Raw genomic sequence first — 56,760 nt, forward strand, 5'->3', positions numbered from 1 at the left:
GGAGCGCGCTTCTTCCCCGCGGCCGCCGAAGAGCCGCGCTACCTCTTCGAGCTCCGCGTCCGTGACTCCCATCTGAAAGCGACCGCCGGGGACGACCACGAGGGAAAGGTCTAGATCGTCGTGGCGCACCGCGAGCAGCCCGTGCGCGCCCAGGGGTGTGGTGGTGGCCTTCCACGGCGCTCCGAGCTTGCCGGCCACCGCGTCGAGGGCGCCGCGGCGCGCGTCAGGCTCTGCGGCTTTCCACGCGTCCAGGCTTGCGATCACGTCCGTCATGGGCCAGCAGTGGAACGGCCTGCGCGAGGATGCAAGGCCGTCTGATAAGGTTCACGCCGCCATGAACGCCGCACGCTGGATCTTGCCGCTGCTGCTCTCTACCGCCGTTGCAGAGGGCGCGCCGCGCACCGTGGAGCGCGTGGTCGCCACCGTGGATGGGCAGCCGATCTGGCTCTCGGACATTCGTGGCGCCACCGTCATCCTGCGCAAACAGCTGAAGGACGTTCCGGCGGCCAAGCGGGAGGCGGCGCGTCGCGACATGTTCGAGCAGCTGGTGGATCGCGCGATCGATCGCAAGCTGATCGAGAGAGAAGCGCGAAGCTTGCAGGTGTCCGTGAGCACGGGTGAGGTGGACCGGGCCCTGGCGCTGGTCGCGAAGCAGAACGCACAGAGCGTGGAACAGCTCCTGGTCTTCGTGCAGAAAGAGGGCATGAGCGAGGCGGCGTATCGCCGAGAGCTTCGCTACCAACTGCTGGAGGCGAAGCTCTTGCAGCTGCGCATGATGCGCGCCGCGCCCAGCGAGCGCGGGGGCAGCGTGGAGGCGCGGCTGGAGGCGGAGCGTAGCCGTTGGCTCGGTGAGCTCCGCAAGCGGAGTCACATCGTGCTTCGGGTGCGGCCGTGATGCGCGGCTGGGCAGGGCTGGCGCTCTTGGTGGTGGCCTGCGGCGGCACGCCCGGAAAAGAGCCGCGATCGCCGGCGCGCGTGGATTCCTCGATCCGCGCGCCGGCGAAATCCGAGAAGGCCGTGGCGTGCGACGCGGAACCCGAGGCGCTGGAGCGTGTGGACGCGCCGGACGCGGTGAGCGAAGCGTTCCGAGCCATCGGCGGCGTGGTCGAGAGCGTCCAGGTGGAGGCCGAGGAAGACGTCTTGGCCCGCGCCCGCGGGGCCGTGAGGCTGAAAGCCGGGGACGTCCTCACGGATGCTCTGCTGCGCGCGGACGTGGAGCGACTGTGGGCGTTGGGCGACGTGGAAGACGTGGTGGTCGAGACCGCCGGCGCGCCGCCGGCGGTGACGTTCCGCGTGCTGAGCGCGCCCGTGGTCCGCGCGAGCTTCGGAGAGGGAGACGGGTTCAGCACGGAGATCGCCGCAGCCCTCGGCCTCGGCGTGGACGATCGCTTGCGCCAGGGTGCTCTTTCGGAAGGGCTCGAGAAGGTGCGAGAGCGCTGGTTTGCCGAGGGCTACCGTCAGGCCACGGTGAGCGTGACGGGCGTGCGCTTGCCGGACAGCCGGGTAGACGTGTGTGTTCACGTGGATCGCGGCCCGCAGCTCTTGGTGGGAACGGTGACGATCACGGGAAACCAGGCCGTGCCCACGGAAGAACTGCGCGCGTTGATCACCGCCAAGCACGGCGAGCCGCTCTCCGATGCCGAGCTCGAGCGCGACGTGTTGAATCTGCAGGCGCTGTACCTCGACCGCGGCTTCGTCACGACCACGGTGGAAGGGCCCGAGGTCACGGTGAAGGACGGCGCGCTTTCGCTGCAGGTCGCCGTGAACGAGGGTCCGAAGTTCACCATCGGTTCGATCACCGTGGCGGGGGACTTGGCGACCACCAAGGCCGCCTACCTGAAGAAGATCACGTTGAAGCCCGGAGACGTCTTCAGCCGGTCACGGCTGCTCGCGGACATCGAGCGTCTGCGCGAGCTGCACCAGGCCCAACACGCCGAAGGCATGGCCATCGTTCCCGAGACCAAGCTCAGCCCGGACAAGCACCAGGCGTTCGTGGTGCTGCGTATCGTGGCGCCGCAAAAGTGAATGCAACAGAACCGACTTTGCGGGTGATAGGGCGTGCGCTGGGTGCGGAATTAAGGTGCAAGACATCTCACCCTGGCGAGTCCCAATTCGAATGCCTTCGATCTCCACGCGCAGGCGATCGAGTGCATGAGCAATTCCCTCGTTGTTGGGGGCAGTTCCAAACAGGGAGAATTCGTCTCCGTGTGCGGGGATGGGAAGCGTACCGCTGACATAGTCCTCAAACGCCTGAAGGCGGTTGGCGATCCTGAGCAAGGTCGGCGACCTCGTGCGCGAACCTGTCGTTGATGCGCTTGAACTAACCCCAGTGCTCACTTGAGTCGGTCCTCTCTCACAAGCGGCGACCCAGCGACGATTCTTCCCAGCGGGAGCTTGTCGGTTCGGCGCGGAATCAGCGAGGAACGAGCAGCGCCAGTGCACGCCGAAGCAGCTCTTCTAGCGAGAGGGTGCGAGCTTCTCGGGCGAGCTTTTCCGTCGCCTTCTTGGCTTCGGCCTTTTTGAAGCCTTGGCTCGTGAGGGCCAAGAGGAGCTTGTCTTGCTTCTCCCGCGCCTCCGCATCCGCAGCGTCCTCGGTGTCTGAACGCCTTCGCTGACGAAGGCGAATCTTCTCTTCGACGTACTCGCGGCCGAAGGTCTTCTTGGCCGCATTCAAATTGTGGCTCCTGCAGTACACCCGACCATTGGAGGCGCCATCGCTACCACCGATGCCGGTGGCTTCGATGTGGTCGTACTGGAGAAACGCCGTCGCCGTGCAGCGCACACCGGACTTCGATACGAAGCAGCACTGGGCGCCGTCGCGCTCGTACACCTCGCGCCGGGCCGCACGGCCGGGCTCGCCCGCCTTCGTGCCGCGGGAGCGGCGCGGCTTGTCCGTCTTGCCCCAGCGCTTGTTCGAAAGCTCGCGGATCAGCGCATCGAGCGCCCGCTCGACCACGACCTCCAGGTCTCGGCTCACGTGGCTCATCAGATCCTGCGCGTGCTCGAGCTTCGCTTTCAGGCTCTCTCCGGCACTGAAATGCACCTCGAAGCGCCCTTCCGAGAGCGGCTCGACACCGGCCCGCGACCCTTCCCGGCACTGGGTTTGACCCGATCCGGGACGTCCGGCTTGGAACCAGCGCGCGAGCACCACGCGAATCCCGCGCTCGTCTTGCCGGCGGCTTCTTCCAGTAGCGCGGTGTGATTCTCCCGAGTGAGCCGCGGAGCCAAGAGCGAAAGCCCGGAAAGGTGCAGGTTCCCGTCGGCGAGTAGCGAAAGCACCAGCGGAAACGAAAGCGCTGCCCGCGCCCCGGCGATGCTGCGATACGCCGTGCCCTCGCTCATCCCGAGGCCGCGCACGCAGAAGTCGTACATGGAGGAATACAGTTCAACTACGTGTCCAGACCGACAGCGCCCCGCGCCTGCGCTCATTCGATGCCAGTTGGCGCCGGCCCCGCCGGCATTCTCGGTGGGGCTACGCCCCACGCCCCGCACGGGGGCCCAACCCCGTGCCGCGACCATTCCAACCAGCTGGCTGATCCAAAACCGCGCCGGTCAATTTCGGCGAGGTGCGCGACCAACTGCGCGATCGCTTTGCGACGACCGGCGTTGGCCACGACCGCGCTGGACCAGAGGTCTCGATTGGAGAGGTCTTGAAGTGCCGAGAGCGAAGTGCGCTCGGTGGCAGACAGTTCTACGGATATGGCTTTGGATGATGACATGACAACCCCCGTGGTTTCCCCCGGCATACCATGGGAAATTCCGCCTTCTTCAGCGCCCAGCCGAGGCGCTTTCGAGCGCGCGGGCACTTCGAAGATCGATTTCGTTTCGAACGCGCGCCCATCGGGCGCACGTGCGCTGCGCAGGCGCTGTGCGAACGAGATCGGCGAAATGAGAGCGCGGAGCGTCCGCAAGCTCGTCAACTAGAATCGCATTCGCGATGTCGAATTCTGTCGTCCGTTCGCACTCGTCTCACGTCGCTATCGTTGCAGATCCTCCGGCCGCTTGACCCGCCCCGACCGACACGCGGCAACGGCGGCGCGCCCGTCCGTCGCTCCCGCCGATTTGTTCTCGACGCTCCTTCATGCCGCGAGCTTCTCTGCCACCCGCTCCGCAACCACTGCGGGATGGTCATATGGAAGGTCGTCGACAGGCACCTCGACCCGAAACACGCCACTCCCTGGCGTCTCGCAGGTGACAACCCACACGGACTCCCCATTCAATCGGCCGTACTCAGCCGAGACGAGCTGCAGTACAGGAGCTGGCAGTTCCTTACGGAGCTCGTCTTGAAAGGGCCTCTCCGCTGCGAGCGGATTAGCCCGCTCGCAATCCTGTCGGCTGCGTGAGTCAGCGCTTCGTGTAGCGCGCCGTCCAGTACGCCACGCGAAAGTCCACGCCGGAGTACAGCGGAGAGCCATCCGACGGCGAGTCCACGGCGTAGGGATTGCTGCGCCAGTAGTAGTTGCTGGGCGGTCGCGTGCGCATGGGCAGGGGCGCGGCGGCGACCAGCTCGTTCCCGCGGCCCACGTAGCCCAAGAGCTCGAGCTCGGTTCCGTCGTCCGCAATGCAGCTACCGCTGGCGATCTCGGCGTCGTCACAGTTCACTCGCGTGGGAGCGAAATAGGGCGGGGGTGCGAGCTCGGTCAGGGACTCCACCGCGCGGGCCAGCGCGTCTTCGTCCACCGCTGCGTCGGGCTCGCGGAACGCGCTGCTGCCGCTCTGGGCCGCCACGTAGGTGAGGTCGTAGTAGCTCTGCTTCTGCTCCAGCGGTTGCCGGTCCTTGCCCGGTCGGGCGTAGAGGGACGTCTCCACCGCTTCGCGGATCACACTGCGGGCCTCTTCGTCACACAGGTAGCGGGTGCCGAGCCAGCCTCCGATGAACGCCATGTTGTAGGACGAGTAGTTGGACTTCACGTCCAGATCGACGCCCAGCATGTTGTCCCGTGCCATCCGATGCAGACCGCGCTCTGCGAGGAGATCCTTCTTCAGGTAGGCGTCCAGCTCCGGATCCTCGGAGACGTACGCCAGCGCCGCGACGATGCCGACGGCGAGGATGCCGTTGAAGCCGTTCTGGGCGCCGTCGACGTACAAGCGGTCGATGGAGTTCTCGTTCAGGATGCCGTGATAGGTGCGGCGGCCATCCGGATCCTTGATCTCGAGGTCGTAGCCCTCTTCCCCCACTTCCATCAGGGCGTGACCGAGCGCCCGGGCATCGGCCTGGAGCCGCTGCTTCTTGTCCTCGGCGAAGGCCGGATCCCTGGCGATCGCCTCCCACGCCGAGGCGTAACCCAGCACCCAGCCGGAGTACATGTCGCGGCTGCAGGAGTCCTCCCAGATCACGCCCGGAAACTCCCCGCCGGAGTTGTCCTGCCGCCAGGTGCCGTTGTTCTTGTCGGTGGGCAGCGGCGCGCCGCTGCCGTCGAACAGCGGCGTGGTCGTGTTTGCGCCTTCCCCCGGGAGCTCCGTCAGAGCGAAGCCGCGGGCCAGGCCGCCGGGGATGCCGGTGATGGCGGTGACCATGTGCAGCACGTCCAGGTCCGCGTCCAAGTACTGCCGGGCGCGCTCCACGTCGTCGCAGGCGGCGCCCTGGTCCCGAAGCGTGGCATAGCGAAACGCGTCCGCCGCGACGCCCGCGCCGGCATACATGCCCGCGGTCTTGCCGAAGCTGTCGACAGCGCTGACCACCGAGCGGCCGGCGAAGGACTCGAAGTCCCATTCGCTGCCGGCCACGAAGTCCGTGATGAGCTGGCGATCTTCGGTGCGGGTGGGCGCGACGGACAGGTCCGCCGTGACGTGGGTGCCGTAGGCGTTGAGCCCGTGAAACTGACGTTCGAGGCGCGTGGCGTGGTCGTTCAGCGCGGCGTCGAAGCTCCCTTCCGCGGGGCCCGGGATCAGGCCGTGCCAGTCGTAGTTGCCCGAGTCGCAGGCGACCGTCTTGGCCGCCAACGTGGTGCAGCCGGAAGCCTTCGGTGTGGGCGCTTCTTCGCCGCTGCACGCGACGACGAGCAGCACGAGCCCCATGGTTCCGCGCCGAGCCAACACCATTGAAACTCTACTTGCCGGAGCTGGTCTTTGAAAGGAACTGGAAGGCTTCTCGCATCTGCGCGTCCGTCATGGAGTGGCCGAGCTTCTTCCTTTCCACGACCTTGCGCGGCCAGTGCATCACGGCGAGCTCGTGCGCCAAGCGCATCGGATCCTTCCGACTCTTGTCCTTCTTGCCGTAGCCCACGTAGATGGGCGGCTTGGGGTGCGTGCCGCGGGCCCAACGTGCGGAGCCTTTGGGCGCAGCGCCCCCGGCGAAGGTGGCGTAGCCCGCGACCGGAAGCTTGCCTCGGAGGGCGAGGGAAGAAACGTAGTAGGCACCCGCGGAGAAGCCCCACACGTACACTCTCTCGAAGGGCTTTCCGTTTCGCTGTTCCAGAGCCTCGCGGGCGGCTTGCCATTCCCCCAAGACATCGCTCTCGAGCGCTGCTTGGTCCTTCACCGAAGTGGGCCAGTTGAAGAGATCGCCCCGGAGCACGCGACCCCGCGGCATGATCACGTCGAAGCCGTTGGCGTTGGCGCCGCGCACCAGAGTGCGCTCACCGTCGTGCTGCCAGCGGGTGCCGACCTTGGTGAGCCCGTGCAGGAAGACGACCAGCGTGTCGTGGCTGCTCTTCTTGGGCGCGAAGTGGCAGACCGTGGGCGACAGCTCTTCGATGCCGTCGCCCGGATAGCACCAGGGAGGCGCTTCTTCCGCCCGCAGGCGTGGTGCCGCCAGCAGCAATGCCACGAGAGCAACTGCGAGCGCACCGCGAGTCACTCCGGCCGGTACTCCGCCTGTCCCGTGAAGTGCAGCACGCGCGAGCAGGTCCCCAGGCCCAAGGTGCCGCTGCACGGATCGTCTCCAGTGAACTCGAGCTCGTGCGCCGCGAGCGCATGCATGATCGCGTGGGTGACGTCATGCTCGCTCTCCGTGCAGCGGGGATCCCCGCAGGGCAGCAGGAACAGCGCGGGGGCGTGCTCGATCACGATCTTCCGGGTGTACTTGACCTGAGAGCCACCGCCGCTGGGTTGGTCCACGATGTTCAGACGCAGGCTCGTGAGCTCGGGAACGGCCTCGGAAAGCCGAGGAGCTTCGTCCTCCCGCTGTTTGCGGTCGGCATACCTTTGAGCAGCCGGACTCGGCTTTCCTCTGTGACGCATGGTGTGGCGGACCTTAGCACTGGTCGTCACGGGCGGCGAAAGTGCTCGCGTAACGCACGATTCACCTCGTCGGAGCACTGAAACACCACTCCGTGGCCCGCCTCCGGCAGCTCCAGCAGTCGCGCGTTCGGGATGTCGCGGGCCAAGCGATCGCTGTTGGTCGGGCGCATCAGCAGGTCTCGCCCCGGACGGACGACGAGAGTGGGCAGCTCTATCTCCGCGAGTCGAGAGCGCACGTCGTGGAGCGTCACGGCCGCTAGCTGCGCTCTGAGCGTGCTCGGCGACGCGCGCACTCCCATCTGTTGCTCCATCCGCCGGGCCAGCGCTTCGGGGTCCGTCGAGCGAACGAACGCATCCGGATACAAGAGCTTGACCAGGACGTCGCGACGGGTGGCCTGCGAGGCCAGGTTCGCGCGGGCGAAGTAGTAGATGCCTCGCAGTGTCGGCAGCTTGGACAGGACGCCGCCCGGCGTGGTGGCAATCAGCGTGAGGGTGGACAGCCGCTCGGGCTCCGCCAGCGCCAGGTGCTGCGCGACCATGCCACCCATGCTCACCCCCACCAGGTGGACGCGCTCGTTCCAGTTCAAGGCATCGAGCACCCGGCTCGCGTCGTGAGCCATGTCCGCCATGGTCCACGGGCCCGGCGGCCGGTCGCTGTCGCCGATTCCGCGGGCGTCGAACCAAGCCAGCCGATGATCTTTGCCCAGGCCGTCGATCTGCGGCTGCCACACCCGACCCCGCATCCCGTATCCCATCACGAGCAAGACTCGCGGGGCGGCTTCAGGGCCGGTGGTTTCGTATCGAAGACGGGGAGCGCTCGGGGTCAGGGGCACGGAGCGAACATAGCGCAGCAGCTGTGGGCTCCATACGACGCTTGGCGTGCGCATCCCACATGATGGTCGTCAGCGCATCGAGAATCTTCGAGCCTGCTCTGCGACGCGCTCCGCACTTCAGTCTTGGGGCCAAGATCCGTTCGACTGGTACGCGACTTGCTGTCCGCCGGAGTGCCAATGTGTTCAGCGCCAACAGTTGTCATTGCCCATCGTCAATTCGGGTGTGACGCTTCCCTTTTGCATCGGAGCGCGAGCTAGTGGATCCCTCGAATCGCCTGTTCAATGACGTCGTCCGCGCTCTGTCGATGGTGCTGGACTTCGACGAGGGGGAGAAGCTCTTTCATGCGTGGCGAACGGCCGTTTTGGCTCACGGGATCGCCGTCGAGCTGAAGCTGCCGGAGCCCGGGCTGCTCTATCACGCGGGGCTCCTGCACGACATCGGCGCCATCGGGCTGCCGGACCACATCATCCATGTGGTCCATCGCGGGGACGCACGCAAGCAGGTGCAGCAGCACGCGGAGCTGGGCGCCCGGATCGTCCAGCCTTTCGGCGTGCTGAAGCGCATCGCGCCCATCATCCAGGACCACCACGAGCGTTTCGACGGGCTCGGTTTCCCTTCCGGCAAGACCGGCGCGGAAATCTCCCTCCAGACGCAGGTGCTGGCGGCGGCAGACACCCTCGAGCTGGCGCTGCGGAACGTGGGGCGAGAGCGCCGCTACGCGGTCGCCTGCTCCACCACCTCCCACGAAAGCGGCCGGGCCTGGGCGCCGGAGGTGGCGGAAGCGGCGCTGGCGAGCATCGAGCGCGACCCGGCGGTGCTGGTCCGCCTGTTCGACGACCAACAGCTCGAGCGCATGGTCCGTTCGCTGGCCTACACTCCGCCGGAGCTCGAGAAGCTGGACCGACTCAATCTTCTCGGTCAGCTCTTGTGGGTCTTCGGGCACATCATCGACGCCAAGCACCCGTCCATGCTGGGGCACTCGCTGCGGGTGACCTACTTCGGATACGAAGTGGCTCGCGCCATCGGTGGAGAAGAGACCAACGTGTGGGACGTGCTGTGTGCGGGGCTCCTGCACGACGTCGGCAAGGTCGGAGTGCCGCGGAGCCTCCTGTGCAAGGCACATCTGGACGAAGACGACGCGCGGGTCATCCGCAAGCACGCGGAAGACACCATGAAGGTGATCTCGACCATCGAGGATCTGGCGCATTTGGCCTATCCCGCCGCGGCACACCACGAGTGGTACGACGGCACGGGCTACCCCGAAGGCAAGTCGGGGGAAGACATCCCGCTCTTGGGGCGGGTGCTGGCGTTTGCCGACACCTACGAGGGGCTCACCAACCCCAATCGCACGTCGCTGTCCCACGAGGCTGCGCTGGACGTGATCCGTGCTCGGGTGGGCACGCAGTTCGATCCGCACATCGCCGAAGCCGCCATTGCGGGGCTGGACGTGGCGGGCAAGGCCGCGCTCGGCGACCAGACGCTCATCAGCCGCTTCTCCCGTTCGCTGGAGGACGACAACCTCGACGTGCGCACGCTGCTGACGGACTCCACGGAGCGCTTGAGCCTCACGCACCTGGGCGAGACCGGCGGCATGTTGGTGGAGGTGCCGCAGTGTCACCTGCTGAAGGTGGACGCGCGCCTACGGATCGCGTCCGGCGGAGGCGGCCTCGCAAAGCTCCTGTCCGTCGAGGAGTCCAGCGACCTCGGGGACTACCTGGAGGACGCCAGCCGCGGCGAGCTGTTGGTTCGCATGGGCGGCCTGGAGCCGGACCGGCCGCTGACGCAGTACCTGTTCGCACGCGGTGGGACGCCGCTGGAAGTGCTGGTGGTGAAGCGCGGCGACGGGTTCGAGATGTTTCTGCGAACCGCGGAGGATCGCTTCCGCACCATGAAGCGCGTCGCTCAATACGATCGCAACTTCATGAGCAGCGCGGAAGCGACGTTCTTCACCGACACCACCGGGCGCATCGTGGACGTCAATCAGGCCTTCCTGAGCCTGTACGGCTATCGGATGGACGAGGTCGTCGGGCAGACGCCCGGCATCTTGGAGGCGGAAGGCGACGTGGACCGCCTGGGACAGCTCCTGGCGCGCACCTGGGCCGGCGGATCCTGGGCGGGAGATCTGGTCACCCGCAAGCGCTCCGGCGAGCTTGTGACGGTTCAGTTCACCATCACGTCCGTGCGGGATGCCACGGGCAATCACGTCGGGCACATCGGCCGCGCCGTGGACATCTCCGAGCGGCACCGCCTGGAGATGGAGCTGGAAGAGAAGAACGCCCAGCTCGAGCATCTCAGCAAGCTGAAGAGCGATCTGTTGGCCACCACCTCCCACGACCTCAAGTCGCCCATCGCCGCCCTCATCAGCTACGCGGACCTGCTCAAGGATCGCATCGGGGAAACCACGCGGGAAGACGCCGAGAGGTTTCTGGCGCAGATGATCGCCTCCGGGCACCGGGCGCTGAATCTGATTGACGACCTGTTGGACCTCGAGCGAATCGACTCCGGCACCTTTGGCGTACACAAGCAGCCCGCGCGCTTGGACGACGCCCTCAGGCGCGCGCTGACGCTGCACGAGCCGGCAGCCCGCGCGAAGAACATGGAAGTCGACGTGCGGATCCAGGGCGCGAACCGCCGCTACGTCGCCGACGAATCCCGCATGGAGCAGCTGTTTTCCAATCTGATCTCCAACGCCATCAAGTTCTCGCCGCGAGACAGCCGCGTTACCGTCAGCTACACGGATTCGGCACAGGGCCTGTGCGTCGAGGTGATCGACGAAGGACCCGGCATCCCGCCGGAGGCGCGGGACTCGATCTTCGACCGCTACTTCCAACTCGAAAAGAATCGGAAGCAGGGGCGCCGCGCAGGTTTGGGCCTGGGGCTCGCCATCGCCAAGGGCATCGTGAACGAGCATTCCGGAAGCATTCGGGTGTCGGGCGGACTCGAAGGTGGGAGTCGCTTCGTGGTGGAGCTGCCGCCGTGTGCCGTGGTGGACGAGCTCCGGGCGGTGATCGTGGCGGCTAACGGAGAGGTGGACGCGCTCACTCCGGGGCTCGAGCGCGTGGGGGTGGCGAGCTTCGTGGCCAGGACCCACGGCGACGTCAGCAACCTGCTGGCGACCGATCACGAGCCGAACCTCCTGTTCGTGAGTGAAGAGGCGGATCCCTCGGTGCGGGACGCCGCGCTGAGCGGTGTCGCCGGAAAGGCGAACGCGCCCCTCGTGGTGCTGTTCGCGGAGGACGAAGACGACGTCGACCACGGCGGTCGCCACGTGCTCAGCCCGCCGGTGTTGGACGTGGAGCTCGCGCAGCTGGCGCGACAGGCGCGGGGCTCTCGATCCCCGCAAGGAGTGACGGGATGATTGTCGTTGTAGACGACGAGCCTGTGGTGCTCGAGACGGTACAAGCAGCGCTCGGCCCAGCCGGCTTCGAGGTCCGCGGTTTCGCGAGCCCCCGGGCGGCCCTCGACTTCATGGCCAAGGTGGAGCCGGAGCTCGTGATCAGCGACGTCATGATGCCGGAGCTCGGGGGGCTCGAGCTCAAGCAGCACTACGCGCAGGCGTTCCCGGACCGGCGTACCCCCTTCGTGTTCCTTTCCTCGCTGGGCGAGGCGGACAACATCGTCACGGGCCTCGCTGCGGGCGCGGACGACTACCTCACCAAGCCCATTCCTCCGGTCGTGTTGCGAGCCAAGGTGGAGCGGCTGCTGTCCCGCATGAAGCAGGTTCGGGGCGCCACGTTCCGCGGGGATCTCGCGAAGTTCCCCTTCGTGAAGATCATGCAGTTCTGTGAGCTCAAGGGTTTGACGGGCGAGGTCGCCGTCCAGTCCGGCGATTTCGCGACCAAGCTGCGCTTTGCTGCCGGTGTGGTGCTGCCGGAGACGGCGCAAGGCGGCGAGGCGGATTTCGAACGCTTGCTGGAGCTGGAGGAAGGCACGTTCCGCATTCAGTCGGAGTCGGTCTCCTTCAGCGAGATCGCCGACGCGGCCGCCGACGAGCCCGAATCGGAGCCGGAGCCGTCTTCCACCACGGACGTGATGGGCCGTCTGTCCAGCGTGCAGGGTGGCGGCAAGGTGTTTCAGATCCAGACCGAGTTCGTGCGGCATCCCGAACAACGGGTCGTCAGCATCGTCGTGCTCGACGGTCGCACGCTCATGAAGCGGCGCAGCGATCCGCTGGTGGGCATGGACTACCGCGCCATCGATCAGATCATCGGCCGCCAGCATGCCGAGGTGGAAGCCAGCGTGTCGGAGCGTTTGGACAAGCTGCTCGGGAAGGCCCAGGGCGCAGGAGAGAGCCCCGCAGCCACGGCGGCGCAACTCCTGGAAGACGGGCTCTCGCGCTACATGGCCAAGGACTACGCGGGAGCCATCGAGGTGTGGGAGCGCGCGCTCGCGCTCGATCCCGAGAACAAGACGTTGGCGTTCAATCTCGAGATCGTGAAGAAGAAGCTCGGGCAGTAGCGCACAGGGCGGCGGCCACTCGACGTCCGCGAACGCGGAGTACCCGCGGCGCCTCGACAACAGAAGCTCCCATTCCAGTACTTCGAATCCTGGGTGTTGGCCCGGCGCGGTACCGACGAGAAGCGAACGCCCCTTCACGGCGGCGCGCTCGGCATGCGGCATCGTAGTATGCTTCGCTCATGCGGTACTTGGCGGGCGCCGCGCTGTTGGCGCTCTCGGGCTTTGCGGCGTGTGGCGGGGACGACGGCGCGGCCGCACCTCACGGCACGGTGGACGCCGGCACGGAAGGCGGCGTCGACGCCGCGGCGGATGCCGACGCGGCGCCCGGCTGCGGCACTGCCGGCCCCACGCTCTCGGCCGGCACCGAGCTGGCCTTTGACGACGGCACCCCGCACGCGGACATCCGCCATCAAACGGCGGCCATCACCATCGACGGCACCGAATACAAACTTGCAGAAGCTCCGCTCTGGGAAGCCGTGCGCTTCGAGCTGGCGCACCCCGCAAAGGTCCTGGGCTTCCGGGTGCAGTGGGCCAACGTGGACGCCGCGGCAGCACCGGACATGAAGCTCGAGGCCGGGCTCTACGGCGACTTCGGTTACAACGGCTTCGACTTCTGGGCGCCGGACCCATTGTGGACGGGCACGCGCTGCGTCTCCGACATGACGGACGGCCAGTGGCTCGACTACGCGTTGCCCGAGCCCGTGGTGATCGACGAGCCCGGACTGGTGTACGTGGCCCACCACGCTGCCAGCCCTACGGACCCGGTCTTCTATTACGACGACTCCGCCGCGGACAACTGCGACGCCTTCGACAGCTGTCGCTCGGCCTTCAACCTGCCGGAGGTGCCCGGCTACTACAACGGCACCTCGTTCCCGTTCCAGCGCGACTTCTTGGTGCGGCTGGTGGTCGAGTACACGGACGACGTGAAGCCCGCGGACAAGCTATTTCAGGAGGTGCCCACCGAGTCCGGAGACCACGTCTCCTGGGCCGACTACGACGGCGACGGCTTCGACGACGCGCTGGTCAGCGGCAAGCTCCTGAAGAACGACGGCGGCACCTTCAGCGACGTGACCCAGAGCGCGGGGCTGGCGGGAGTTTCCGCCACCGGCGGCGTCTTTGGCGACTACGACAACGACGGCTGCCTGGATTTGTTCCTATTTTCCGAGTCTCCCGCGAACGGCGACACGCTGATGCGCTCGAAGTGCGACGGCACCTTCGAGGACGTGACGGCGGCGGCGAAGATCACGGACCTGCAGAGCTACGAAGATTGCGGCGATCCGGCCAACGTGCACGCGCCCTCCGCCGCCGCCGCGTGGGTGGATCTGGACGCGGACGGCTTCCTGGATCTCTACGTCGCCAACTTCATCTGCTGGAGCAAGGAGACGTATTACATCGACACCGTGTTCCACAACGAGAAGGACGGCACCTTCTCCGACTGGACCGGGACGCACGGCTTCTCGAGCAACAAGGCGCCCAGCCGCGGTGCGGCACCGGCGGACGCCGATGGCGACGGCGACATCGACTTGTTCGTGAATGCGTACCGGTTGCGTCCCAACTACTTCTTCGTCAACGACGGCAGCGGCACCGTGTCGGAGAGCGGACAGACGACGGGGCTCGCCGGCGTGGCGACGCAAGCCGGCGTGGTGGTGTACTTCGGCCACACCATCGGCGCCGCTTGGGGATCTCGACAACGACGGCGACTTCGATCTTATCGCCGCGAACCTGGCGCACCCCCGCTTCTTCAATTTCTCCGACAAGACACAGGTGCTGATCAACGACGGCAGCGGGCACTTCACGGACAAGGCCGGCACTTGGGAAAAGCCGGTGAGCGCCGCTGGGCTGCGCTACCAGGAGACGCACTCGGTGCCGGCGCTGGCGGACTTCGACCAGGACGGCGTCCTCGACATGGTGATCACGGCCATCTACGACGGACGGCCCACTGACTTCTACTGGGGCAAGGGTGACGGCACCTTCGAGCTGGACGCCTACCACGCTGGGATCACGACCAAGAACGGCTGGGGCGTGGCCACGGCGGACTACGACAACGACGGCGACGAGGACGTGTTCGCGACCAAGCTGTTCCGCAACGACACGCGCCGAGCAAGGGGCACTGGCTCCAGGTGCGGGTGAACGGCAATGTCAGCGCGAACCGCGCGGCGATCGGTGCTTCGGTCTTGGTGCAGGGGGGTGGCAAGAAGTGGCTGCGGCAGGTGCAAGGCGGAACCGGCAAGGGCGGGCAGGATTCGCTCACGCTGCACTTCGGCCTGGGCGCGGTCACCAGCGTGGACACGATCACGATCACGTTCCCGGGTGGCAAGCAGGTGAAGTTCAGCGGCCCCATCGCGGTGGATCAGCGCTTGTGGCTGGCGGAGGACGGCTCGCAGAAGAGCGGTATGTCGCCACCGTAGCGGCTTGTCGTCAGGACGGCGCCATGTTGACAACGCATAAGCAGGCGCTTATACGTTGTGGGTGAGCGAGAACATCGACGTTTTCCGAGCGCTGGCGGATCCCACGCGGCGAGCCATCCTGGAGCAGCTGGCTCTGGGGGAGACCACCGTGAAGGACCTCACGGCGCGCTTCAGCGTGTCGCAGCCGGCGGTGTCGCAGCACCTGGCGGCGCTGCGGCGCGCGGGTCTGGTCAGCGAGCGGCGCGCCGGGCGCTTTGCTCACTACCGAGCAAACCCCGAGGGACTGCGTCCCCTCGTGGAGTGGATCGATCACTTTCGGAGCTTCTGGCCCGAACGCATTCGGAGGCTCGAGGGCCTCCTACAGGAGATGGACGAATGAGCGAAACCCAATCCATCGTCGTGAAGTACGAGCTGGCGCAGGCGCCAGAAAAGGTATGGCGCGCCCTCACGGAACCCAAGCTCCTCGCTGCCTGGCTGATGGACAACGACATCGCGCCCGTGGTGGGTCATCGCTTTCAATTTCGTGCGCAGCCGGTTCCGGGTTGGGACGGCGTCGTCGATTGCGAGGTGCTCGAGGTCGTGCCCTTCGAGCGATTGAGCTACAGCTGGCGCGGCGGATCGGACCAGCTCGAAGGCTACGGCGGAAAGCTCGACACGGTGGTCACTTGGACCCTCGAGAAGTCCGCCTCCGGTGGCACCCTGCTGGAGCTGAACCACTCCGGATTCACTCCCAAGAACGCGTTCGCGTTCGAGAACTTGGGCAAGGGCTGGCGCGGCAAGCTCGCCGAGCGCATCGAGCGAGTGCTCACGGAGCTGTGACGGCTACCAGCCGTTCATCTCGAGGAAGCGGGTGAGGCGCGGGTCGCCCTTGGACAGGGGCGGCAACCACTCGCCCACCCGCTGTCGCGTCCACACGGTGGCCTCGCCCGGGGGCGAGAGCTCGTAGCGGTACAGCTCGGCGCGGATGACGCGCGGCGGCCCGTCCGGAAACGGGTTGCTGGCGAGCAAGCTCAGGGTCTTCTCGTCACCTTCCAGCAGCTTTTCCACGAAGTGCACCGTCCACGGGTGCTGGTACGGCTGCCCCATGGCGGCGAACCAGATCTGCCAGTCCAACCGCAGGTGGTACGGCGTGATCCAGCACGGTCGCCGCGTCGGGTCTCCGGGCTTGCACTTGAACTCGTAGGCTGTCCACTTCGTGCGCGCATCCGGCTTCGCGTCGCGGGTCCCCTCGAACACGATCTCGTAGCGCTTGCGCCCCACGCTGCCGAAGGCGCCGTAGGTGTTCACCAGACCCAGGGGCTCGAAGGAGCGGTTCATCGCTTGCCGAGACGACAGCAAGTTGGAGACGGGGAAGATGCTGAGCAAGCCCACTACGCCGAAGACACCGGCCACGGCGCGCCCCTGCCCGCGCGACGCCTGCGCCGTTTCCTTGGCGCGCTCGCTGGCGCGGACCCACGTGTTCGGCAGCAGCCGGCGCCACAGGGTGTCGTCGAAGCAGGCCAGGATGGGCACGATGGTGAGCCAGTTCAGGAACGCGAGGTTCCCGCTCAGGATCAGAGTGATCTGGAGCGCCAGCATCACGGCGCCGGCGGCGTGGCGCAGCCTGCGTCTCGGAACGAACACGAACAGTGGCGCAACCAGCTCCGCGAAGTGATTGAACAGCACTCCGCCGGCCAGCGCCCAGTGCGGTAGGGCATTGAAGTACGGCGTGAGCGGCCCCGGGATGGGCTGCGTCTCGAAGTGGTAGTAGAGGCAGGTGAGCTCGGTCCAACACGCGTCGCCGCGCAGCTTGATAAGCCCCGCGCCCAGCATGATGCGCACGATGAGCCAGCGAAAGAGCCAGATCACCGGCGTGGGCGGTGGCCTGCGCGGAAAGGGGCGGCCGTCGAGCAACGGCACCAAGAAGATGGCCAAGAACCCCGTCTCGCACAGCTGCATCTCCCAGCCGTAGCCGTACCAGCGCTGTCCGACGTGGATCAGCGAGAGGTACAAGAGCCACAGGACCGAGAGCACGATCGAGTTGGCGTAGCCGCACAGCACTGCCGCCGAGAGCACCACCCCGAGCCACATGGCGGCGAGCAGCACGCCGTCCGAGTGCGCGAACCAGAACAGGCTCGGGAGATTGAAGAACGCGGAGCCAAAGGAGCCGAAGTGGTGCTCGACCGCCGGCAGGTACAGGGAGATCGGCGTGAGGCCCTGCGAGCCGATCAGCGGGACGACTTGATTGGCCGCAACCAGGAACGCGACCAGGTACACCAAGCCGAGCATGCGCAGCACGACGAAGCGTGTGAGCCAGAGCGACGGACCTTCGCCGCGCCAGCCGCGTACCAGCGCTTCCGTCCATTCTGGACGTAAACCGGGGACGTCCGTGTCGTGCTCGCGGCGGTCCGACATGCCCTCGAAAAAAGTCCTACGCCTGCGTTTGGGGGGCGTTCAAGGCCTCAAAGGGGATCCTTGCAGAATGCCTGTAAGGCCGTTCCACCGCGGCGCGTTGTCTGCCTACCATGGCGGACGTGCGTGCTCTCCCCTGGCTCCTGCTCTCCACCGCTTGCGTGATGGCCGCGCCGCCGGCCCAGGCGGAAGATGAAGCGAGGAAGGAGCCCGCGCTCCAAAGACAAGCCAGCATCACGCTATCGGTGGAAGACGCGAGCGCGGCCTCCAAGGAGATCGCCGGGCTGGTGGTGAAGCTCGGGGGCCGCGTGGTGGTGGATCGAGATCGCGAGCTCGCGCTGGACGTGCCAACCCGCGCTATCGGGATTTCGTCCAGCGTCTGTCGAGCATCGGCGAGCTGCTTTCGGAACGGGCCGAGACGGTGGACGTCTCCAACCAGATCGCGGACGCGGCCGCGGAAGAGCGCAGCGCCGAGCAACGCAGAGCGCGGCTGGCTCGTCTCGATGACATCGCGCGGGGCATACCGGAGCACATCATCGTGATGCGCGAGCGGCAGCAAGCGACGGAGGCCGTGACCCGAGCGCAGAAGCACCAGCGGGACATGGAGTCCCGCGCCTTGGTGACGCGTGTGTCGCTGGCGTTCTCGACGACGCCGGTGGAGCACGTGGGAGAAACGTCCCTGCCGTTCCCGTGGCTCGGGGACCTGGGGCTGCCCAAGCTGCTCGATACTTCCGATTCCGGGCGGCCGCCGTCGCGGGATCTGCGTGCCATCGTGGATGGCGAGTTCGGTCTTCGCGGGGGCTGGGCGCGCAGCAAGGAGCGCTACGGAACCAAGGGCACGCTGGCGCTGGCCATGAACATGCGCGTGCTCGGTGAAGCGCAGCCCGTGGGGGTGTTCGGCGGCTTCGACCTGGCGCTCGGAGGCGGCGGCGGATTCTTGTATGGCCTCCAAACGGTGCTCGGCGCCGGTGTGCCCATCGGCGATGACTTCGCGTTCGCGCTGGGCACCGGCCCCGGCGTGGACGGCATCACCAGTACCGTGCCCATCGGCGTCACCCTGCCCATCGAGCTGTACCTCACCTGGGACTTCTCGACCTTCATGGGCGCCAACGCTTGGGTGCGGGACGGCTGGGTGTTCGCGGCGGACGAACGCAAGAAGGGCTCCACGAACGCGCCCTTCGGAGACGAGCTCTCCGCCGGCATCAGCTTCGCCTTCGGGGCGCGGGAGGGCAGCAGCTATACGCGCAATCGCTTTGGGCCGCGCCTGGGAGTCGGCTATCGCGAGATGCTGGGCACCCGCGTGTACGAGCTCACTCTCGCCTTCGGCGCACGCGAGGCGGACTACTCGGAAGCGTATTGATGGAGCTGCTCGACACCTGTGGCCTCCGCTACACGCAGGTCGCATCTGCCCGGGCGGCTCGGTAGCGCGCCCGGAGCTCAGTGCGTGATCGGACCCGTGGAGATCACGAAGTCGTCGAAGTAGGTGTACTCGTCCTTGGTGGCCGCCCAATCCGCGCCGCTGCCGCCGAAGAACGTGGAGAAGTAGAAGACGTCGATGGCGAAGGTGTCCACGTCTCGGTAGCGGATGTCCGTGCGCTCCATGGCCTTCTGCCCGTTCCACCAAGCCTCCACGATGCCGTCGTGCTGGCCCGGCGTGTTCATCACGAAGTGGTGCTCCACCTGCACCCATTCGCCGGGCACGAAGCTCCGCTGCCCACCGATGTCGTACCCGAGATCCTCGCCGTAGATGGTGGGCTGATCGGGGTGATACAGGTACTGCACGGCGTCGCCGCCGGTGCGCCACATCATGCGGCCGCTCCAGCCGTCCGTCCCGTCGGGTTTGCTGCCTCCGGTGTTGTTGGCTCCGCCTCCGAGCCCTGGGATCTTGCCGCCCTTCACGAAGTCGAAGCCCGTGCCGAACTTGACCCAGTAGGAAACGTACAGCTCGTCAAAGCTCTTGGGCAGGTTCACGAGCCACTGGGCGCCGCCCTCTCCGGGGCCCACGCCTCCCTTCGGATACAGGATGCGCAGACTCTTGCCGGAGTGCGCTTCTGCGCCTTCGACGATGTCCACACGTCCTTCCGTCAGGCCCTGGGCCCACTTGAGCCCGGTCCATTCGAGGTCCATCGCGCTCTTGGTGTAGGGACCGGTGGGAGCCGGCTCGAAGTCGACCTTCAGGATGATCTCTCCGGCGCTGCCACCGCTGCCCGCGGCGCCCCCCGTGGAGCTACCGGCGGCGCCGCCGCTGGACGAGCCCGCGCTGCCACCCGTGGCTGCGCCGCCGCTGCCGCCCGTAGCGCTGCCTGCCGCGCCACCACTCGAGCTGCCGCCGCTGGAGCTGCCTGCCGCACCGCCCGAGCTCGGTGTCTCGTCCGACTCGGAGCCACACCCCACGACCGCCAACACCAACACCGAGAGGAGAAGAGTTGCCCGCATGCCCCGAGAGTAGCGTGCCCAGCCACCACACCGAGGCACCGCTTTCACGATCTCCGCTCCCTGGCGGCCCGGGTCCAGTTAGTGGTTCAACCAGTTAAATGTTTGGAACTACTAGAGAAAATGGTGGCCATCGGTCGGCTTGGCACGGCTCCTGCTCTTGCCCGGGGCATGACCCACACGACCTCCAAGTCCTTGTCGCTTCATTCTTTTGGTTGGCTCGCCGCGGTAATGGCGCTGTCCGCGTGCTCGTCGGCACCCGTCGAAGAAACGCCGGCAGGGCCCGTCGGTCCCGTCGCGGCGAACGCGGCCGAGGCCTGGCCCGACGCTCCGTCCGTGCCCGCCGTCACGCACCAGCAGATCGCTCAGGCCTGCGAGCGCGCGGCGGAGTGCATCCCGGACACGATGATCCAGCCCTGCGTCAAGAGCGGCGCGTGCACCGACCCGCAGGGCAAGCTCAGTCACGAAGAGCTGTTGGCGTTGATCGATCTGTGCGTGTACGACGCCACCTTCTCCGCCGAGCGTGCCATCCCCCTGAGCGGCTTCTCCAAGCGCAACGAGCGCGCGGAGTACTTCGTGGACTGCACGCTGAAGGCCGCGGATTGCGGCGGCGTCAGCGCCTGCGTCAGCGACCGCATGGATGCCATCGAATGTCAGGAAGACGGCTGCCGAGCGACCCGCAAGCTCACTGTGACCTGCAATGGTGACGTGGCCACCCTGGACGACGGCACCACGACGGCCACCCGCGACTGCAGCCGCGCCTACGCGCAGTGCGACCCCAAAAGCCCGACCGGATGCACGGACCGCCTGTACAGCGCGTGTGCGGACCCGTCCCTGGGTGACCACTGCGACGGAAACATTCGGCTGGGCTGCGATGGCGCGGACCAGGTGAGCTACCACGACTGCGCGCAGATGGGCGGAAGCTGCCAAACCGTGGAGGGCCGCGGCCAGTGCGTGTACCCGACGTCCGACGCGGATTGCGGCGACACCGCCGCGCCCGCCGCGTGCACCGGGGAGAGCTTGGGCGTGTGCGTCAACGGCGAACGGATCGACATGGACGCACCCGCGCTGTGCCCGGCCCAGCCGTGATCGGATTGGGCGAGACCCGTCGCTTCGATGTAGACTGATTCGCCTTCGCGCAGCCCACGCTGATGGGCCGCGCACATCGCGGAAAGGTCCAGCTCATGTCCTGGCTTCGGAGGATGGGTCTCGCTCTCGTGCTAGCGCTCGTCGTTCCCACGATCACAGGTTGTGGTGACGACGATTCCGGTTCACCGACCGCTCAGGAGAAACCGCCGCCCCAGCCCGAGGGCGGTTTGCCTTTGTTGGGCAGCGACTGCGATTCCTTGGTGCCCGAGTACTGCGCCATCCCGTTTCCGTCGAACGTGTACCTGCAAGACGACCCCACGGGGCTGAACACTTCCGGCAAGAGCGTGCGCTTCGGGGAGACCACGCTGCCGCCGCGCAAGAAGGACCAAGCTCACGCGGACCCGGCGCTGTTCTACGACCACGATGGCTTTTCGCCGTCGCAGGCTCCGATGACGTTCCTGCCGGGAGCCTCGGACGTGGGGCTCGCCACGCCGTACGACATCGAGCGCTCCCTGGACGACGATTCTCCGACGGTGCTGATCGAAGCGGACACCGGGCGGCACGTCCCGCACTGGGTGGACATCGACCAGAACACCCAAAACGACGGCACCGACGACAAGCCGGACCAACGGCTGGTGATGCTTCGGCCCGCCGAGCGCTTGAAGGACGGCACGCGCTACATCGTTGCCATCCGTGGGGTGCAGAACCAAGACGGACAGCTCATCGAGCCGTCGAAGGTGTTCCGGGCACTGCGCGACGACGAGAAGCTGGAAGCCGACGCCAGTGAAGCGGACGTTTGGACGGTGTACGCGCGCCGCAAGCTGTACGCGGACATCTTCGACAAGCTGAAGAGCGCCAACGTGGAGAAGGACGACCTTCAAATTGCGTGGGACTACACCACCGCCACCACCGAGAACGTCACCGGACGCATGATCGAGATGCGCGACAAGGCGCTCGCCGTGGTGGGCGAAGACGGCCCCAGCTTCAAGCTCTCCAACGTGGAAGAGCTCACGCCGGAGCAGAGCCCGGACCTGCTGCGGCGCATCGAAGTGACGATGACGGTGCCGCTGTACCTCACGGCGGCCAGCTTCGACTACGATCCGAACGGCCCCCTCGACCGGCTGAACCTGAACGAGCAGGGCGAGCTGGTTCAGAACGGCACCATGGACATGACCGTCCTGATCCTGGTGCCACGCAGCGTGGAGACGGCGGGCAAGCACGGGCTCTTGCAGAACGGCCACGGGTTGTTCGGCTCTCGCAACGAGGGGCGCGGTGGCTACCTGGCGCGAGCCGCCAACCGCAATCACTACATCGCCTTCGCCGTGAACTACTTCGGCTTCGACGAAGACTCCTTCCCTCTGGCCGGAGACGCCCTGGCCGGGCGCTTCGAGGCTTTCAAGGCGTTCCCCGAGCGGCAGATCCAAGGGATGGTGAACCAGCTTCTGGCCATGCGCATGATGATGGGTCGCGTGGCGAAGGACGGGATCAAGGACGACCAGAACAACGTGCTCTTGGACTCGGCGTGGATCGACCCCAGCGTGCGCGCGTACCGCGGCGATAGCCAAGGCGGCATCATGGGTGCCACGTACATGGCCGTCAGCACGGACGTGACCCGCGGCCTGTTGGGCGAGCCCGGCATGCCCTACAACCTGCTCCTGAACCGCAGCGTGGACTACGCCACCTACGCGCTGGTGCTGAACTCGGCCTTCGATTTCAACGCCGTGTACAACCAGCTGGTGCTCGGCCTGGCGCAAATGGAGTGGGATCGCAGCGAGCCCGGCGGCTTCGCCACCCACGTTCAGCAGGATCTGCTGCCGAACACCCCCGCCCACCGAGTCATCATGCACGTGGCGCGGGGCGACCATCAGGTCTCGAACTTCGGAGCCCACTTGATGGCGAGCGCCATCGGCGCCAAGCAGATGAAGTCCGACGACCCCCAGCAGCCGGTGTTCGACCCGATATACGGCGTGGACGAGGTGTCCGGGCCGGTGAGTGATGGCTCGGTCATCATCGAGTACGACTTCGGCCTCGCGAAGAACCCCGCCGGAAACGTGGCCAACAAGGATGGCTGCGATCCCCACGACCGAGTGCGGGACCTGATACCGTCTTACGATCAGCAGGACGAGTTCTATCGAACCGGCAACATCGTCTGGAAGTGCAAGGGCGCCTGCAACTGCGACGACAGCGGCAACGACCCGAACCAGGAAGAACGCTGCACGGAGACCTTCGAGAGCCAGTGCAAGTAGCCGGCCGGCAGCCTGATTTCCGGCCGCCGCTGCAAAAAATCCAAGGCCCCAAGTTTGTCGCCTTGCCATCGTCGGCAAGGCCGTTCAAGCTCCCTCGTCGCCTCCGATGGCACGACCCCGTGGGAACTCCAAGCTGCTGGTCCGGGAAGCACTGGACAGCGTCGTATCGCCGCCCGTGCGCGACGCGCTGCTCTCTTCCGCCATCGAACAGCTGCCCGAGCGCGAGATCCCGAGTGACCCGTTCGCATTTCGCGAGTTCGTGTGCGGTCCGCTGCGCGCAGTGTTGGCGCAGGGGCTCGGGCCGGAGCTGGCGGAGAGCATCGCGGACGAGCTGATCAACGTGGCGCGCTCGGGCGTGCGGCGCACGCCGCAGCGCCCGTCGGACGTGATGCCGGCAACGGGAGTCACGCCGCCCCATCGCGCCGGGCGCATCACGCCGCGGCGTTCATCGCGGCCCAAGATGCAGCGAGTGGAAGCACCTCGCCACGTGGCGGCGCCAACGCCCCCGCCGCAGTCCGGCACGCGCAATCCGCTGGGGTCGAGCTGGATCTCCGACGAGTACCCGTCGGGTGTCGCGCAGTCCCTGGGGCTCAGCTCGAGCTTTCCGCCGGAACAAACCGGGACGGTGGCCAGGCCCTTGGTGCTCGTGGCCAGTCGGGATCCGCGCATCGCGCCGCGTTTCGCGCGGCTCTTGGGGACGCGCACCGAGGTCGCGGAAGTGTCCAGCCTGCGCGAGCTGCTCTTCGACCTGGACGCCACCGACTCGAAGGTCGCGCTGCTGTTGGATTGCCGTCTGCCTTCCGTGCGGCCCTCCGCCCTCGCTGCGCTGGCGGACGAGCTGCCGGAGCACGCCTCCGTGGTGTTGTGGAATCCGACTCAGGCGCAGCTGGACAAGCTCGTCGAGATCAATCCTGCTGCCAGCAAGTTCGTGGTGTGTGGCCCAGGGGTCGGCAGCGAGGACGTCGCTTCGCGCTGCATGGACTTGGTCGGCTGATCGGGACGGGCTCGCGCCGGACCAACAAAAGAAGCCGGCTTCAGCGGCGTCGCTCTCGGCGATAGCGCTGAGCGCTGCGACCACTCCCGCCGATGAGCCCGAGGTCCATCAACAGGGCAATGGCGGTGAGCAGCCAGCCGAGGGGCGGCATCTGACCGGGCTGGCCCAGGGAGTTGATGCCAAAGGCAAAGGCCAGGGTGGTGAGCGGCAGAAAGAAGAAGCCGAGCAGCGGTAGGAGCCAGCTGCCGAAGGCGCGGCTCAGGTAACCGTGGTTCACGAACCACACCAAGAACAGCGCGAAGCGGGGGAACGCGACGGCGATGCAACCAACGAGGCAGGGCACGGCGCGAGCGTAGCAGACGAGGCCGAGCGAGCTATCGCCGGCGGCGGCGCGCGATGGCCACGCCCAGGCCGGCGGCGAGCAGCCACGCAGAGCTCGGAGCCTCGTTCACGGGAACGCTGCAGCCGCAGCCGCCCTTCATGGTTTCGTCGATCTGGCCGGCGGGGCCGGGGCCGTCGAAACCTTGTGAATCACCCAGATCGCCCGTGGTGCAGGCTTCGCCTTGGCCGTTCACGCCCGCCTTCTGGTCCGGATTGTAGACGTAGGGGCAGTTGTCCACGGAGTTGAAGACGCCGTCGCCGTCCAGGTCGTCGTCGCAGTCGTCGCCGATGTTGTCCTCGTCGGAGTCGTCCTGGTTGTCCGTCGCCAGGCGGGGGCACAAGTCCAAGCTGTTGGGAATGCCGTCGTTGTCCTGGTCGATGTCGCACAGATCTCCGATGCCGTCGCCATCCGTGTCCGTCACGTTCATGCTCGCGACGGTGGGACAGTTGTCCATCAGATCCGGGATGCTGTCGTTGTCGTCGTCCTCGTCGCAGGCGTTGCCTTCGCCGTCGCCGTCGGTGTCCAACTGGTCGGAGTTGGCTCCGCTGGGGCAGTTGTCGTCTGCGTCCGGAACGCCATCGTCGTCGTCGTCGTCCTCGCAGGCGTCGCCCTTGCCGTCTTGGTCGCTGTCGAGCTGGTCGGCGTTCTTCACCAGCTTGCAGTTGTCCTTGGTGTCGGCCACGCCGTCGCCGTCATCGTCGGAATCACAGGCGTTGCCCTTGCCGTCTTTGTCGGTGTCTTGCTGGCTCTTGTTCGCCGTGGTGGGGCAGTTGTCCTTGCTGTCGGCGACGCCGTCGCCGTCGTCGTCGGAATCGCAGACGTCGCCCTTGCCGTCCTTGTCGGTGTCCAGCTGGCCCGAGTTCTTGTTCAGCGGGCAGTTGTCCTTGGTGTCGGCGACGCCATCGCCGTCGTCGTCGCTGTCACAAGCGTCGCCCTTGCCGTCCTTGTCGGTGTCTTTCTGGCTGCTGTTCTTGGTGGACGGACAATTGTCCTTGTTGTCCGCAACGCCGTCGCCGTCCTTGTCGGTGAACTCCTGGATGTTGTCCCGCCGAATGGCCTTGTAGCTGGAGCTGATGCTGCGGCCGCCGCGAACGCAGCCATAGCTGCAGCCCTTGCACTCGATGGCCGTGACCCAGCCCCACGGGTCGCCGCTTTCGTACAGGAAGATGTGGCCGGCACCGCCCGTGTTGTACACGAACGAATCGGCCTTCTTCGCGTTGGAGCGAGAGATGGTGCTCCAGTGGTAGGAGTAGTTGTCGAAGTAGTAGGTGGAGTAGGGGTGCGCGTCGGTGCTCACGCTGATGGAACCGGGTACCTGCCACGCCTTCGCCACGAAGCCGGAGCAGTCCGCGCCGTAGGAGCCATAGTGGCTGCAGCTGGGGCAGCCGCCGGAGCAGGAGCCGTAGCTGGTGGAGGTCGTGCTCCAACGTCCGTGGCCCCACCAGTAGGAGAACTTCACCACGCCCTTGCCGCGCGCGATGATCTGATCGCGGGTCATGGCCGGCGGCGCTGCCAGCGCGGGCGCCGCGACGGCGAGCCCGAAGGCGAAGGCGAGGACTTTGCTCGGGAGGTTCATAGCGCCACCTTGCTCAGCGTCACGCCGCGTTCGTCCCAGCCCATGTGGTAGAGGGCGCCGTCCGCGCCCACGCGAATGCGACGAAAGCTCTCCTCGGCGCCGCGGTTGGCGGGCAATCGGACCCGCGTCAGCTCGGCGCCGTTCGGTTCGAGCACGACCACCTCTTCCGCGGCGTCGAGCACGTCGAAGCTGGGAGCCGAACCCTCGAGCAGCAGGCTGGCGCCGAGGAAGATGCGGCCGTGGGCGTCGGTGTCCAACGACAGGATCTGCCACACGGGCAGGTCGAAACCGACCTTCACCAGCGGCTCCGCGGGGTCGTCGCCCCGCTTGCGGGCGATCCACGCGGCGAGCTCGCCGCTCTTGGATGCACGCAGCACCGAGCCGTCCGGAGCGAAGCGCCCCTGAACGATGTCGCGATCGTCGAGGGGGTTCTCGTCGGCGTCGGCCACTCGCACCAAGTTCTGGTGCTGGACCTCGACCCAAGTGCCGTCGTCGCGCTGGAACAAGCCGGTGACGTCACCGCCTTCCTTGATGCCTTGGCCCACCAGGCCGATCTCGTGCGTGACGTGCCCGGCTTCGTCGACGTAGGCGACGCTCTCGGTGGCGAGCCGGTCCAGAAGAGCGAGGCTCTTGCTCTTGGTGAGCGCCACGTCTTGGAAGGTGTCTGCGGGCAGCGGCACCGAGCGCGGCTCGGCGCCGGGCTCGAAGACCTCCACGCGACCATTCACCTGGTCGAGCACGAAGGCGCTCCCATGCTCGTCCACGGCGAAGCTCATCGGCCCTTCCGGGGACGACTCGTTGGCGATCTTCTTGCCGAGCTGTCCCGGGCCGCCGCCCCAGCGAGCCTGCACGACGGGCACTGCGCGCTTCGGTGCTGCGGTGGGCTTCGCTGCAGATGCTTTGGGTTCTTGGGGTCGGGTCGGCGCGAGCACGGCGTGCACCAGCGGCGCCGCCGTGGGGGCGGAGACGGGCGCCGGCGAGGCGGACCGGTGCGCGGAGCGCTCCGCCTTCGGCGAGCGCCACAGGAGCGCGGCGACGATGGCCAGGGACGCGGAGCCAATCAGGGCGAGATGGCGCTTTCGCATGGCAGTGGCAGAAGGAATTGCAAGCCGGGGGCCGTGCGAAACGATCGAGATCTCCACTACTTGCAGGGTCGGTGCCGCCAACCGGGAGTTGGCGCTGAAACCCCCGGTTGGCACGAGCTACCTTCACGCCATGCGTCAGCTGGTTCTGTGCTTGGCCCTTTCTGCCTGTGCGTCCGCACCCCCTTTGCCTCCCGAGCCGCCCTCGGACTGCGGCACCGAGCGGGCGGAGCTCGAACGAAAGCTGCAGCGCGCGGAGCAGCGCATTGCCGAGCTCGAAGCAGACAAGAACGACGACCCGCCCCCCGTCATCGCCGTCGCTCCGGCGGCGGTTCCAGAGCGCGTGAGGGAGGGCTCCTACCGAGTGCCTCGCGCCTTCCTGGACGATCTACTCAGCGATCAGAGCCGCTTGATGCGCAGCGTGCGCGTAGTGCCGGCTCAGAAGGACGGCGTGATCACGGGAGTGCGCTTGTTCGGGATTCGACCCGAAAGTCCGCTTTCCACTCTTGGGTTCTCCAACGGAGACGAGCTCCGCAAGATCAACGGTCAAGAGGTGTCCAGCCCGGACGAGGCGCTGAAGGCCTACACCCAAGTTCGGGGCGCGAGCGTCATCGACGTCGAGCTGGTCCGAAACTCGGAGCCCATCACCCTGCACTACCAGATCGTGGACTGAGCTTAACGCGTCGACGCCAGGAGCGAGAAGGCCTGGGCCAGGCCATCGTGTAGCGCCTTGACGTCGCCCTGCTTCCAGGTGGAGCGATCCCCGCGCACGAAGGTGGTCAGGTCCTTGCGGTTGTCGAAGCGTGCCGTCGGCAGGTGGAACACGCGGTCGCGGTAGTTGACCGAGCCATCCGGTGCGTGGTCGGCGAAAATGCGCTCGACGCGCACCGTGTTCGGCTTGTCGGACTGTTCCAAGAGCCACGCCATGTCGTCACAGCCGTACTGACCGAGCATGACTTCCATGGGCACGGAGTGGTGCAAGATGGATCCTTGGCCGTCCGGGCGTCCACGCTCGATGTTCTTGCGACGTGATTCCTCCGGGTCCACCCAGATGTAGAGCACGGACGCGCGGGAGAGGATCTGCTCCGAGAGCTGCTGGAACGCTGCCTGGTAGCCCACTGGCGGCGTGAGAGGAAAGGCCGCGCCGTTGGGTCCACCCCGGGCCGCCTCGATCACGACGGTCTTGCCCTTCGGGTCTCGGGAGCAGGTTGCGTTCTTGGCATCCAGCTCCGCGCGACACTCCGCTTCCATCGCTTCCGCGATTCGCTTGCGAACGCGATACGGCAGCTCCCCCATGTGCTCGGGAAGGCCGACCAAGGCGTGCGCCGCATCCATGCGATCGAAGAGGTGCTGAGCGGCCGACGAGACCTGGGTCTGGCGACCGTTGATCAAGTCGTCGAAGTCGTCGTTCAGGAGCTCCACCAACGCCGCCCATTCCCACTCATCCTGGAATGCCCGGTGAGGGCCCCTGTAAAACGCGTAGGGCAGTCCGTTCGCTTTCAGCTCGTCGTCGATACGATGCATGAAGTGGACGTAGGGGTAATCGTCCAGCTGCAGCGTAGGCCCCATGTGGAAATCGCGTTCCGCTTGCTCTGGCGTCAAGCTCGCCAAATAACGACGAACCTCGGACTTTCCCGAGGCGGGGAGGGAGAACAACAGGACCGTATCGAGGATCTGAGCGTTCACGGTCGGGCAATACCACAGCCCCGAAGCTCTGGGCAGAAGCGCCCGTCAGGCGCCGGCGGTCCAGCGTAAGCACGGGAAATGTGTGTCAATCCTGGGCATCGGCTCGGGAAGGTGTGACACTACATGCCCCCCTTTAAGGCTTGCACGGAGAAGCGAATGATCCGAGTCGCACGCGTCAGCATTGCTTTGCCTTTCCTCGTCTTCGCCGGTTGCTCGGGTGGTGACCCCACGCCGCCAGCGACGAGCTCGGTATCCGAGGCCATCATTGGTGGCGTGACCGACAGCGGCACCGGAGCGCATCCATCCGTCGTGATGCTGACCAACCCCGGTGGCGCCTGCACCGGGTCGCTGATTGCACCGAAGCTGGTGCTCACTGCCCGTCATTGCGTGTCGCAGAACATCACCCAGGGCATCGGCTGCGACATCTACGGAACGTCGTCGAACGGCGATCACGTGGGCGCGGACTACTCGCCGTCCAGCTTCAGCATCTACACCGGCGTGAACCCCAACTGGGGCTCTCCCGTCGCCAAGGGTGCGCAGCTGTTCCACGTGTCGGGCAAGAACCTGTGCAACGACGACATTGCCTTGATCGTGCTGGACAAGGCCGTGACTGGCTTGACCCCGCTCCCGATTCGGCTGGATTTTGGTCCGCAGATTGGCGAGCTCCTGACAGCCGTGGGCTACGGCGCCGTCAACGACAACCAGGTGGGCGCCGGAACGCGGCGCCGTCGCGCGAACGTCCCGGTGCGCAGCGTGGGCCAAGACTGGAACGAGCTGAACGGTGTCGGGGAATTCTCGACGGGTCAGGCCGTGTGCTCCGGAGATTCCGGTGGTCCGGTGTTCTCGCCGGCGGGGGGCGTCATCGGCATCGCGTCACGCGTGTCCAACTGCTCCGACCCGAACGCGAGCGCCAAGTACGTTCGCCTCGACTACCACAAGGATCTGATCCTGCAGGCCTTCGCCGCCGCGGGCGCGTCCCCCGTGTTGGAGCCGGGCACGGCGCCCACGCCGCCCACCCCGAAGGACGTCGGTGAGAGCTGCAAGACGGGCGCAGACTGCAAGTCCTTCCTGTGCGGCCAGGGCTCCATCTGCAGCCAGTTCTGCTCGGGGACCAGCTGTCCCACGGGGACCTACTGCGCGGACTCCACCATCGTGATTTCCGGGCAGTCCGTCCAGGAGAACACCTGCGTGAAGCTGCCCGCGTCCACGGCCTGCGAGCAATGCCGCGCGGGGATTGCGTGAACGTCACCACGACGTGCCTGAACAATCCCGACTGCAAGGCCATCCTGGATTGTGCCGACGCATGCAGCGACTCGGCGTGCCTGCAGGGCTGCCAAGCCGGTCATGCCGGCGGTGCGGACGACTACGATTCCCTCAGCTACTGCGCTTGCCAAACCTGTCCCACGGAGTGCGCGAACCTGTGCACGGGTACCGGCGGCAGCGGAGGAGCAGGCGGCGCGCCGTCCGGTGGCAGCGGTGGCGTGGGCGCAGCGGGCGGTGGTGGCGTCGGCAACGTGGGCGGTTTTGCCGGAGCAGCCGGTGCGCCGCAGACCAACTCGTCCTCCGGTTCTTCCGGCGGTTGCAGCACGAGCGGGGGCCGCGCGCCCAACGCTCCGTGGTGGGCGCTGCTCGGTCTCGCGGCGGTGCTCGGCCGTCGCCGCCGGCGCGTCAGTTGAAGGTCTGCCCGGTGTTCGGCTGCCCCGGGGTCGCCGTCGCCGGGCCCGACCAGGTGAAGCTCGCGTAGGCGTGACCGGTACCGGTCAGTCCCAAGGACTGGCCGACGGGCGTGGTGGAGAGCTCCGACACGCCGATGTCCGTGGATGCTTGGCCGGCGGCGGCGGCATCCGTGGGCGTAAAGCTCCCTTCGTAGCTCAAGAACTGGATCACGTTGTTGCCGGCGTCCACCAGCGCAACGCCATCCGGCTCGGGGGAGCCGTCGGCGCCACCGTTCTGGATGTTGGTGGCGTCGACCCACACGGTGCCGTAGCCGTTCTGCTGGTTCGGGATGCTGCCGCTCAGCGTCTTGGTCATGTAGCTGACGAGCTGGGTCGGCGAGCCGTTGTAGAACACCAAGGTGTAGCCGCTCAGACTCGTCCCGGCAGCGCCCGCCACTTCTACGCCCTCGCCAGTGTCCGTACCGGCGTTGTCGTAGTGGAGCTCGTTGATCCAAACGCCCGACGCCGGCGGGCTGCCGCAGCTTCCACAGCCGAGGGAGGTGACCTCTCCGGCGCAGATCGAGTCCCAGCCGGTGGCGCAGAACGAATCGCTGTCGCTCACACAGCCCACGACGGCGTCGCTGCTGCAGCTTCCGGCCGAGCAACAGTCCGAAGGCGTGGGGCAGGTGCCGCAACTCGCGAGCAGGGTCTCCCCGGCGCAGACCGTGTCCCACTCGGTGTTGCAGCAGAAGCTGTCGGTCGCGCACACGCACGCCTGAACCGTGGCGTCGTTGCAGCCGGTGACGCCCGGGGTCGCCGTGCAGCAATCGCCCCCACCCGTGCTGCCACCGGTGCCACCCGTACCGCCGGTGCCACCAATCCCACCCGTGCCGCCCGTTCCACCCGCGCCACCGGTTCCACCGGTTCCACCCGTGCCACCCGTGCCGCCCGTCGCACCTGCACCGGCAGCGCCGCCGGTCGCGCCCGCGCCAGCAGCGCCACCGCCACCAGAAGCACCGGCTCCCGCAGCGCCCCGCCGCCGGTCGCCCCCGCGCCTGCAGCGCCCCCCGTGTTGGTCGCCCCGCCCCCGCGCTACCCCCCGTACTCCCGCCAAAGCCGCCGGTGGCACCGCCGTCCGTAGCACCGAAGCCACCGAAGTTACCAAAGCCGCCGGAGCCTCCATTGCCCACGCCAGTGTCGGACTGTGCGCACCCCGCCACGCTCAGCGCCACACCGGAAACGACCACCAATCCAACTGACCGGAGCATGCGCGAAACGCTACTGCGGGCCACCGGACGTGCAAAATACTTCGCCGTAACCGTCGAAGATCACGTGTGTATTCGTGGAGCCTGGAGAAAGTGTGAGCCGCCGGCGGGCCGGCTGGCCATGGTCCTCGGGAAGGATGCCGCGGCCGGTTCTCAAGCTTCGGGGCGAGACCCTGCGCCTGTTGGCGCCGGTGGAGGAACGCGTCTCGTTGGTCGAGGCCCTGAAGGCGAAGGAGCCCTGGGCGGAGCGCGCCTTGGTGGAGGAGCACACGGGGTACGTGGAACGCCTCGTCACCCGGGTGCTCGGTCCTCACGCGGACCTGGACGATCTGGTCCAAGAGGTCTTCATTCGAGCCCTCGCCCGGGTGGAGGATCTCCGAGACGACGGCGTGAAGAACTGGATTGGCGCGTTTGCGGTGAACGTGGCGCGTGAAGCATTGCGCAAGCGGCGCCGGTGGAGCTGGATACGGATCGTCGCGCCAGAGGACACCCCGGACGTGGACTCGGGGGTCGCGTCTCCCGAGGTGCAAGCGGCGATGCGCGCTCTGTACGGCCTGCTCGACCGCATGGACCCCGAGGATCGAGTGGTCTTCACCCTGCGCGCCATCGAGGGGCTCGAGCTGTTGGAGGTGGCAGCCCTCACGGACCTCTCGCTGTCCACGACCAAGCGGCGCTTCAAACGCGCAGAGGAACGCCTTCGCGAGCAGGCCCGACGCCATGCTCTGCTTTCGGATTGGGTGGAGGAGCGATGAGCCACTCACTACAGAATCTGGCGGACCAGATCCGAGTCGCCCAAGACGAGGCGCTGGAGCGGCGTTCGCACGCGCCAGCGGAGCAACGCCTCGCCCGCATCCATGCGGAGCTCGGACGCAGGAGCGCCGCGCCCCGGCGCGTTTGGACCGTCACCGTGGCGGCTCTGGTGGCGGCTGCCGCCATCGTCGTCTGGGTGGTGTCTCGTCCTGCCGTTCCGCTCTCGGCGATGGCGGGCGGCAAGTCCGTGGAGGTGAACGGCTATCTGCACGCCGCCAACGCGGCGCAAGCGCTCTCCTTCTCCGACGGTACCCGTTTGACCCTCGCCGAGAACGCAGCGGTTCGCGTGGTGAGCATCGATGCGCGGGGGGCTCGGGTGGCCCTGGAGCGCGGCGAGCTCCACGCCGCGGTCATCCATCGACCCAAAGCACGCTGGGTAGTGGCGGCAGGTCCGTACCAGGTGCTGGTCACGGGAACGAAGTTCGACGCCCGTTACGATCCCGGCAGTGAGACGCTGCGCGTCGAGATGCGAGAGGGATCCGTGCGGGTGACCGGCGGATGTCTGACGTCGCCACGAACCCTCGCCAATCAGGAGCAGGGCGAGTTTCGCTGCGGGAGCCCGAAAGCGGTCGCGCCGCCCCCGGAGCAGGCGAAGCCCGTCGCGCCCCCGCTCCCCACGGCGAGCGCGCCACCTCCCGCACCCAAGGTCAAGGCAGATTGGCGCGCGCTCGCGAGCGACGGGCGCTTCAAGGCAGCGCTCGCGGCCGCCGAGGCGGAGGGTTTCTCCTCGCTGTGCACCCAGGAGTCGAGCGACGGCCTGGTGCAGCTGGGCAACGCGGCGCGCTTGGCCGGCAATCCCGCGCGAGCCGCCGAGGCGTATCTGGCACTGCGCCAGCGCTTCGCGGGGTCTGCGGCAGCAGCCCGCGCCGCCTTCCAACTGGGTCGCTTGGCGTTCGACGGCTCGGGAGACTACGCCGCCGCGCGCCGCTGGTTCGGCGCGTATCTGGCGGAGCAGCCGGGCGGCGGCTTTGCCCAAGAGGCGCTCGGTCGTCTGATGGAGGCGGAGCAGCGGCAAGGGGATGGCGAAGCGGCACGGCGCTCGGCGACGCGTTACCTCGCCCAATTCCCGAGCGGCGCCCACGCCGCGTTGGCCCGCACGCTCGTCGCGGAATGAAGCTCCGACGTTTGCTTCTCGCGGCGGTGCTCTGGGCACAGAGTGCCTCCGGCGCCAGCGTTCGCTACCTCTCGAGCGAGGCCGAGGCGTTCGATCGTCGCGTGGTCGCGGAGCTCGAGAGTGTTGGCTTCGTGGTGGACCAGCCCGCGTCGGAGGTCGTCGAGCTACCGGAAGACTGCGTGGCCATCGTGCGCGTCAGCGGCGGCCAGGTGGAGGTGTGGCTCAATGGCGACGACGGCTTGCGACTGGCCGAGACGATGCCTCGAGATCCCACCTTGGACGAGGACAGCGTTCGCATCGCCGAACGCCTGCGGGGACTGCTCGCGCCGCTCGCCCACGCGCCGGAACCGCACGGCGAGCTGCCCCCACCGCCGCCCCCGATCCCCGCGCCGGAGCCGGAGCCGCCGCCGCCAGAGCCGTCCGCGCCGCCGCCGGTCGCGCCGCCGCCACGGCTGGAGCCCCCGCCGGACAGAGACTGGGAAGCCGGAGCGGGAGTGGCCGCGGCGAGCCAACCAGGAGGCCTTGGAACAGCTGCAGCGGTGTGGCTGCGACGGCGGGTCGTTGGCCATGCCTTCGGCGAGCTCGTCGGGCAGTGGCCGCTCACGTCGTCTCGCATCGAGCGCGGCACCGCGCGCGCGGATGTCGACGCGCGCCTGCTCTCCGCTTCGGCGAGCTACGCCTGGCTGGAGGAGCCCGCGTGGACGCTGCGAAGTGGAGTCGGTGCCACCTTCGCCTGGGTGGAAGCGCGCGGCGATGCGCCGTCGCCACGGCGCGCCAGCGACGAATCCGCGGTGCGCGTGCTGCCCCACGCCTGCGCGGACGTCGCGTTTCGGCTGACGCCCGCCATCGGATTGGCGGGGGGCGTGATGCTGGGCTACGCCCCGGCGAAGCTCGACATCGCTTTTGGATCGGACGTGGTGGGCACTTGGGGTCGACCGCTGCTGATCGGTTTCGCCGGTGTCTCGTTCTTTCCGTGAGCCGTCGATCAGCTCCACGGCCATGACAACGACATGAGCAAAGTCCTTCTTTCCACACTTCTTCTTCTCACGTCCGCCTGCGGGGGCTCCACCCTCGAGCCCGTGCAAGACGGCACCGGTGGCGCGGGCGGTACTGGTGGCACCACCAACACGGGAGGCACCGGCGGCACCAACACCGGCGGCAACAGCGGCGCTGCCGGCAGCGGCGGCCAATCGGCGTGCACCACGCCCAACCCGGCGGGCTGCAAACAGACCGGCTGCGACGCGGGCTTCGTGTGCAACACCGACGCGACCGTGTGCAAGCCGTCCAACTGCACCTGCGGCGCGAGCTCGAACACGTGGGGATGCACGCTGGACTGCGGCGGTGGCGTGTGCACGCCATCCCCGACCGGAAAGGACTACTTCGTTCGCATCGGTTTCACCGGCGGCCAGGTGAGCCTCTCGGACTTTTGCGTCGCGTACTCGAAGAACGGCAACGATTTCGTGTTCGAGCCGCAGGGACTCTTGGCGGCGAACGGAGAAGCGCCCGAGACGTTGAACGGCTTTCAGCGATTCACGAAGTACTTGCCTCTCGACAAGGCGCCCTTGGCGTTCGCGTTGGCCACGGGCGGCAGCTGCAGCAACGTGTTCTACGTCGCCGAGACGCCCACCCCCACGCCCAACTACATGACGTTGCTTTCGGCGCCGTACTCGGGCGAGGCGCCGGAGGTCTGGGTGCTGCCGGATTCCGGTCCGCAATCCGGCTCGGTATCGTCGCGCTACCGGGTGATCAACGCCACCAGCTGGGCCGATTCGCTGAAGGTCGACTTGGACGGAGCAGATGCCAGCACGGCGTTGTTCGGTGCGCAGGGCGACTACAGCTACGCCACGGCCAGCGAGAGCCACCTGTGGAAGCTCAACATCGACGACGGCCAAGACAAGTACGTCGGGGACTTCGTCAACATCGATCTGCTGGCGCTGAGCTACACGACGATCTTCGTCGTGGGTGCCTATCGCGTCATCGGCTGCCTGGACGGCAAGGGCCAGGACGCCACCTGCTTCGAGGCGACGACGACGAAGCTTCAGTGAGCCGTGAGCGCGACGTCGGTGCTTCCGGCGCTGTTGAAGACGATGCCCAGGCCGATGAGCCCGGCGCCGGCACCGGTGGTGATGAGCCCCCACTTCTTCAGATCGCTGCCGGTGGAGCTGTCGCCGCTCGAGACCAGGGCGCCGGTGAGCAGCGTACTGCCACCGCCGATCACGGCCAGCACTCCCAGGCTCAGGGTGGTGACGCCGAGCACTTGATACGTCGAGTTGCCCGGCGTCACCTTCACGTCCACGTCGCCCTGCTTGTCGTACAGCTGAAACGGCGCCGAGTCCGGGAACGCCTCGCCGCTGACCGCCAAGGGCTGACCGAGGCGCGCGTCCAGATAGGTGTCACAGCTGCCGGAGCACAAGATGGTGCTCGCTCCCAGGCTCTCGTAGCCACCTTGCACCGGCCGCAGCTTCTGCACCCCGTAGCCGCGAAGCTGCACGTTCGAATCCGGGCTCTCGATGTGCACGCGCACCACGCCGGGGCCGTCCGTCACCAGCGGTCCGCGAGCTTCCTCCACCGCGGGGGCCAGCGGCCCGGGCGCCATGCCCGCCAGGCTCGACAGCGGCGATACCTCCACCCGCAAGAGCGCGCCGCATCCATCCGGCGGCCCTTGATCTTCCGCGCTGGAGGTCTCGCAGGAGTGGGGGTCGCCATCGCGATTGAGGATCTCCTTCGCGCGGGACTGCCGCGCTCCGGCCCCCGTGCCGAGCACGTTCACGCCGCCGCCGGCTTCGCTTTCGGCCCCCGCCGAGAACTCGAAGGCGCCGGCCGTGAGGCCCGTGACCACGTGCGTGGCCCCGCTGCACGCTCCGCTCATGTTCTTGGCTTCCGTGCTGGCCGCGTCGTAGCGCCCCACCACGTGCATCGCGACGTCCAGCTCACCTGCTTTTTGCAGGCGTCCTTCCAGTGAGGCGGCGCCCACCGGGAGCTGCGCGTACAGCTCGTCGTTGTCGCGAATGGTCACTTGCTCGAGCTTCCGCGTGGTGGGCGTGTAGCGATACGCGCCGTCCACACGACACTGGCTGAGCACTTCCATCTCGCAGCCTTCGTAGCGCACGACCACCAGCCCACGCTTCACCGCGGCTTCCAGGGCTGCGCGATCGGAGGAGGGCCACTCGATGATCAACGGACGATCCGTGCTCTTGCGCACACCGCACTTGGTCTGCCCTTCGGGCTGAAATGTCGGCGCCTTGGGCTCGGGCGCCACGCTCCCGCCACACCCCACGGAAACCAAAGCGACCGCACAAAACCAAGGATTGAGCCTCACGGCAGCGTTCTACGATAGTTCACCGCGCTCCTCCCCTGCCTTTGGCAAGGGCGCGGAAAAAGCAGAATTCATGCCGTGCGCACCCCACGGTTGTGTGGGAACAAGGACGTTGGCTTTCCGGTTCATCGCGCCGGGGGCCGATTCGCCGTGAAGCCCGAAATCCACATCGCCCACCGGTTCCCCTCGCTGTCTCCCGAGCGCGCGCGCCGCGGAGCCCGCATCCTGTCGTCCACGCTGTACCTGCTGCTCGCTCTGGTGGCGCTGATGGAGCTCGGCAATCCGGGAATGGTGCGGCGCATCTCCGCGCAGGGTGCCGGGCGGGTGCTGCTGCTGGTGGTGGCGGCGCTGCTGTTGCTGATGACCGCCCTCGCCTTCGGTAACGTGATCTCCCGCCAGGACTCCACGCTCCAAGCCGGCTTCGGTGATGCACTGCTGCATCTCGCGATCGCCATTGGTGGCCTCGATCTCGCCGTCGGCAGTCGCATCCTCTCCGTGCCGGAGGGCGCGATCCTCGTCGCCGGGCTCGGCGTCCTGCTCTTCTCCGTCGGCCTGGTGGTGGCGCTGTGGTCGTTCCGCCCGCTCGAGCTGGACACCAACGCCATCAGCGATTGGCGGGCGCGTGAGCTACGGGCGATTCACCGCCGCGACTACCGCGTGCGGGGTAGCGTCTTCGCCGTGCTCGGCGGCTTCCTCGCTGCGGCTTCGGCGCACGCGGGCCTCACGGCGGATCACACCGTGGCCCACGCGCCCTGGCGCTTGCCCCTGCTGGTGGCCGCCGCCGCTGCCCTCGGTGCCTACGGCCTGCACGCCCTTTGGATCCTCCGCCAAGAAGAACGCCTCTGGCTGAGCTGATCGTATTCTTGTCGGGGCGGCGCGAACCCCGTCAGTGCTGAGACATACAGCGAAGGCACGGCCCTTTTTCACCCGGCTTGCAGGGCGCGTCGTTGCACACCCCGAGCACGCCGCCGCCCAGCTGACAGCGATCTCCGCGTTCCACGCATCGTGAAGGCTCCGACTGCGACGCCGGCTTCGAGTCCGGGCAGCCGAGCTGAGCGATGCATAGAAGCGCGAGAATCGTCCAACGCGTGGCGGTCACGACGACGCCACGGTGCCACGCCTTGGGCGTGGGTCAAGCGCGGTGGTTTTCGCGAGTGAGCGGCTTTGCTATGGCCCACGCAAGGTGAGCGACGAAACACTGTGGTTGGGTCAGCGCCGGGACGACGGCCAGGCGGCGAAGCTTCCGGCGCGGGCGCTCTTGCGCCACGTGATGGCCCTCGGCTCCAGCGGCTCCGGTAAGACCGTGTTGTGCAAGGTCGTCGTGGAAGAAGCCGTGCGGAGCGGCATCCCGGTGATCTGCGTCGACCCTCAGGGTGATCTGTGCAGCTTGGTGGAAGCCGCCACGGACCCAGAGGCTCTCGCTCGCCATGGGATCGACCCGGAGGTGGCTCGCGAGTTCGCGGAGCGCGCGGACGTGGTGATCTTCACCCCCGCGTCCCCCAAAGGCGTGCCGCTGTGCGCGGATCCCGTCGATCCGAAGCTTCCGAAGCTGGCCCCCGCGGAGCGCTTGCAAGCGCTGACGCGCACCGCGGGCATGGTCACCTCGCTGCTGGGCTTCGACGTCGACTCGGACGACGGCGCGGGTCTGGTGGCGGTGCTCGACGGCGTGCTCGGTGAGATGCTCGACGCCGGGCGAGACGCGAGCTTGGCGGCGCTCGGGGAAGCGCTCTTGGAGCACGAGAAAGACGGCTTCGCCAAGCTGTCCCGCTATCTGGATCCGAAGAAGATCCGCACCGCGTGTCAGCGCCTGGCCCGGCTGGACGTGGGCGCTCGGCGCCTGCTGTTCCACGAAGGCGTGCCCATCGACGTCGACGTGCTGCTGGGACGCGAAGAGAAGAGCCGGAGCGACGACCGCATCCGCGTGAGCGTGGTGTACCTGAACACGCTGGGCAGCCAGGACGACAAGGACTTCGTGGTCGCCGCGCTGGCGGACCGTTTGTATTCCTGGATGCTCGAGCATCCGAGCCCAGAGCCCCAGGCCCTGTTCTACATCGACGAGGTGAGCCCCTTCATTCCTCCGGTGCGGAAGCCTGCCTGCAAGGAGGGGCTGCAGCTGCTGTTCAAGCAGGCGCGCAAGTACGGCGTGTGCTGCCTGATGGCGACGCAGAACCCGGGTGACGTCGACTATCGCGCGATGGCGCAGTTCGGAACCTGGGCCCTGGGGCGCCTCACCACGCGACAAGATTTGAAGAAGATCGAGCCCAGCATCAAGTCGCTCGATCCGGTGCACTCCGACGCGCTGCTCTCGGCCCTGCCGGGGCTGCGCCCTGGGCAGTTCACGCTGCTCTCCCCCGATCACTTCGAGAGCGCGCTGCCGCTCCAGGTGCGCTGGCTCCTATCCGAGCACCAGACCTTCGACGAAGAGCGCATCGAGCGGGTGGCGGACGAGCGTTGGCGCGAGCGCTTCGCGCCGCTCACGGGCGGACGTGGCGCGGCGTCCGCGGGGGATCGCGCCGAGCCAACACCCGAAGCGGAACCCGAGTCCGTAGCACCGGAGCCCATCCGTCCTCCGAAGGCGAAACCCGAGTCCGTAGCGCCGGAGCCCATCCGTCCTCCGAAGGCGAAACCCGCGCCCCCAGCGTCGGTGCTCGACGAAGCGGACGCCGAAGAACGCTTCACGCCGATCCCCCCGACGGTGGACGACCCGCCGCCGGCCATTGCTCCCACGGTGGCGATGACCCACGTGGTGCCGCTGCCACCATCGCCCGTCCCCGCGCCCGTCGCCGCCCCCCGCGCCCGCCGCAGCACCCCGCCGCCGCACCCGCGCCCGCTGCCGCCGCCGCACCCGCGCCCGCCGCCGCGCCCGATCCCCACGAGCAAGCCGTGCGTCGCTTGGCCAAGAAGAAGAGCATGACGGCCAAGGAATTCGCGACGGCCTCCGGCTTCGGCGAGAAGAAGGCCCGCGCGGTGCTCAAGGAGCTCGTCGCCGCGGGGCACGCCGGTCAGTTCAAGGAAGGACGCGTGCAGCGCTTCTGGGCGCTGTCGTCCGGGGCGCGGCCGGACATCGGTCTGCCCGCCCAGGTGATGACGGTGGCTGCGCGCATCGACGCCAATGGCGCTGCCGCCATCGCGCGGGACCACGCCCGCAGCAAGCTCCTCGGGCTGATCGGCAACGACGAGCAGCTCGCGCGCGTGGTGCTTTCGTACCGCCTGCTCTACAAGGTGGACTTCCGCGAGACCGTGGAGCGCTCCCTCTTGCATCGCGTGGTGGGCGCCGGCACGGAAGAGCGCCTCGGCAGCCTGTACTTCCACCCCCACACCCTGGACGTGCTCACTTTCTCGCGCGAGGGCGTCGTGTTCGCGCCGCGCCCCGCGGAGCGCGCCAGCGAAGTAGTGGACCTCGACGGCTTCGCGGCCTTTGCCGAAGCCACGGCCGCGGAGCTGGCCATCAGCGAAACGGACTATCGCGCGCGGCGCTCGGAAAAGGACGTCGCGCGGGAGACCAAGACGCGCTTCGGTGCCGCCCCGGTGCGCGTCACGGACGTGTTCTTCCCATTGTGGGAGATCACGCTCCAGCGCGATGGCGGCGCGGGTTATCGCGTCGTCACCATCGACGCCCTCGTGGGCCGCCCCGTGAGCTGGCCCGCGCCGGCCTGAACGGCCGCGTTGGGTATCGCGCCGCAGCGACAAATCCTGGTAGCCTGACAAGGCTGAGCAGAGGAGCGGACGGATGCGAACCACGATGATTTCGTTGCTGGTGGTGACGGTGGCGCTACTGGCCTGCAAGAAGGAAGAAGACAAGACGGAGGCACCACGCGCCGAGGCAACGCCCGCGGCCACGCCCGTGGCGCCGGCTCCGGAGCCCACGCCGGCGGAGCCCGCGCGCACGGCGGAGCCCAGCGATCAACCGCAGTCGCGTACGGGGATCCCGACGGAGGGCAACTCCAAGCCGCCCACGGTGGCGGAGTGGAACGCCGTCGGAGAGATCACGGTGCGCCACAGCACGCCGCTCGGGTGCGAGACGAAGCTGGTGCGGGAGTGGCTCCGGGTGAGCTGCCGTACTGCCTCGAGTGACGCGAATCAGATCCTGGCCGTGGAGCTCACCCGCGGGAAGGACTCCGGCGGTATTCCTCCGTTCGTGAAGAAGGGCGTGGCGAGCATCGTCACCCGCGTGAAGCCGGGCATGGACGCGGAGTGGACCTATCGCTGGAGTCAGTGGGGAACGCGCAAGCTCATGGTGCGTTGGCCGAACGGCGCGCCTTCACCCACGTACGAGTTCGATCAGAGCGCGCCGAAGTAGCCGGACCCCGCTCATGGTCCGAGGGACTGAACGTCCAACGTCACCGTTACGTCGGGCCCGCAGCCGGCGGGGCCGAATGTCAGCACGTGTTGGTAGGGAACCGCAGGTACTTCCGGCGAGTAGACGAAGACGCCAACACCGATCTTCTGCTTGGGCGCGAGCGAAGCAGTCAGGTCGAGACCCACGTTGAACGGCCCCGGGTCGAAGTCATAGGCCAGGTCCCCGATCCTCGAACCGATGCTGCCGACGTTCTCGAGGGTGAACTGATGCGACACCACGCCGGGTACCTCGTCTTGCATCCAGGTCAGAGTGTCCGGTGAGACCTTCAGAGTGGGCAGCGCGCCCTTGGCGGAAACCGGGATCTCGAGCTTCGGCCGACTCGGGTCGTTGGAGCTCAAGACTAGAGTACCGCTCATCAGATCTCCGTCTGCGCAGCACAGGTTCAGGAACTCGAGATGCAAGGTCCGCTTCGCCCCAGGCTCCACGGTGAACGCGTTGTAGCTTGGAACCACCCCGGTGCTGCCCTCGTCGTCAACAGCAAGGGTTGCATCTCCGTCGTTTCTGACCACCAGCTTCAGGGCCTGGTACCTGGCGTCCGCGTTGGCTCCCGAGAGCTCGCAGGACAACACACCCGCATCGAGGGCGTCCGCGCTCACCCAGATCTTGGGCCCAGGAGCTGGCGCGTCGACGCCCGAGTCCTGTGTCGTCGACGGACCCGGTTCGGACGGCGAATCGTCGGCGCCGCACCCAGTGAGCGCAGCGAGAACGGCGAAAACGCCCCAGCGCTTCAGAAGCGTGGTCATGCAGCAGACTACGGTGGGACCATGTCACACCTGCTCGACACTTTCGGACAACGGCGGCCGCGTCGGGTATCGCGCCGCAGCGACAAGATGCTGCAGGTCATGCGTCTTGGCTGGTAGCCTTGAACAGCTCGGGATCCAGGCCTTCTTGCAGATGCAAGAGCGCGCCGAGGTTCTTGAAGTGCAGCTTGCGCAGGCGCCCGAGCACCTGGCCCAGCTGGCGCATGAGTTGATTGACCCACTCGCCCGTGAGCGGTTCCGGACGCGGCTCGAGCAACACCTCGGGTAGCACGAAGTCGCGCACCGAGCGGACCTCGGAGAGGTGTGCCAGGGGCACGAGCTTGGTGGAGCTGCATGCGTCCAACACCTGCAGCAGCGCGATGCGGGCCTCGTCGAAGGTCTCCACCACGTAGGCGAAGTCGGCCTGGTTCAGCTCGCGACCGGCGCTCAGCGCGGCGAGCACCGGACCGAGCTTCACGTCCACCGCGTTCAGCTTCTTGATCTGCTTTTGCACGCGCACCAAGAAACGATAGCGACGCACCAGCTCCTTGCCTTCGGCGGTGCCCGCACTCTTGGCCACGAAGTAGCGGAACACGGCGCGGTCGATGCCGTCGATGGTGTGGTCCGTCTGGTCCCGCTCGATGACGGCCTCTTCCAGGAGCTTCTTCGCGGAGGAGGCACGCACGCGCTTGTCGCCACCCAAGAGTTTGCGCGCCGCCGGCCCTTCCAGCTTGCCCGCGTCGAGCTCGCTCAAGATACCCACGCGACGATACAGCTCGGCGCGGCGTTTCATCAGATCTTCGAGGGCGCTTCCGGTGTGCGACGCCGCAAGCGCCCGAAGCACGTCGAGATCCAGCTCGTTCCGCTCTTTCGCTTCCGTGAGCTCCTTCACCTGTTTGCTCAAGGGTCCGGGCGCGATGAAACGATCGTCGTAAAGACCGTGGTAGTGCTCCGCCTGCTCCATCTCTTGGCGCTCTTCCAAGATCTGGCGGTGCACCTCTTGCGCGGGCAGCACTTCCTTGGCGGTGCGCCCGCCTTGCTCGTAGAGCATCTCCGTGAGCACCGTGCGCAGCTTCTTCTTGTGCCCGAAGAGATGCCATGCCGGCCGGCCGTCGGCTTCCAGCGCCAGATAGCGCTGCTTGATGTTGCGCTCTCGGTCGAAGTTGGAAGGATGCGACGCCCACATGTCCGCGGCGGTCTCTTCCTCCGCCGTGAAGTGCGGAGCTTGTCCGGGTTGGTAGTCCTTGAACAGGCTCGGGTGCTGCTCTCCGAGGTCGGGCTTCTCGGTCAGGAGCTTTCGGATGCGCTCGAGCGAACGGCTCTGGTGATAGAAGAGGTCGTCGCTGTGGGTGCCGTGCATGGCCACGCTGGCGAGATCCGAGCCGGCCATGTTGAAGGCGAGGCTCGCGCGCTCCGTCTTCCACAGTGCGGAGATGAGCGCGTCGCTGCCGGTGAGACGCGCCGCTGCCAGGTCCGCGTCGAACTCCATCTGGCGCGAGAGCGAGCGGTTCAGCTTGTTGATGCCCTCGAAGCCCCAGGCCAGGATCTTGCGCAGGACCCACACGACGCCCTTCAGGCCCCAGGCAGGGAAGCTCAGGCGCAGGTCGATGCTGCACCAGTTGTTGAGAAAGCGGTCCCAGAAATCTCGGCCGTAGACCATGTCGTGCATGACCTGATTCGCGGAGTACACGTAGCGACCGAGGCGCATGCTGCTCTGGGCGAAGTGTCCGAACTCGTGCGCCAGCACGGCTTTCAGCTCGCTGAGCGACAGCACGTTCACGAGCCCGAGCCCGATGACCAGGTTCTTGCGCACCGGGAGCAGCAGGGACAGCACCGACCGCGGATAGAACACGCCGGCGTTCACGTCGGCGCTCAGGTAGATGTGCCCGGGCTTGGGGCTGCCGGCCTCCTCGCACAGCCTGGAAATGAACGCGTGCAGCGCCGGCTGCTCCTCGGCGGTGACCTCCACCATGGCGTCTTCGTCCAGGCGGTTCTTCTTGAACAGGCCCTTGAGCAGGAACAAGAACAGCATCGCCGAGCCGGCGATGGCGAGGACGTTGAAGAACGAGAACTTGCCGGCAGTCGCCGCGGCGTACACCAGGTAGCCCGCGCCGAAGAGCAGACTCAGATAGAAGACCAGGAACGCCCCCAGGGCGATCAGCACCACCACGGCGCGCAGCCTGTATTCGCGGGTCGTCTGCGGAGCCGGCGGCAGCGGGCTCGGGGACGGTGGGTACAGCGCCAAGGCACCGTCCGCGTCCACGCTGGCCGGCATGGCCTCTACGGACGGCGGCGGCGGTTCCTCGGGCATCTCCCGACGATGGTATCGGACTTTAGCGGTGCTTGAGAACGCCGAGCTTGTCCCGGTGTTTGTGCTGCGCCCGGTTGTAGTCGTCCTGCGTGAGGCCCAGCGCGGTGGTCACCGTGCGCAGCAAGTTGACTTCGGCGTTGTCGATCTCTCCGTCCGCCGCGGCCACGTCCACGAGAACGTCCAAGATCTCGACGCGCAGCTCGTGGTCCGCCAGCTCCACCAGGGCTCGGGCGTAGCGTGGCAGCTCCACCGTGGACACTTCCAAGATGTTTCGCCGGAGGGCATCCGTGATGGCGGTGATGCCGGCGTCCGTCATGCCGTTCACCCGTGACAGCTCGCGCCGGACTCGCCGCTCCTCCTTCTCGGAGTAATCGCGATCCGCGTAGGCGATGGCGCCCAAGAGGCCGGTGATGGACGTCACCACCTGCACCGTCTCTTCGTCCGCCCCGGAAAGGTGTGCTCGCACGGCGTGGGTGAGTGCCTCCGCCCCCTTGGGCAGCGGGGCGGAACGTGCGGTGGACAGCCAGCGACCGAACATGGCGCGATGTTACCGCTCTCGCGAGAGCTGTCCCGATGTTTGTTGCTGCGCCGCGGGCACGCTACGGTGAGCCGCGTGGCACGTCCCCGAGAAGCGGACTCCGAGCGGACCATGCAGGCCATCGTCGCGGCGGCGCTGGAGGTGCTGTCGGAGACGGGCAACGCGTCGCAGCTGTCACTCCGAGCCGTGGCGACGCGCGCCAAGCTGAGCCTCGGGACGATTCAGTACTACTACGCCACGAAGGCAGAGGTCTTGGAGGCGTGCCTGGACGGCTTTCACGGCCGCGTGGCGGAGCTGGCGCTGTCGTACATCCAGATTGCGCAGGAGTCCCAGGACGGAAAGCGGTTTTTCGAGGACGCGATTCGTGCATTTTACGACCTCTGCGTTCGCGAGCGCGCGCTCATCCGGCTCCGGCTGGTGGCCAATCTGGACCAGGGCGAGCTGCACCCCCGGCGTCAGGCGGACTTCATGGGCTCGCTCCTGACCCAGGCGGTGGGCACGGTGAAGCATCTCATCGAGGTGCCCGAACAGGAGGCGCGGGTCGCGATCCAAGCGATGACGGCGATCCTCATTCGCTTCGCCTTGCTCAGTGATTCCGAGCGCGAGCATTTCGAAGGGCCGGAGGCCATCGTGGAGTATCTGATCCGCGTCGGGCGTCGGATGGTGCGCCCGGGGGACGGTTGATCAGCGGTCGGTCATTGCCTCGCTGACGTTCCACAGCTCCCGGGCCAGGGTCGCATCGAGGGCCACAGGGTTCGGCGCCCGGGGCGCGCACCAGGCGAAGTACCGTCCGCTCTGGTCGCGGAGCTCCGGCATGGACGCGACATGCAAGGACGTGCGCGCGCCCTCTTCCGGCGTGAGCAAGTGCAGCTTTCCGATGCTGTCCGACAGCCACTGCAACGGAACCGAGGTGCGCACCACGTTGGTGGCCACGTCGCCGGGGTGCACGGCATTGGAGGTGACCTCGCGGCGGTCAAGCCGCCGCGCGAGCTCGTTGCTGAACAGCACGTTGCACAGCTTGGATTGCCGGTAGGCGCGGAGACCGCCGTAGCGGCGCTCCTGAAACTCGAGGTCGTCGCGGCGGAGGGCGCGTTCCTTCTCGTGCAGCCGGGACGAGACGTGGACGACGCGCGCGGGAGCGCTGCGCCGCAGTGTCTCCAGCAGCTCGAGCGTGAGTAGGAAGGGCGCCAGGTGGTTCACCTGAAACGTCATCTCGATGCCGTCCGCGCTCAGGCGCCGCGACGGGAGCCACAGGCCGGCGTTGTTGACGAGCACGTGAATGGCTTCGAAGCGCGAGCGCAGCGTTCGAGCCAATCGCCGAACGTCTTCCAGCCGCGCGAAGTCGCACACTTCCCACGCGGCGCTCAGCGCTTCTGCGTGCGCGCGGGTGCGCTCGGCGTCTCGGCCAACGAGGCACACCGTGGCGCCCCGCTCGGCGAGCCCGCGCGCGGTCCACAGGCCAATCCCGCTGGAAGCGCCGGTCACCACGCAGATGCGGCCCGCGAGGTCCACCCTCGGAACGGGAGGTGGCACCTTCCGGCGAAGCCGCATCAGTAGACCGGATACATCAGCTTGCAGCCCTCCGCCGAGGGGCCGATGGAATCCTGAGCCCACTTCAGGTTACCGCCCTCCAGGGACGACAGCGCCTGGATGCACTCGCTCACCGTGAAGTCCGGGCGTTGGTGCTTGGCCTTGCAGCGGGCCACGGCGCTCTCGCACGTTTGGGTGAACGCGGCATCCGGGCACGCTTCCGCCAGCGCCGAGCGAAAGCACTGTTTGCGCACGCGGATGTCGCACGCCGCGCGGCCCCTTTCTTCGAAGCAGCGCGCAACCGCAGCCCCCACGCGTAGGCGGTAGCCGTAGCCCTTGGCGAGCAGATCGCAGGTGCCGCCGAAGCCTTCGCACGCGGGCCCGCTGAAAGTGCGCTCGTTCACCCAATTGCAGTTCACGTCCCCCACGTCGTTGTTGCAGCCCGATGCCACTGGCGTCTCTACCACCTCCACCGGTGCGTCGGGCACGGCGCCAACGGGTTCCGGAGGTGTCGTGTCCGTGGGTGCCGGCAGAGCAGTGGCGACCGCGCCGCTGCTCTCGGTGCTGTCGAAATATCGCGGCGCGGGCTTCGGCTCCGGCTGCGGAGCGCACCCCGCGATGGCCGCCGTCAGCGCCGCGAACACCTCGAAGTCGATGCGCATGTCAGTCCGCGTCTCCCGGAAGCGCGAGCACGCCCGGATACAGGCGATCCACGTTCAGCGTTGCGCCGCCGGCCACCGAGAGCCGCTCGCCGGGGCCCGTCGTACCGGGCTCGAGCTCGACGGGGCCGCAAATCACGGTCGCGTACGGCGCTCCCACGTCAGGTACTCCCGCGGCGGGCATGGCGCGAGCATAGCATCCGACGGCTGGCGCGAGGTCCCGCGGCGGACCGACATTCATTCGAAGGATGTCGGGGCGGCGCGGTAACTGCGCGCTGCTCGGAAAAGTCCTTTTCGCGCCGCACCCGAGATCGGACAATCATCGTCACGATGACGACCACCACGCGCTTTCGGACCATTGGACTCGGGGTTTGCTTGCTCTTCGCGAGCGGTAGCGCCGCGGCAGCAACGCGCAGCGTTGGGCCCGGCAAGCAATACGCCACGCCCTGCGCCGCAGTGGCGGCGGCGTCGGATGGTGACGTCATCGAGATCGATGCTGCGGGCAACTACGACGGTGACGTGTGCGCCATCAACAAGAACCAGCTCACACTGAAGGGCGTGAACGGCCGCGCCAAGATCGACGCTGCTGGGCAGAACGCGCAGGGCAAGGCCATCTGGGTGATCAGCGGCAACGACGTGACGGTGGAGAACATCGAGCTCACGGGAGCCACGGTGCAAGATCAGAACGGCGCCGGCATTCGCCAGGAGGGCGCGAACCTCACGGTGCGCCATTGCTACTTCCACGACAACGAGAACGGTATCCTGGCCGGGGACAACCCCAACAGCGAGATCTTGATCGAGTACAGCGAGTTCGATCACAACGGCTACGGCGACGGGTACTCGCACAACCTGTACATCAATCACGTCAAGAAGCTCACGTTTCAGTACAACTGGTCGCACCGCGCGAAGATCGGACACCTGTTCAAGTCGCGCGCGGCGGAGACGCACGTGCTCTACAACCGCCTCACGGGGGAGGGCGACGGCACCCAGAGCTACGAGATCGACGTCCCCAACGGCGGCAAGACCTACGTGATCGGCAACCTGGTGGAGCAAGGTCCGCAGACGGACAACCCGAACATGCTCGCCTACCAGGAAGAAGGGGCCAACGCCGCCAACCCCAGCCACGAGCTGTTCGTGATCAACAACACCTTCGTGAACGACAAGGGCAACGGCACCTTCGTGAACATCGGCGGCAGCGTGAGCACGCCCGCGGTGATCAAGAACAACATCTTCTTCGGCGGCGGCACCGTTACGAATCAGGGTAACGCCGACCAGGCCAACAACGAGAGCGGCACCACCACGTGCCTCGCGGACGCAGCGAACTTCGACTACCACCTGGTGGCCGGCTCGCCCTGCGTGGACGCCGGGGTGGATCCCGGAACCGGCGCGGGCATGGCCCTCCTGCCGCAGTTCCAGTACGTGCACCCGGCGGATCGCGAGAACCGCACCTCGGTGGGCGCGATCGACATCGGCGCCTACGAGCTCGGCGGCGGCAGCGCGGGCACGGGTGGCGCGGGGGGCAGCGGCGGTGGAAACACCGGCGGCAGCGCGGGCTCCGCAACCGGCGGCGCCGCGGGCGCGGGTACCGGCGGCGGCGCGACGGGCGGCGCATCGAGCGGCGGCAGCTCCAGCGGCGGCGCGGCGGGCAGCACGGGAAGCGGCGGCAGCAAGGCCGGCGGCTCGAGCAGCGACGACGGCGGCTGCGGCTGCCGCGTCGGCACGCGCCCCACGCCGGGCTCGTGGTTCGCGTTCGCGGCGGCGTTGGGCCTGCTCGCGCTGCGCCGTCGGCGCTGACGTCTATTGCTCGAGAGCGCCGCGATCGACGCCGCCGCCCTGGGGGCGCGCGGTGCCGTTCAGGTCCACGGCGATGCTCTGGCCGAACAGGCTCTGGAACGTGGCCCAAGAGCTGGGGCTCACGCCGCTGTCCAGGGCTGGGCTCCCGGTTTGCAGCGTGAAGTCCCCGGTGACGGGGCTCTGAAGCAGCGCGTCTGCTTCGAGGCACGCGGTGCAGGCTCCAGGAAACGCCGCATTCAGTCCCGCCACGTCCATCCCCTTGTTCGAGCCCCAGCGCACCACCGCGGGGGCGTCCATCAGCTCGTGCTCCAGGCTCGAGCCCGCGGCGGCGGTGGGGTCCTCTATGTGCACGTGCGCCCCGGCGATGGTCGACAGCAAGTCGTTCTTCGCGAGCAGCGGTCCGGTGCCCCGAGCATAGGTGATGCCCACGTCAGCGTCGTAGATGGTGTTGTTCTCGACGTGCTTGGTGGCGTCCTGATCCGTGAAGTGAAGCCCCGCGCCGGTCTGCCATGGATCCGTGCTGGGCGCGCTGGCGTCCTGCTTGTGGATGTCGTGGATCAGATTGCCGATGACGTACACGTCCTTGCCGGGGCCGGGCACGTTGTCCACGTCGCCTACGTTGGTGGACGACGTGATGCCCATCTCGCAGTCGTAGATCTCGTTGAACACGATCCATAGCCGCTCGGGCCCGTACTGAAAGCCGATGCCAGCGCCGCCGGACGAGTTGGACGGGCGGTGCCCGTGGACCACGTTCTGCGAGAAGATCACGTCCGTGCTCTGTTTGCTCCACAGGCCCGTCTGCTTGTTCTCGTAGGCGAGGTTCTTGCCCACGTACACGTGGTGCAGGGTGTCCATCAGCCCTGCCTTCTTGGCGTTGATCTGAAGGCCGTCGCCGCTGTTGCGGTACATCACGTTGCCCACGATCCAGACGTGGTTCGCGTGATGCCCGAGGGCGATGCCGTGGTGGTCCTCGTCCGTCGTGGCATTCAAATTGCCGTTGTCGTGCACTTGGTTGTCGTAGAACACGATGTGCTCCGCGGTCGCCGGGTCGTCTTCCGGGTTCCAGCGGCCGGTGTACAGGCCCGCGCTCGGCCCACCGACGCCGTTCCGCACCTCGCTGTGGCGCACCACCACGTGGTCGCTGGGCGTGAGCACGGAGACGCCGCTGTCGGGGCCGTTGAAGTCGAAATGTTCGACGATCAGGTAGCTCCCGGACAGCTCCACTGGCGCTTCGATCTTCGGCGGCGCCGAGCTGTCCGCCGCCACCACGAACACCGGGCTCGCGGAAGTGCCGGCTGCGGCAATGGACACGTCGTTCGTGTAAGGACCGCCCGCGACAAAAACCGTCGCCCCGGCGGGCAAGCTCTTCGGGATCGTGAGCCGCGGCTTGTCTGGCGTACCCTGCGGATTGGCGTCGTCCGTCGCGGCCGGGTGCGTGTTGTCCACGTAGTACCCTGGCGTCTTCGGAGCCTCTTCGTGAATGCCGAACTCCGGCTCGGGGATCGCGACAGGCCAACCGCTGAGCCCAGCGCTGCCGCCAGTGCCTGCGCTGCCGCCCGTGCCCGCCGTGCCGCCCGTCCCGCCGCCGCTACCCCCGCTGCCGCTCGTGCCTCCGCTGCCTGCGGCGCCGTCCGAGCTGTCGGACCCGCAGCCCGCGGTGAAGAGAGCAGTGCACACCACGAACGCCACGCGAAACACCAGGCCGGCCATGATCTCAGGGTAGCGCGGTTCGCGGCCGAGCGAACCCTTGCGCTGGGCGACGATCTCCATCAATTGAGCGGTCGACGACCGGAGGCGTGCAGCGAGGGAGTCGAGATGTTGCGACTCAGAGCTCAGAGAGAGGACCGACGGGGCTAGTTCCGCGCCCGAAGCTCCCGGACTCCGCGCCCGAGTTTCCGCCGCAGCAACGTGCGCAGCGTGGTGCCGTCCCCGTAGCCCACCGCCGCCGCCACCTCTTCGACATCCTGGGTCGTCGTCTGCAGCAAATGCACGGCGCGTTCCACGCGCAGGTCCTGCACGTAACCGACGGGCGACTTGTTGAGCACGTCGCGCAGACGGCGCGCCAGCGTTCGTTCGCTGGTGCCCACCGCGCGTGCCGCGTGACTGAGGGAAAAGCGCTCGCTCAAATGCGAGCGCGCCCAGCGTTCGAAGCGCTCCACGAGCGGATCGTCGTGCGAGAGCTGATCGACGATTGCGTAGCTCGACTGGGACGGGCGCGAATCGACCACGAGGTAGCGCGCGGTGGTGGCAGCCAGAGACGGACTCTTGCGCCGTACCATCCACAAGGCCAAATCGACATGAGCGAGAGCCGCGCCGGCGGTGACGCGCTTGCGATGCTCGACGACCATGCGGGACTCCTCCAGCTCCACTGCCGGAAACAGGTCCCGGAACAGCGGCGCGAGCCACCAGGTGGTCGTCGCGCGGCCGCCATCGAGCAGACCGGTGTGCGCCAACACGAAGGTACCCGTGCAAGCCGCCGCTAGTTGAGAGCCCGCCGCGCCGTACGCGCACAGGACGTCGCTGGCGTCGGCGACGTCCTTTCGGGCCAATGCCGAACGCAACGCGTCGGGCACTTTGCAGCCGAGCGCGGGAATCACGACCATGTCGGGCGCGTCCGCGGGCGCCGAACCGACGGGCACGCTCAGGCCCTGTTGCGTGATCACTTTGCGACGAACGCCGACCAATCGGATTCGGAACATCGGACCGCCGCGCCGGCCGGAAGCCACAGCCAGGTCGTTGGCCGTGGACAGGGTATCGAGCACCGCGGATAGCCCGAGATCGAAAACGCCATCCAAAACCAGAACGCAGACCTCCATGGCGAAAACAGTATCATTGTTGTCGTTTTCGCCAATGGGCACCGACCCCCTGGGCCTCTACCTTTACTTCACCACGCCGGCGTGCGTGGCAAGGAGGTACTCATGGTCAAAGTTGGTTTGTTCGTGCGGTTGGAGGCCAAGCCCGGCAAGGAGCAGGAGCTGGAGGGATTCGTGAAGGGCGCGCTGCCGCTCGCTCGAGAGGAGCCGGGGACCACGGCGTGGTTTGCGGTCAAGCTGGGACCGTCCACCTTCGCCATCTTCGACGTGTTCGAAGAGGAAGCGGGGCGCCAAGCGCACTTGGAAGGACGCATCGCGGCCGCACTGATGGCCAAGGCGGACGAGCTCTTGGCGAGCCCTCCCAACATCGAGAAGCACGACGTGCTAGCCGCAAAATTGCCCTGAAGACACGTCCAGCGGCGCCGCCGGTCTCGACTGCGGCGCCGCCGCACCGTCCTTCCGGCGGGTGGCCGGCGCAGTTGTGACCTGCCCGTGAAGGGCGGTGAGGACGACGAATGCGAGAAGGAGCAAGCGAGGTTCCGCGCCGAACCAACATCCATACGAAGATTGCTGGTCCGCCGCGGAACCTCGCGGACGCGTGAACGCCGCGCAGAGGCGCTGCATCTACGGGTGCATGCGCGCTGTCGCGGCGCTGCCGCTGATCTTGGCATTGGGGTGCGCCACGTCGTCCGGCGCGGGTGGCGGCGCGAATCCGGACGGCGGCGCCGGCACTGGCGGCGGTGGCGGAACTTCGCCTATCGACGCCGGCTTCGACGACTGCAAGAGCCTCGCGGCGCCCAACAGCTACATCGGCTGCGAATACTGGCCCACGGTGACCAGCAACGCGTTCCTGACGGACGGCTTCGCGTTTGCCGTCGTGGTCTCCAATGCGGAGCCGAAGCCTGCCCAGGTGGAGGTGACGCGGGGCGGCACAGCGGTCGCGGAAAAGCTCGTGGCTCCGGGGGACGTCGCGGTCATCGCGTTGCCCTGGGTGGAGGCGCTCAAGAACGACCCGACGTCCATCATGGACTACCACTCCGGCATCTTCCCCACGGCGGCCTACCACCTGCGGAGCAGCGTGCCGGTGACGGTGTACCAGTTCAATCCGCTGGAGTTTGCCATCGATCCGGCACCCGCGGATTGCCTGATCCAGTCCGGCGGCGTGTGCAAGTCCTCGACCAACGACGCCTCCCTCTTGCTCCCCAAGTCCGCGCTAGCCGGCGAGTACTACGTGCTGTCGTACCCGTCGCATCTCGGCAACTACGGAGCGACCTCCGTGTTCCCCAAGACCGGCTGGCACGCGCTCCCGGGCTTTGCCAGCGTCGTCGCGACGGAAGACGGAACCACGGTGGAGGTGACGGCTGGCGGCAAGGTGCGTGCGGGACAGGGCGTGCCCGCTCTCGAGCCGGGGCAGACGGCGAGCTTCAGCCTGAACGCGGGGGACGTGCTCTCGCTGCTGTCCGAGGCGCCAACGCCGGCGGAGGCGAGCTGCACCGGGAACGTGTGCACGGGCGGCGAGCTCTTCGATCTGACGGGAACTCGCATCAACGCGAACAAGCCCGTGAGCGTGATCGCCGGGCACGACTGCACCATGGTGCCGTACGACAAGAACGCGTGCGACCACCTGGAGGAGAGCATGCTGCCGGTGCAATCCCTGGGAAAGGAAGTCATCGCCGCACCGCCGATTCCGCTGCTCGCGGCCGCCGGTAGCGGTTTCGCCGCGGAGGCGTACTACCTGCGCGTGCTGTCCGCGGCCGACGACAACCTCGTGTTCGTCTCGTCGGATGTCGACCAGCAGCTCACCCTGGGCGCGGGTCAGTGGGTGGAAGTTGGTCCGCTACAAGGCCACGCGCGGGTGATCGCTCAGAACAAGATCCTGGTGGCGCAGTACCTGGTGGGACAAGAGGCGTCCGCCGTGGGTGCGCTGGCCGGGGATCCGTCCCAGACGACGCTGGTTCCCATCGAGCAGTATCGCAAGGAGTACGCGTTCTACGTACCGCAGACGTTTCGCCAGAGCTTCTTGGACGTGCTGTCCGTGGGCTACCCCGTGGCCCAGCTCGACGGCGTGCCCATCCCGAAGGACGACTTCAAGATCGCCGTCACCTACGCCAACGGCCAAGAAGAGCCGCGAGTAGCGGCGCGGCTGCCGGTGGAGCCGGGCCTGCACCGCCTCACGGGCGACCTACCCGTCGGGCTCAACGTCTACGGCTACGGCGACTACACCAGCTACGCCTATCCCGGCGGCCTCGAGCTCGCCCCCATCGTGATCACACCCCGATAACGCCGTCACTCGTGCAGCCTCACTGCCGCCTCGGGAGAGGCCAGGCGCCGACCGTCGTCGCAGGGAAGGGCCGTTACTCCGTCGACGCTGAGACGGCCGAAGAACGAGGTTCCGCGCCGAACCAACATCCATACGAAGAATGTCGGTACGGCGCGGTAACACCGCGACTACGCCGGCTCGGGCTCGTCCAGATCGACCCCGCGAACGTCGATCTCCAGCGTGCCGCCCAAGATCTTCGCGTAGCGCTCACACATGGAGAGCACTTCGTCCATGTCGGACAGCTCCATCACCGCAAAGCCGCCGATGAGCTCCTTGGACTCCGAGAACGGCCCGTCGACGACTCGCATTCGGTTGTCGGTGAACACCAGGCGCTTGGCCTTCGCACTCGGCTTCAGGCGCAGCGACTTGACCAGCACGCCGGCCTTGGTCATCTCGGTCTTAAGACGGGTCAGCGCGGCCTTCTGTTGGGCACTGCGCCCGGCCCCCTCCGTCGCCGCATCCGCCTTCTCGATCAGGAGCATCTGCAGCGGAGGATTCTCCGGCGCCGGCATCAGGCCGATGTCCCACGGCTCGTTGACCTTCCCGAGCTCGAGCTCGCCGTCGCCCAGGATCTTGCCATACCGCTCGGCCCAGCCGATGGCTTGCTCGCGCGTCTGCACCTTGAGCATCAACGCTGCCGCCGGAAGCTCGTGCTCTCCGGCGTAGGGACCGTGCTGGATCGTGCAGCGCCCCTCGCGGAACACCAGCCGGCTTCGCGTCTTGCTGGCGCTGAGACCGGCCCCGTCGATGAAGCGACCGTCCGCCGCGTACTCACCGATGAGCTCGCCCATCTGGGTGACGACCTCCATCGGCGGGGGCTGCCCGGCTTCGGTCTGGGGGTCGTTCTTGTGCATGATCATGTAACGCATTGGGAGACTCCTGACGGCTTGGGGTGGGGAAGCGCGGTCCGTCGTGGGCCGCAAGCGCTTCCGGTTGCTACCCAGGCGACAGACGAGCCCGCGGACCATCGACAGGTACCGGCGTTCTTTTTGTAACTATTGAAGTTCATTGCGAATTCTTGCCAGCCGTGGGGCGCGTTTGCTGCACAACCCACGGCATCACGCGTCGATGGGACGGCACCTGCGAAAGGAAGAGCCGTGCCGCGCGTCGTTGCCCTCGTCGTATGTGCCCTTACGGTCGTCGTCATTTATCGCTACCGTCACGCCACGTCGGACGTCGCGCGGCTGGCGGCGGGGCTGGCCGGCGGCGCGTGCTTCCTGCTTCTGGTCTCGTCAGGTGTGCTGTCGTTCGCACCACGCGGTGCGATGCACATCCTGACCAGCGGTGCCCTCGTTGGTCTCGCCGTCCATCTGTTGCACCAGCGCACAGCGCGGCAGCTGCACAGCGGAATACTCGCCCTGATGGCGGCCCTCTTGAACCTGCTGCCGCCCTCGAGCCCACTGGTGATCCCCGCGCTAGTCGCCTCCGCGGGGATGTTCACGTGGGTGCATCTCGGACGCTTTCGCGGACGAGCGTGACGCACGTCGCTCCGTTTCCGCGCCGCACCAACATCAATACGAAGATTGCTGGTGCGGCGCGGTACCTCACGCGGACGACAGCCGTCAGAGTAAGAGGCTTGCGTTCGCGATGTAGAGGCAGCCTCCGTTGGCAGCCGGACGAATTCACCATGGCGAACCGCGGACTATCGGCGCACTGATCTGTCGGGTGAGCATGAAGAAAAACGTCTCTTGGAGCTTCGGTATCCTGGTTGCGCTGGCGGCTTCGGCGGCAGGAGGGGCTCCGCCCAAGCAAAAGCCGTCTGGCAAGAAACCCGTAGATGCGTCCGGACCCGCGGAGCTCACTCTGGTCAGCGCGACCCGCGTCGGAGGGAGCGCGATCTATCCGGGCAACCCGATCCGGGTTCGCCTCGCGGTGCGCAACAACAGCCCGAAGTCGGCTCGGGTGGCGGTGGCCTTGGCGCCCATGTATCCCGGTGCGGCGACGCTCAGGAGCGCGGCCGCCTTTGTTCACTCGAATGCCACCACGCAGATAGAGATGACGTTTCCGGTCGACCCCGGAATGGTCAAGGCCGAGCAGTTCCAAGGCACATTCCTGCTGGTGGATCCCGCCAAACCCCCAGAAACGAACTTCCTGCTGCAGCGATGGCGAGATGCCAACCAAGCCGACAACCACAAGAGCCTGACGCTTCCCGTGACGGTCCCCCTCTACGACGTCACGGCAACATTGGCGGAGGTCTTCGTCTATAACGACTGCAACCCCGGCAAGGCAAAGAGCAATTGGTCCGCAAGCTTCAGTCTATTGTCATCACCCACGCCCCACACGCCTACGACCGACTGGCGGGTCTTCGAAACACCACCGGGCAGCAAGTGGGGCGCGGAGGCGGCGTGGCCAGGGCCCACGCTCGGCGTGCCGCTCTTGGTGACGACGGGTGAACGCTACACCAGCACCGTGAAAGTGCGCATGCCGCGCGTGCCGAAGGACCGCCACATGCTCATCCAGTTCTTTGCCAAGGTGGACAACGGGCCGGCCTACGACGCTCGGGGCAATGTGGGCTCAGCAGTGGGCACGACACCGCCCAACGTCTGGCGCAACAACGGCACAGTTACGTTGAACGCTCTGAAGCTACACGACCCTCGAAACGCACTCGGCAACTGCGGTCCCCAACCCTTCGCCATCAAGGTGCGCTACACCGCCATCCCCACGTCCATGTTCCTGCAATGAGCCGAGCGCACCGGGGGTAACCGCCGGCAGTTGGCGAGCAGGGACGACTCGGCGTGCGGTTCCGCGCCGTACCAACATCAATACGAAGATTG

Annotated in this window: 54 protein-coding genes (1 of these 54 cut by a window edge); 30 read left to right on the forward strand and 24 right to left on the reverse strand. The window is 67.2% G+C overall.

The window, feature by feature from the left end; translation table 11 throughout:
• A protein-coding gene (locus H6717_21580) for an SUMF1/EgtB/PvdO family nonheme iron enzyme (protein MCB9579635.1) crosses the window boundary here: on the reverse strand, positions 1-273 show its beginning. It extends 546 nt beyond the left edge of the window; 273 of the gene's 819 nt are visible here — the first part of the coding sequence; its start codon is at positions 271-273; its stop codon lies beyond the left edge, outside the window.
• 61 nt (positions 274-334) lie between these two features.
• Here H6717_21580 and H6717_21585 point away from each other — a divergent pair, with 61 nt between their 5' ends.
• On the forward strand, positions 335-895 hold the full coding sequence (locus H6717_21585) for a SurA N-terminal domain-containing protein (protein ID MCB9579636.1): 561 nt from the start codon (positions 335-337) through the stop codon (positions 893-895).
• Positions 892-2,025 (forward strand): hypothetical protein, encoded by a 1,134-nt coding sequence (locus H6717_21590; protein ID MCB9579637.1) that lies wholly within the window; start codon positions 892-894, stop codon positions 2,023-2,025. Before H6717_21585 ends, H6717_21590 begins: the two co-directional genes overlap by 4 nt.
• Positions 2,026-2,413: 388 nt before the next feature.
• Here H6717_21590 and H6717_21595 read toward each other — a convergent pair whose 3' ends face one another.
• The 6 genes from H6717_21595 to H6717_21620 all read right to left on the reverse strand — a co-directional run bounded on the left by H6717_21595 (position 2,414) and on the right by H6717_21620 (position 7,925).
• Positions 2,414-3,043, reverse strand: coding sequence for a hypothetical protein (locus H6717_21595; protein MCB9579638.1), 630 nt, complete (start codon positions 3,041-3,043; stop codon positions 2,414-2,416).
• A complete protein-coding gene (locus H6717_21600) occupies positions 3,016-3,372 on the reverse strand; it encodes a hypothetical protein (protein ID MCB9579639.1) in 357 nt (118 codons plus the stop codon). The genes H6717_21595 and H6717_21600 overlap by 28 nt, the downstream gene beginning before the upstream one ends.
• Before the next feature lie 972 nt (positions 3,373-4,344).
• Complete coding sequence (locus H6717_21605; GenBank protein ID MCB9579640.1) at positions 4,345-6,039, reverse strand: hypothetical protein; 1,695 nt, start codon at positions 6,037-6,039, stop codon at positions 4,345-4,347.
• Positions 6,040-6,049: 10 nt separating this feature from the next.
• Complete coding sequence (locus H6717_21610; protein ID MCB9579641.1) at positions 6,050-6,799, reverse strand: hypothetical protein; 750 nt, start codon at positions 6,797-6,799, stop codon at positions 6,050-6,052.
• Complete coding sequence (locus H6717_21615) at positions 6,796-7,182, reverse strand: hypothetical protein (GenBank protein MCB9579642.1); 387 nt, start codon at positions 7,180-7,182, stop codon at positions 6,796-6,798. The genes H6717_21610 and H6717_21615 overlap by 4 nt, the downstream gene beginning before the upstream one ends.
• Before the next feature lie 26 nt (positions 7,183-7,208).
• The gene (locus tag H6717_21620; protein MCB9579643.1) at positions 7,209-7,925 is read right to left on the reverse strand and encodes an alpha/beta fold hydrolase; all 717 of its coding nucleotides are present in this window, start codon (positions 7,923-7,925) and stop codon (positions 7,209-7,211) included.
• A gap of 347 nt (positions 7,926-8,272) precedes the next feature.
• On the opposite strand from H6717_21620, the gene H6717_21625 reads away from it, so the two are divergent.
• From H6717_21625 to H6717_21655, 7 genes are all read left to right on the forward strand, one after another.
• Positions 8,273-11,374, forward strand: coding sequence for an HD domain-containing protein (locus H6717_21625; protein ID MCB9579644.1), 3,102 nt, complete (start codon positions 8,273-8,275; stop codon positions 11,372-11,374).
• The gene (locus tag H6717_21630; protein MCB9579645.1) at positions 11,371-12,474 is read left to right on the forward strand and encodes a response regulator; all 1,104 of its coding nucleotides are present in this window, start codon (positions 11,371-11,373) and stop codon (positions 12,472-12,474) included. Before H6717_21625 ends, H6717_21630 begins: the two co-directional genes overlap by 4 nt.
• Before the next feature lie 179 nt (positions 12,475-12,653).
• The gene (locus H6717_21635; protein MCB9579646.1) at positions 12,654-14,417 is read left to right on the forward strand and encodes a VCBS repeat-containing protein; all 1,764 of its coding nucleotides are present in this window, start codon (positions 12,654-12,656) and stop codon (positions 14,415-14,417) included.
• Positions 14,380-14,604, forward strand: coding sequence for a VCBS repeat-containing protein (locus tag H6717_21640; GenBank protein MCB9579647.1), 225 nt, complete (start codon positions 14,380-14,382; stop codon positions 14,602-14,604). The genes H6717_21635 and H6717_21640 overlap by 38 nt, the downstream gene beginning before the upstream one ends.
• Complete coding sequence (locus tag H6717_21645; protein MCB9579648.1) at positions 14,601-14,882, forward strand: ASPIC/UnbV domain-containing protein; 282 nt, start codon at positions 14,601-14,603, stop codon at positions 14,880-14,882. Before H6717_21640 ends, H6717_21645 begins: the two co-directional genes overlap by 4 nt.
• Positions 14,883-14,943: 61 nt before the next feature.
• Positions 14,944-15,261: a winged helix-turn-helix transcriptional regulator gene (locus tag H6717_21650; GenBank protein MCB9579649.1), complete on the forward strand. Its 318-nt coding sequence runs from the start codon at positions 14,944-14,946 to the stop codon at positions 15,259-15,261.
• Positions 15,258-15,701 (forward strand): SRPBCC domain-containing protein, encoded by a 444-nt coding sequence (locus H6717_21655; protein MCB9579650.1) that lies wholly within the window; start codon positions 15,258-15,260, stop codon positions 15,699-15,701. Before H6717_21650 ends, H6717_21655 begins: the two co-directional genes overlap by 4 nt.
• Positions 15,702-15,704: 3 nt before the next feature.
• Here H6717_21655 and H6717_21660 read toward each other — a convergent pair whose 3' ends face one another.
• Complete coding sequence (locus H6717_21660; protein MCB9579651.1) at positions 15,705-17,276, reverse strand: lipase maturation factor family protein; 1,572 nt, start codon at positions 17,274-17,276, stop codon at positions 15,705-15,707.
• Between the two features lie 238 nt (positions 17,277-17,514).
• Here H6717_21660 and H6717_21665 point away from each other — a divergent pair, with 238 nt between their 5' ends.
• Positions 17,515-18,633, forward strand: a complete 1,119-nt coding sequence (locus H6717_21665; protein ID MCB9579652.1) for a DUF4349 domain-containing protein — start codon at positions 17,515-17,517, stop codon at positions 18,631-18,633.
• Between the two features lie 77 nt (positions 18,634-18,710).
• Here H6717_21665 and H6717_21670 read toward each other — a convergent pair whose 3' ends face one another.
• On the reverse strand, positions 18,711-19,709 hold the full coding sequence (locus H6717_21670) for a hypothetical protein (GenBank protein MCB9579653.1): 999 nt from the start codon (positions 19,707-19,709) through the stop codon (positions 18,711-18,713).
• Between the two features lie 168 nt (positions 19,710-19,877).
• Between H6717_21670 and H6717_21675 the strand changes: the two genes are divergently transcribed.
• From H6717_21675 to H6717_21685, 3 genes are all read left to right on the forward strand, one after another.
• Entirely contained in the window at positions 19,878-20,795 is a 918-nt protein-coding gene (locus tag H6717_21675; GenBank protein MCB9579654.1) for a hypothetical protein, read from the forward strand.
• A gap of 113 nt (positions 20,796-20,908) precedes the next feature.
• A complete protein-coding gene (locus tag H6717_21680; GenBank protein ID MCB9579655.1) occupies positions 20,909-23,041 on the forward strand; it encodes a hypothetical protein in 2,133 nt (710 codons plus the stop codon).
• A 106-nt stretch (positions 23,042-23,147) separates the two neighbouring features.
• Complete coding sequence (locus H6717_21685; protein ID MCB9579656.1) at positions 23,148-24,035, forward strand: hypothetical protein; 888 nt, start codon at positions 23,148-23,150, stop codon at positions 24,033-24,035.
• Between the two features lie 40 nt (positions 24,036-24,075).
• Here the strand turns inward: H6717_21685 and H6717_21690 are convergent, their stop codons facing one another.
• From H6717_21690 to H6717_21700, 3 genes are read right to left on the reverse strand one after another with little or no spacing between them, the layout of a single operon-like run.
• On the reverse strand, positions 24,076-24,378 hold the full coding sequence (locus H6717_21690) for a hypothetical protein (protein ID MCB9579657.1): 303 nt from the start codon (positions 24,376-24,378) through the stop codon (positions 24,076-24,078).
• Positions 24,379-24,409: 31 nt separating this feature from the next.
• On the reverse strand, positions 24,410-25,993 hold the full coding sequence (locus H6717_21695; GenBank protein ID MCB9579658.1) for a thrombospondin type 3 repeat-containing protein: 1,584 nt from the start codon (positions 25,991-25,993) through the stop codon (positions 24,410-24,412).
• Complete coding sequence (locus H6717_21700; GenBank protein MCB9579659.1) at positions 25,990-27,078, reverse strand: hypothetical protein; 1,089 nt, start codon at positions 27,076-27,078, stop codon at positions 25,990-25,992. Before H6717_21700 ends, H6717_21695 begins: the two co-directional genes overlap by 4 nt.
• A gap of 130 nt (positions 27,079-27,208) precedes the next feature.
• Between H6717_21700 and H6717_21705 the strand changes: the two genes are divergently transcribed.
• Positions 27,209-27,748, forward strand: coding sequence for a hypothetical protein (locus H6717_21705; GenBank protein ID MCB9579660.1), 540 nt, complete (start codon positions 27,209-27,211; stop codon positions 27,746-27,748).
• A 2-nt stretch (positions 27,749-27,750) separates the two neighbouring features.
• Here H6717_21705 and H6717_21710 read toward each other — a convergent pair whose 3' ends face one another.
• A complete protein-coding gene (locus H6717_21710; GenBank protein MCB9579661.1) occupies positions 27,751-28,761 on the reverse strand; it encodes a hypothetical protein in 1,011 nt (336 codons plus the stop codon).
• Between the two features lie 156 nt (positions 28,762-28,917).
• Here H6717_21710 and H6717_21715 point away from each other — a divergent pair, with 156 nt between their 5' ends.
• Both H6717_21715 and H6717_21720 read left to right on the forward strand, forming a co-directional pair.
• On the forward strand, positions 28,918-30,003 hold the full coding sequence (locus H6717_21715; protein ID MCB9579662.1) for a S1 family peptidase: 1,086 nt from the start codon (positions 28,918-28,920) through the stop codon (positions 30,001-30,003).
• On the forward strand, positions 29,982-30,437 hold the full coding sequence (locus tag H6717_21720) for an MYXO-CTERM sorting domain-containing protein (protein MCB9579663.1): 456 nt from the start codon (positions 29,982-29,984) through the stop codon (positions 30,435-30,437). Before H6717_21715 ends, H6717_21720 begins: the two co-directional genes overlap by 22 nt.
• Here H6717_21720 and H6717_21725 read toward each other — a convergent pair.
• Positions 30,430-31,569 (reverse strand): hypothetical protein, encoded by a 1,140-nt coding sequence (locus H6717_21725; protein ID MCB9579664.1) that lies wholly within the window; start codon positions 31,567-31,569, stop codon positions 30,430-30,432. The two genes, H6717_21720 and H6717_21725, sit on opposite strands and share 8 nt — an antisense overlap.
• Before the next feature lie 249 nt (positions 31,570-31,818).
• On the opposite strand from H6717_21725, the gene H6717_21730 reads away from it, so the two are divergent.
• The 4 genes from H6717_21730 to H6717_21745 are packed head-to-tail and all read left to right on the forward strand — an operon-like array spanning position 31,819 to position 35,650.
• Positions 31,819-32,433 (forward strand): sigma-70 family RNA polymerase sigma factor, encoded by a 615-nt coding sequence (locus tag H6717_21730; GenBank protein ID MCB9579665.1) that lies wholly within the window; start codon positions 31,819-31,821, stop codon positions 32,431-32,433.
• Positions 32,430-33,605, forward strand: coding sequence for a FecR domain-containing protein (locus H6717_21735; protein MCB9579666.1), 1,176 nt, complete (start codon positions 32,430-32,432; stop codon positions 33,603-33,605). Before H6717_21730 ends, H6717_21735 begins: the two co-directional genes overlap by 4 nt.
• On the forward strand, positions 33,602-34,582 hold the full coding sequence (locus H6717_21740) for a hypothetical protein (GenBank protein ID MCB9579667.1): 981 nt from the start codon (positions 33,602-33,604) through the stop codon (positions 34,580-34,582). Before H6717_21735 ends, H6717_21740 begins: the two co-directional genes overlap by 4 nt.
• A 33-nt stretch (positions 34,583-34,615) precedes the next feature.
• Positions 34,616-35,650: a hypothetical protein gene (locus H6717_21745; GenBank protein ID MCB9579668.1), complete on the forward strand. Its 1,035-nt coding sequence runs from the start codon at positions 34,616-34,618 to the stop codon at positions 35,648-35,650.
• Here H6717_21745 and H6717_21750 read toward each other — a convergent pair.
• On the reverse strand, positions 35,644-36,924 hold the full coding sequence (locus H6717_21750; protein MCB9579669.1) for a hypothetical protein: 1,281 nt from the start codon (positions 36,922-36,924) through the stop codon (positions 35,644-35,646). The genes H6717_21745 and H6717_21750 overlap by 7 nt on opposite strands.
• 147 nt (positions 36,925-37,071) lie before the next feature.
• Here H6717_21750 and H6717_21755 point away from each other — a divergent pair, with 147 nt between their 5' ends.
• The 4 genes from H6717_21755 (at position 37,072) to H6717_21770 (ending at position 41,221) form a co-directional block, all read left to right on the forward strand.
• Positions 37,072-37,776, forward strand: a complete 705-nt coding sequence (locus H6717_21755; GenBank protein MCB9579670.1) for a hypothetical protein — start codon at positions 37,072-37,074, stop codon at positions 37,774-37,776.
• A 328-nt stretch (positions 37,777-38,104) separates the two neighbouring features.
• Complete coding sequence (locus H6717_21760; protein ID MCB9579671.1) at positions 38,105-39,835, forward strand: DUF853 family protein; 1,731 nt, start codon at positions 38,105-38,107, stop codon at positions 39,833-39,835.
• Positions 39,805-40,578 carry a hypothetical protein gene (locus tag H6717_21765; protein MCB9579672.1) on the forward strand — a complete coding sequence of 258 codons (774 nt, stop codon included), beginning with the start codon at positions 39,805-39,807 and terminating at the stop codon, positions 40,576-40,578. The genes H6717_21760 and H6717_21765 overlap by 31 nt, the downstream gene beginning before the upstream one ends.
• 73 nt (positions 40,579-40,651) lie before the next feature.
• The gene (locus tag H6717_21770) at positions 40,652-41,221 is read left to right on the forward strand and encodes a hypothetical protein (protein MCB9579673.1); all 570 of its coding nucleotides are present in this window, start codon (positions 40,652-40,654) and stop codon (positions 41,219-41,221) included.
• An 11-nt stretch (positions 41,222-41,232) separates the two neighbouring features.
• Here the strand turns inward: H6717_21770 and H6717_21775 are convergent, their stop codons facing one another.
• From H6717_21775 to H6717_21785, 3 genes are all read right to left on the reverse strand, one after another.
• Positions 41,233-42,024, reverse strand: coding sequence for a hypothetical protein (locus H6717_21775; protein MCB9579674.1), 792 nt, complete (start codon positions 42,022-42,024; stop codon positions 41,233-41,235).
• Positions 42,025-42,121: 97 nt separating this feature from the next.
• Positions 42,122-44,332, reverse strand: coding sequence for a M48 family metalloprotease (locus tag H6717_21780; protein MCB9579675.1), 2,211 nt, complete (start codon positions 44,330-44,332; stop codon positions 42,122-42,124).
• Positions 44,333-44,354: 22 nt separating this feature from the next.
• On the reverse strand, positions 44,355-44,870 hold the full coding sequence (locus H6717_21785; GenBank protein MCB9579676.1) for a TerB family tellurite resistance protein: 516 nt from the start codon (positions 44,868-44,870) through the stop codon (positions 44,355-44,357).
• Positions 44,871-44,945: 75 nt separating this feature from the next.
• On the opposite strand from H6717_21785, the gene H6717_21790 reads away from it, so the two are divergent.
• On the forward strand, positions 44,946-45,554 hold the full coding sequence (locus H6717_21790) for a TetR/AcrR family transcriptional regulator (protein MCB9579677.1): 609 nt from the start codon (positions 44,946-44,948) through the stop codon (positions 45,552-45,554).
• Here H6717_21790 and H6717_21795 read toward each other — a convergent pair whose 3' ends face one another.
• Genes H6717_21795 through H6717_21805 form a run of 3 tightly spaced genes read right to left on the reverse strand, consistent with a single transcriptional unit; the run spans position 45,555 to position 47,243 of the window.
• Positions 45,555-46,421, reverse strand: a complete 867-nt coding sequence (locus H6717_21795; GenBank protein MCB9579678.1) for an SDR family NAD(P)-dependent oxidoreductase — start codon at positions 46,419-46,421, stop codon at positions 45,555-45,557. It abuts the gene before it with no gap.
• Positions 46,421-47,062, reverse strand: a complete 642-nt coding sequence (locus tag H6717_21800) for a hypothetical protein (protein MCB9579679.1) — start codon at positions 47,060-47,062, stop codon at positions 46,421-46,423. The genes H6717_21795 and H6717_21800 overlap by 1 nt, the downstream gene beginning before the upstream one ends.
• Before the next feature lies 1 nt (position 47,063).
• Entirely contained in the window at positions 47,064-47,243 is a 180-nt protein-coding gene (locus tag H6717_21805) for a hypothetical protein (GenBank protein ID MCB9579680.1), read from the reverse strand.
• Positions 47,244-47,389: 146 nt separating this feature from the next.
• Between H6717_21805 and H6717_21810 the strand changes: the two genes are divergently transcribed.
• Positions 47,390-48,853, forward strand: a complete 1,464-nt coding sequence (locus H6717_21810; GenBank protein ID MCB9579681.1) for a hypothetical protein — start codon at positions 47,390-47,392, stop codon at positions 48,851-48,853.
• A 3-nt stretch (positions 48,854-48,856) separates the two neighbouring features.
• Here the strand turns inward: H6717_21810 and H6717_21815 are convergent, their stop codons facing one another.
• Both H6717_21815 and H6717_21820 read right to left on the reverse strand, forming a co-directional pair.
• The gene (locus H6717_21815) at positions 48,857-50,563 is read right to left on the reverse strand and encodes a right-handed parallel beta-helix repeat-containing protein (protein MCB9579682.1); all 1,707 of its coding nucleotides are present in this window, start codon (positions 50,561-50,563) and stop codon (positions 48,857-48,859) included.
• A 143-nt stretch (positions 50,564-50,706) separates the two neighbouring features.
• Positions 50,707-51,669, reverse strand: coding sequence for a helix-turn-helix domain-containing protein (locus tag H6717_21820; GenBank protein ID MCB9579683.1), 963 nt, complete (start codon positions 51,667-51,669; stop codon positions 50,707-50,709).
• A 102-nt stretch (positions 51,670-51,771) separates the two neighbouring features.
• On the opposite strand from H6717_21820, the gene H6717_21825 reads away from it, so the two are divergent.
• Positions 51,772-52,071 carry an antibiotic biosynthesis monooxygenase gene (locus H6717_21825; GenBank protein ID MCB9579684.1) on the forward strand — a complete coding sequence of 100 codons (300 nt, stop codon included), beginning with the start codon at positions 51,772-51,774 and terminating at the stop codon, positions 52,069-52,071.
• Positions 52,072-52,300: 229 nt separating this feature from the next.
• The gene (locus H6717_21830; protein ID MCB9579685.1) at positions 52,301-53,947 is read left to right on the forward strand and encodes an IgGFc-binding protein; all 1,647 of its coding nucleotides are present in this window, start codon (positions 52,301-52,303) and stop codon (positions 53,945-53,947) included.
• A 167-nt stretch (positions 53,948-54,114) separates the two neighbouring features.
• Here H6717_21830 and H6717_21835 read toward each other — a convergent pair whose 3' ends face one another.
• Positions 54,115-54,855 carry a hypothetical protein gene (locus H6717_21835; protein MCB9579686.1) on the reverse strand — a complete coding sequence of 247 codons (741 nt, stop codon included), beginning with the start codon at positions 54,853-54,855 and terminating at the stop codon, positions 54,115-54,117.
• A gap of 228 nt (positions 54,856-55,083) precedes the next feature.
• Between H6717_21835 and H6717_21840 the strand changes: the two genes are divergently transcribed.
• Together H6717_21840 and H6717_21845 are read left to right on the forward strand one after the other, a co-directional pair.
• A complete protein-coding gene (locus tag H6717_21840) occupies positions 55,084-55,464 on the forward strand; it encodes a hypothetical protein (protein MCB9579687.1) in 381 nt (126 codons plus the stop codon).
• Positions 55,465-55,651: 187 nt separating this feature from the next.
• The gene (locus H6717_21845; GenBank protein ID MCB9579688.1) at positions 55,652-56,668 is read left to right on the forward strand and encodes a hypothetical protein; all 1,017 of its coding nucleotides are present in this window, start codon (positions 55,652-55,654) and stop codon (positions 56,666-56,668) included.
• Positions 56,669-56,760 lie beyond the last annotated feature (92 nt).

Source organism: Polyangiaceae bacterium (assembly GCA_020633235.1).
Classification (GTDB): domain Bacteria; phylum Myxococcota_A; class Polyangia; order Polyangiales; family Polyangiaceae; genus JACKEA01.

What these genes read in the sequence shown, in the direction of transcription:
- H6717_21585 (MCB9579636.1), top strand. Translation starts at nt 335, where the DNA reads ATGAACGCCGCACGCTGGATCTTGCCGCTGCTGCTCTCTACCGCCGTT.
- H6717_21600 (MCB9579639.1), bottom strand. Translation starts at nt 3,372, where the DNA reads ATGTACGACTTCTGCGTGCGCGGCCTCGGGATGAGCGAGGGCACGGCG.
- H6717_21615 (MCB9579642.1), bottom strand. Translation starts at nt 7,182, where the DNA reads ATGCGTCACAGAGGAAAGCCGAGTCCGGCTGCTCAAAGGTATGCCGAC.
- H6717_21620 (MCB9579643.1), bottom strand. Translation starts at nt 7,925, where the DNA reads ATGCGGGGTCGGGTGTGGCAGCCGCAGATCGACGGCCTGGGCAAAGAT.
- H6717_21630 (MCB9579645.1), top strand. Translation starts at nt 11,371, where the DNA reads ATGATTGTCGTTGTAGACGACGAGCCTGTGGTGCTCGAGACGGTACAA.
- H6717_21635 (MCB9579646.1), top strand. Translation starts at nt 12,654, where the DNA reads ATGCGGTACTTGGCGGGCGCCGCGCTGTTGGCGCTCTCGGGCTTTGCG.
- H6717_21640 (MCB9579647.1), top strand. Translation starts at nt 14,380, where the DNA reads ATGGTGATCACGGCCATCTACGACGGACGGCCCACTGACTTCTACTGG.
- H6717_21655 (MCB9579650.1), top strand. Translation starts at nt 15,258, where the DNA reads ATGAGCGAAACCCAATCCATCGTCGTGAAGTACGAGCTGGCGCAGGCG.
- H6717_21660 (MCB9579651.1), bottom strand. Translation starts at nt 17,276, where the DNA reads ATGTCGGACCGCCGCGAGCACGACACGGACGTCCCCGGTTTACGTCCA.
- H6717_21670 (MCB9579653.1), bottom strand. Translation starts at nt 19,709, where the DNA reads ATGCGGGCAACTCTTCTCCTCTCGGTGTTGGTGTTGGCGGTCGTGGGG.
- H6717_21675 (MCB9579654.1), top strand. Translation starts at nt 19,878, where the DNA reads ATGACCCACACGACCTCCAAGTCCTTGTCGCTTCATTCTTTTGGTTGG.
- H6717_21680 (MCB9579655.1), top strand. Translation starts at nt 20,909, where the DNA reads ATGGGTCTCGCTCTCGTGCTAGCGCTCGTCGTTCCCACGATCACAGGT.
- H6717_21685 (MCB9579656.1), top strand. Translation starts at nt 23,148, where the DNA reads ATGGCACGACCCCGTGGGAACTCCAAGCTGCTGGTCCGGGAAGCACTG.
- H6717_21695 (MCB9579658.1), bottom strand. Translation starts at nt 25,993, where the DNA reads ATGAACCTCCCGAGCAAAGTCCTCGCCTTCGCCTTCGGGCTCGCCGTC.
- H6717_21700 (MCB9579659.1), bottom strand. Translation starts at nt 27,078, where the DNA reads ATGCGAAAGCGCCATCTCGCCCTGATTGGCTCCGCGTCCCTGGCCATC.
- H6717_21705 (MCB9579660.1), top strand. Translation starts at nt 27,209, where the DNA reads ATGCGTCAGCTGGTTCTGTGCTTGGCCCTTTCTGCCTGTGCGTCCGCA.
- H6717_21715 (MCB9579662.1), top strand. Translation starts at nt 28,918, where the DNA reads ATGATCCGAGTCGCACGCGTCAGCATTGCTTTGCCTTTCCTCGTCTTC.
- H6717_21720 (MCB9579663.1), top strand. Translation starts at nt 29,982, where the DNA reads ATGCCGCGCGGGGATTGCGTGAACGTCACCACGACGTGCCTGAACAAT.
- H6717_21730 (MCB9579665.1), top strand. Translation starts at nt 31,819, where the DNA reads ATGCCGCGGCCGGTTCTCAAGCTTCGGGGCGAGACCCTGCGCCTGTTG.
- H6717_21735 (MCB9579666.1), top strand. Translation starts at nt 32,430, where the DNA reads ATGAGCCACTCACTACAGAATCTGGCGGACCAGATCCGAGTCGCCCAA.
- H6717_21740 (MCB9579667.1), top strand. Translation starts at nt 33,602, where the DNA reads ATGAAGCTCCGACGTTTGCTTCTCGCGGCGGTGCTCTGGGCACAGAGT.
- H6717_21745 (MCB9579668.1), top strand. Translation starts at nt 34,616, where the DNA reads ATGAGCAAAGTCCTTCTTTCCACACTTCTTCTTCTCACGTCCGCCTGC.
- H6717_21770 (MCB9579673.1), top strand. Translation starts at nt 40,652, where the DNA reads ATGCGAACCACGATGATTTCGTTGCTGGTGGTGACGGTGGCGCTACTG.
- H6717_21775 (MCB9579674.1), bottom strand. Translation starts at nt 42,024, where the DNA reads ATGACCACGCTTCTGAAGCGCTGGGGCGTTTTCGCCGTTCTCGCTGCG.
- H6717_21780 (MCB9579675.1), bottom strand. Translation starts at nt 44,332, where the DNA reads ATGCCCGAGGAACCGCCGCCGCCGTCCGTAGAGGCCATGCCGGCCAGC.
- H6717_21785 (MCB9579676.1), bottom strand. Translation starts at nt 44,870, where the DNA reads ATGTTCGGTCGCTGGCTGTCCACCGCACGTTCCGCCCCGCTGCCCAAG.
- H6717_21795 (MCB9579678.1), bottom strand. Translation starts at nt 46,421, where the DNA reads ATGCGGCTTCGCCGGAAGGTGCCACCTCCCGTTCCGAGGGTGGACCTC.
- H6717_21800 (MCB9579679.1), bottom strand. Translation starts at nt 47,062, where the DNA reads ATGCGCATCGACTTCGAGGTGTTCGCGGCGCTGACGGCGGCCATCGCG.
- H6717_21805 (MCB9579680.1), bottom strand. Translation starts at nt 47,243, where the DNA reads ATGCCCGCCGCGGGAGTACCTGACGTGGGAGCGCCGTACGCGACCGTG.
- H6717_21810 (MCB9579681.1), top strand. Translation starts at nt 47,390, where the DNA reads ATGACGACCACCACGCGCTTTCGGACCATTGGACTCGGGGTTTGCTTG.
- H6717_21815 (MCB9579682.1), bottom strand. Translation starts at nt 50,563, where the DNA reads ATGGCCGGCCTGGTGTTTCGCGTGGCGTTCGTGGTGTGCACTGCTCTC.
- H6717_21820 (MCB9579683.1), bottom strand. Translation starts at nt 51,669, where the DNA reads ATGGAGGTCTGCGTTCTGGTTTTGGATGGCGTTTTCGATCTCGGGCTA.
- H6717_21825 (MCB9579684.1), top strand. Translation starts at nt 51,772, where the DNA reads ATGGTCAAAGTTGGTTTGTTCGTGCGGTTGGAGGCCAAGCCCGGCAAG.
- H6717_21830 (MCB9579685.1), top strand. Translation starts at nt 52,301, where the DNA reads ATGCGCGCTGTCGCGGCGCTGCCGCTGATCTTGGCATTGGGGTGCGCC.
- H6717_21835 (MCB9579686.1), bottom strand. Translation starts at nt 54,855, where the DNA reads ATGCGTTACATGATCATGCACAAGAACGACCCCCAGACCGAAGCCGGG.